Annotated in this window: 57 protein-coding genes and 2 tRNA genes (2 of these 59 running past the window's edge); 23 read left to right on the top strand and 36 right to left on the bottom strand. The window is 72.9% G+C overall.

Annotation, left to right across the window (positions count from 1 at the left end; genetic code table 11):
* On the top strand, positions 1 to 416 hold the 3' portion of the coding sequence (locus ACQ1X7_RS14520) for a trans-sulfuration enzyme family protein (RefSeq protein ID WP_432478927.1). Its footprint begins 658 nt before the window's first position; the window shows 416 of its 1,074 coding nt (coding positions 659–1,074); the start codon falls outside the window, past its left edge; its stop codon occupies positions 414 to 416.
* A 120-nt stretch (positions 417 to 536) separates the two neighbouring features.
* On the opposite strand, the gene ACQ1X7_RS14515 is transcribed toward ACQ1X7_RS14520, so the two are convergent.
* Both ACQ1X7_RS14515 and ACQ1X7_RS14510 read right to left on the bottom strand, forming a co-directional pair.
* Entirely contained in the window at positions 537 to 1,538 is a 1,002-nt protein-coding gene (locus ACQ1X7_RS14515; protein ID WP_432478926.1) for an NAD(P)H-dependent glycerol-3-phosphate dehydrogenase, read from the bottom strand.
* Positions 1,538 to 2,314 carry a lysophospholipid acyltransferase family protein gene (locus ACQ1X7_RS14510; protein ID WP_432478925.1) on the bottom strand — a complete coding sequence of 259 codons (777 nt, stop codon included), beginning with the start codon at positions 2,312 to 2,314 and terminating at the stop codon, positions 1,538 to 1,540. Before ACQ1X7_RS14510 ends, ACQ1X7_RS14515 begins: the two co-directional genes overlap by 1 nt.
* A gap of 90 nt (positions 2,315 to 2,404) precedes the next feature.
* Here ACQ1X7_RS14510 and cofC point away from each other — a divergent pair, with 90 nt between their 5' ends.
* Positions 2,405 to 3,052, top strand: coding sequence for a 2-phospho-L-lactate guanylyltransferase (cofC, locus tag ACQ1X7_RS14505; protein WP_432478924.1), 648 nt, complete (start codon positions 2,405 to 2,407; stop codon positions 3,050 to 3,052).
* Between the two features lie 62 nt (positions 3,053 to 3,114).
* On the opposite strand, the gene ACQ1X7_RS14500 is transcribed toward cofC, so the two are convergent.
* The 3 genes from ACQ1X7_RS14500 to leuC form a co-directional block, all read right to left on the bottom strand.
* Positions 3,115 to 3,846, bottom strand: coding sequence for an HU family DNA-binding protein (locus tag ACQ1X7_RS14500; protein WP_432478923.1), 732 nt, complete (start codon positions 3,844 to 3,846; stop codon positions 3,115 to 3,117).
* Positions 3,847 to 3,983: 137 nt separating this feature from the next.
* A complete protein-coding gene (leuD, locus tag ACQ1X7_RS14495) occupies positions 3,984 to 4,583 on the bottom strand; it encodes a 3-isopropylmalate dehydratase small subunit (RefSeq protein ID WP_432478922.1) in 600 nt (199 codons plus the stop codon).
* 11 nt (positions 4,584 to 4,594) lie between these two features.
* The gene (gene leuC / locus ACQ1X7_RS14490) at positions 4,595 to 5,995 is read right to left on the bottom strand and encodes a 3-isopropylmalate dehydratase large subunit (protein ID WP_432478921.1); all 1,401 of its coding nucleotides are present in this window, start codon (positions 5,993 to 5,995) and stop codon (positions 4,595 to 4,597) included.
* 87 nt (positions 5,996 to 6,082) lie between these two features.
* On the opposite strand from leuC, the gene ACQ1X7_RS14485 reads away from it, so the two are divergent.
* On the top strand, positions 6,083 to 6,814 hold the full coding sequence (locus ACQ1X7_RS14485; protein WP_432478920.1) for an IclR family transcriptional regulator: 732 nt from the start codon (positions 6,083 to 6,085) through the stop codon (positions 6,812 to 6,814).
* 27 nt (positions 6,815 to 6,841) lie between these two features.
* Here the strand turns inward: ACQ1X7_RS14485 and ACQ1X7_RS14480 are convergent, their stop codons facing one another.
* The 11 genes from ACQ1X7_RS14480 to ACQ1X7_RS14430 form a co-directional block, all read right to left on the bottom strand.
* Positions 6,842 to 7,501, bottom strand: a complete 660-nt coding sequence (locus ACQ1X7_RS14480) for a histone deacetylase (protein WP_432478919.1) — start codon at positions 7,499 to 7,501, stop codon at positions 6,842 to 6,844.
* A gap of 74 nt (positions 7,502 to 7,575) precedes the next feature.
* Positions 7,576 to 8,052, bottom strand: a complete 477-nt coding sequence (locus ACQ1X7_RS14475; RefSeq protein ID WP_432478918.1) for a methylated-DNA--[protein]-cysteine S-methyltransferase — start codon at positions 8,050 to 8,052, stop codon at positions 7,576 to 7,578.
* Position 8,053: 1 nt separating this feature from the next.
* Positions 8,054 to 9,541: an AlkA N-terminal domain-containing protein gene (locus ACQ1X7_RS14470; protein WP_432478917.1), complete on the bottom strand. Its 1,488-nt coding sequence runs from the start codon at positions 9,539 to 9,541 to the stop codon at positions 8,054 to 8,056.
* A gap of 15 nt (positions 9,542 to 9,556) precedes the next feature.
* Positions 9,557 to 10,129 carry a hypothetical protein gene (locus tag ACQ1X7_RS14465; RefSeq protein ID WP_432478916.1) on the bottom strand — a complete coding sequence of 191 codons (573 nt, stop codon included), beginning with the start codon at positions 10,127 to 10,129 and terminating at the stop codon, positions 9,557 to 9,559.
* A gap of 242 nt (positions 10,130 to 10,371) precedes the next feature.
* Positions 10,372 to 10,740 (bottom strand): hypothetical protein, encoded by a 369-nt coding sequence (locus ACQ1X7_RS14460; RefSeq protein ID WP_432478915.1) that lies wholly within the window; start codon positions 10,738 to 10,740, stop codon positions 10,372 to 10,374.
* A gap of 409 nt (positions 10,741 to 11,149) precedes the next feature.
* A tRNA-Glu gene (locus ACQ1X7_RS14455) sits at positions 11,150 to 11,225 on the bottom strand.
* Positions 11,226 to 11,328: 103 nt separating this feature from the next.
* Positions 11,329 to 11,400: transfer RNA gene (locus ACQ1X7_RS14450), tRNA-Gln, on the bottom strand.
* A 57-nt stretch (positions 11,401 to 11,457) separates the two neighbouring features.
* A complete protein-coding gene (locus ACQ1X7_RS14445) occupies positions 11,458 to 12,642 on the bottom strand; it encodes a CPBP family intramembrane glutamic endopeptidase (RefSeq protein WP_432478914.1) in 1,185 nt (394 codons plus the stop codon).
* Positions 12,639 to 14,102 carry a glutamate--tRNA ligase gene (gltX, locus tag ACQ1X7_RS14440; RefSeq protein WP_432478913.1) on the bottom strand — a complete coding sequence of 488 codons (1,464 nt, stop codon included), beginning with the start codon at positions 14,100 to 14,102 and terminating at the stop codon, positions 12,639 to 12,641. The genes ACQ1X7_RS14445 and gltX overlap by 4 nt, the downstream gene beginning before the upstream one ends.
* Entirely contained in the window at positions 14,099 to 14,908 is an 810-nt protein-coding gene (locus tag ACQ1X7_RS14435) for a fumarylacetoacetate hydrolase family protein (protein ID WP_432478912.1), read from the bottom strand. The genes gltX and ACQ1X7_RS14435 overlap by 4 nt, the downstream gene beginning before the upstream one ends.
* A 10-nt stretch (positions 14,909 to 14,918) precedes the next feature.
* Entirely contained in the window at positions 14,919 to 16,310 is a 1,392-nt protein-coding gene (locus ACQ1X7_RS14430; RefSeq protein ID WP_432478911.1) for a pyridoxal phosphate-dependent decarboxylase family protein, read from the bottom strand.
* A gap of 25 nt (positions 16,311 to 16,335) precedes the next feature.
* Between ACQ1X7_RS14430 and ACQ1X7_RS14425 the strand changes: the two genes are divergently transcribed.
* The 8 genes from ACQ1X7_RS14425 (at position 16,336) to ACQ1X7_RS14390 (ending at position 23,771) form a co-directional block, all read left to right on the top strand.
* The gene (locus ACQ1X7_RS14425) at positions 16,336 to 17,199 is read left to right on the top strand and encodes a 3-methyladenine DNA glycosylase (RefSeq protein WP_432478910.1); all 864 of its coding nucleotides are present in this window, start codon (positions 16,336 to 16,338) and stop codon (positions 17,197 to 17,199) included.
* Positions 17,200 to 17,293: 94 nt separating this feature from the next.
* Entirely contained in the window at positions 17,294 to 18,736 is a 1,443-nt protein-coding gene (locus tag ACQ1X7_RS14420; protein ID WP_432478909.1) for a pyridoxal phosphate-dependent decarboxylase family protein, read from the top strand.
* Entirely contained in the window at positions 18,733 to 20,034 is a 1,302-nt protein-coding gene (locus ACQ1X7_RS14415; RefSeq protein WP_432478908.1) for a lysine N(6)-hydroxylase/L-ornithine N(5)-oxygenase family protein, read from the top strand. Before ACQ1X7_RS14420 ends, ACQ1X7_RS14415 begins: the two co-directional genes overlap by 4 nt.
* Positions 20,031 to 20,570, top strand: a complete 540-nt coding sequence (locus ACQ1X7_RS14410) for a GNAT family N-acetyltransferase (protein WP_432478907.1) — start codon at positions 20,031 to 20,033, stop codon at positions 20,568 to 20,570. Before ACQ1X7_RS14415 ends, ACQ1X7_RS14410 begins: the two co-directional genes overlap by 4 nt.
* Complete coding sequence (locus ACQ1X7_RS14405; protein ID WP_432478906.1) at positions 20,567 to 22,342, top strand: IucA/IucC family protein; 1,776 nt, start codon at positions 20,567 to 20,569, stop codon at positions 22,340 to 22,342. Before ACQ1X7_RS14410 ends, ACQ1X7_RS14405 begins: the two co-directional genes overlap by 4 nt.
* Positions 22,339 to 22,887, top strand: a complete 549-nt coding sequence (locus ACQ1X7_RS14400) for a M23 family metallopeptidase (protein ID WP_432478905.1) — start codon at positions 22,339 to 22,341, stop codon at positions 22,885 to 22,887. The genes ACQ1X7_RS14405 and ACQ1X7_RS14400 overlap by 4 nt, the downstream gene beginning before the upstream one ends.
* Before the next feature lie 19 nt (positions 22,888 to 22,906).
* Positions 22,907 to 23,176 (top strand): DUF2087 domain-containing protein, encoded by a 270-nt coding sequence (locus ACQ1X7_RS14395; protein WP_432478904.1) that lies wholly within the window; start codon positions 22,907 to 22,909, stop codon positions 23,174 to 23,176.
* Complete coding sequence (locus ACQ1X7_RS14390) at positions 23,169 to 23,771, top strand: pentapeptide repeat-containing protein (RefSeq protein WP_432478903.1); 603 nt, start codon at positions 23,169 to 23,171, stop codon at positions 23,769 to 23,771. Before ACQ1X7_RS14395 ends, ACQ1X7_RS14390 begins: the two co-directional genes overlap by 8 nt.
* A 63-nt stretch (positions 23,772 to 23,834) precedes the next feature.
* Here the strand turns inward: ACQ1X7_RS14390 and ACQ1X7_RS14385 are convergent, their stop codons facing one another.
* Positions 23,835 to 24,395, bottom strand: a complete 561-nt coding sequence (locus tag ACQ1X7_RS14385) for a TetR/AcrR family transcriptional regulator C-terminal domain-containing protein (protein WP_432478902.1) — start codon at positions 24,393 to 24,395, stop codon at positions 23,835 to 23,837.
* A gap of 89 nt (positions 24,396 to 24,484) precedes the next feature.
* Here ACQ1X7_RS14385 and ACQ1X7_RS14380 point away from each other — a divergent pair, with 89 nt between their 5' ends.
* From ACQ1X7_RS14380 to ACQ1X7_RS14370, 3 genes are read left to right on the top strand one after another with little or no spacing between them, the layout of a single operon-like run.
* The gene (locus ACQ1X7_RS14380) at positions 24,485 to 25,090 is read left to right on the top strand and encodes a biotin transporter BioY (RefSeq protein WP_432478901.1); all 606 of its coding nucleotides are present in this window, start codon (positions 24,485 to 24,487) and stop codon (positions 25,088 to 25,090) included.
* Positions 25,087 to 25,776 (top strand): energy-coupling factor ABC transporter ATP-binding protein, encoded by a 690-nt coding sequence (locus tag ACQ1X7_RS14375; RefSeq protein ID WP_432478900.1) that lies wholly within the window; start codon positions 25,087 to 25,089, stop codon positions 25,774 to 25,776. The genes ACQ1X7_RS14380 and ACQ1X7_RS14375 overlap by 4 nt, the downstream gene beginning before the upstream one ends.
* A gap of 52 nt (positions 25,777 to 25,828) precedes the next feature.
* Positions 25,829 to 26,431, top strand: a complete 603-nt coding sequence (locus ACQ1X7_RS14370) for an energy-coupling factor transporter transmembrane component T (RefSeq protein ID WP_432478899.1) — start codon at positions 25,829 to 25,831, stop codon at positions 26,429 to 26,431.
* A 6-nt stretch (positions 26,432 to 26,437) separates the two neighbouring features.
* Here ACQ1X7_RS14370 and ACQ1X7_RS14365 read toward each other — a convergent pair whose 3' ends face one another.
* From ACQ1X7_RS14365 to ACQ1X7_RS14340, 6 genes are all read right to left on the bottom strand, one after another.
* Positions 26,438 to 27,982, bottom strand: coding sequence for a sulfatase family protein (locus ACQ1X7_RS14365; RefSeq protein WP_432478898.1), 1,545 nt, complete (start codon positions 27,980 to 27,982; stop codon positions 26,438 to 26,440).
* A gap of 77 nt (positions 27,983 to 28,059) precedes the next feature.
* Positions 28,060 to 29,640, bottom strand: a complete 1,581-nt coding sequence (gene cimA / locus ACQ1X7_RS14360) for a citramalate synthase (RefSeq protein WP_432478897.1) — start codon at positions 29,638 to 29,640, stop codon at positions 28,060 to 28,062.
* Positions 29,641 to 30,001: 361 nt separating this feature from the next.
* Positions 30,002 to 31,543 (bottom strand): serine/threonine-protein kinase, encoded by a 1,542-nt coding sequence (locus ACQ1X7_RS14355; RefSeq protein WP_432478896.1) that lies wholly within the window; start codon positions 31,541 to 31,543, stop codon positions 30,002 to 30,004.
* Positions 31,544 to 31,921: 378 nt separating this feature from the next.
* On the bottom strand, positions 31,922 to 32,995 hold the full coding sequence (locus ACQ1X7_RS14350) for a branched-chain amino acid aminotransferase (RefSeq protein WP_432478895.1): 1,074 nt from the start codon (positions 32,993 to 32,995) through the stop codon (positions 31,922 to 31,924).
* Between the two features lie 110 nt (positions 32,996 to 33,105).
* On the bottom strand, positions 33,106 to 34,179 hold the full coding sequence (locus ACQ1X7_RS14345) for a 3-isopropylmalate dehydrogenase (protein ID WP_432478894.1): 1,074 nt from the start codon (positions 34,177 to 34,179) through the stop codon (positions 33,106 to 33,108).
* An 11-nt stretch (positions 34,180 to 34,190) separates the two neighbouring features.
* Positions 34,191 to 34,316: a hypothetical protein gene (locus ACQ1X7_RS14340; protein WP_432478893.1), complete on the bottom strand. Its 126-nt coding sequence runs from the start codon at positions 34,314 to 34,316 to the stop codon at positions 34,191 to 34,193.
* A gap of 371 nt (positions 34,317 to 34,687) precedes the next feature.
* Between ACQ1X7_RS14340 and ACQ1X7_RS14335 the strand changes: the two genes are divergently transcribed.
* Positions 34,688 to 35,254, top strand: a complete 567-nt coding sequence (locus ACQ1X7_RS14335; protein WP_432478892.1) for an O-methyltransferase — start codon at positions 34,688 to 34,690, stop codon at positions 35,252 to 35,254.
* Here ACQ1X7_RS14335 and ACQ1X7_RS14330 read toward each other — a convergent pair.
* The 4 genes from ACQ1X7_RS14330 to ACQ1X7_RS14315 all read right to left on the bottom strand — a co-directional run bounded on the left by ACQ1X7_RS14330 (position 35,235) and on the right by ACQ1X7_RS14315 (position 39,225).
* A complete protein-coding gene (locus tag ACQ1X7_RS14330) occupies positions 35,235 to 36,110 on the bottom strand; it encodes a 3'-5' exonuclease (protein WP_432478891.1) in 876 nt (291 codons plus the stop codon). The genes ACQ1X7_RS14335 and ACQ1X7_RS14330 overlap by 20 nt on opposite strands.
* A 22-nt stretch (positions 36,111 to 36,132) precedes the next feature.
* Positions 36,133 to 36,789: a YczE/YyaS/YitT family protein gene (locus ACQ1X7_RS14325; RefSeq protein WP_432478890.1), complete on the bottom strand. Its 657-nt coding sequence runs from the start codon at positions 36,787 to 36,789 to the stop codon at positions 36,133 to 36,135.
* Positions 36,786 to 38,390 carry a phosphoglycerate dehydrogenase gene (gene serA / locus ACQ1X7_RS14320; protein ID WP_432478889.1) on the bottom strand — a complete coding sequence of 535 codons (1,605 nt, stop codon included), beginning with the start codon at positions 38,388 to 38,390 and terminating at the stop codon, positions 36,786 to 36,788. Before serA ends, ACQ1X7_RS14325 begins: the two co-directional genes overlap by 4 nt.
* A gap of 124 nt (positions 38,391 to 38,514) precedes the next feature.
* Positions 38,515 to 39,225 carry a DsbA family oxidoreductase gene (locus ACQ1X7_RS14315; protein ID WP_432478888.1) on the bottom strand — a complete coding sequence of 237 codons (711 nt, stop codon included), beginning with the start codon at positions 39,223 to 39,225 and terminating at the stop codon, positions 38,515 to 38,517.
* Positions 39,226 to 39,357: 132 nt separating this feature from the next.
* Here ACQ1X7_RS14315 and ACQ1X7_RS14310 point away from each other — a divergent pair, with 132 nt between their 5' ends.
* Genes ACQ1X7_RS14310 through ACQ1X7_RS14300 form a run of 3 tightly spaced genes read left to right on the top strand, consistent with a single transcriptional unit; the run spans position 39,358 to position 41,688 of the window.
* Entirely contained in the window at positions 39,358 to 40,278 is a 921-nt protein-coding gene (locus ACQ1X7_RS14310) for an ABC transporter ATP-binding protein (RefSeq protein ID WP_432478887.1), read from the top strand.
* Positions 40,275 to 41,087 carry an ABC transporter permease gene (locus ACQ1X7_RS14305; protein ID WP_432478886.1) on the top strand — a complete coding sequence of 271 codons (813 nt, stop codon included), beginning with the start codon at positions 40,275 to 40,277 and terminating at the stop codon, positions 41,085 to 41,087. Before ACQ1X7_RS14310 ends, ACQ1X7_RS14305 begins: the two co-directional genes overlap by 4 nt.
* A 28-nt stretch (positions 41,088 to 41,115) precedes the next feature.
* A complete protein-coding gene (locus tag ACQ1X7_RS14300) occupies positions 41,116 to 41,688 on the top strand; it encodes a YdeI/OmpD-associated family protein (protein ID WP_432478885.1) in 573 nt (190 codons plus the stop codon).
* 4 nt (positions 41,689 to 41,692) lie between these two features.
* Here ACQ1X7_RS14300 and efeB read toward each other — a convergent pair whose 3' ends face one another.
* The 8 genes from efeB to ACQ1X7_RS14260 all read right to left on the bottom strand — a co-directional run bounded on the left by efeB (position 41,693) and on the right by ACQ1X7_RS14260 (position 50,944).
* Entirely contained in the window at positions 41,693 to 42,991 is a 1,299-nt protein-coding gene (gene efeB, locus ACQ1X7_RS14295; protein ID WP_432479074.1) for an iron uptake transporter deferrochelatase/peroxidase subunit, read from the bottom strand.
* On the bottom strand, positions 42,988 to 44,166 hold the full coding sequence (gene efeO / locus ACQ1X7_RS14290; RefSeq protein ID WP_432478884.1) for an iron uptake system protein EfeO: 1,179 nt from the start codon (positions 44,164 to 44,166) through the stop codon (positions 42,988 to 42,990). Before efeO ends, efeB begins: the two co-directional genes overlap by 4 nt.
* 30 nt (positions 44,167 to 44,196) lie before the next feature.
* On the bottom strand, positions 44,197 to 45,063 hold the full coding sequence (efeU, locus tag ACQ1X7_RS14285; protein WP_432478883.1) for an iron uptake transporter permease EfeU: 867 nt from the start codon (positions 45,061 to 45,063) through the stop codon (positions 44,197 to 44,199).
* A 34-nt stretch (positions 45,064 to 45,097) separates the two neighbouring features.
* Complete coding sequence (locus ACQ1X7_RS14280; protein ID WP_432478882.1) at positions 45,098 to 46,567, bottom strand: purine-cytosine permease family protein; 1,470 nt, start codon at positions 46,565 to 46,567, stop codon at positions 45,098 to 45,100.
* Positions 46,568 to 46,619: 52 nt separating this feature from the next.
* Positions 46,620 to 47,651, bottom strand: a complete 1,032-nt coding sequence (gene ilvC / locus ACQ1X7_RS14275; protein WP_432478881.1) for a ketol-acid reductoisomerase — start codon at positions 47,649 to 47,651, stop codon at positions 46,620 to 46,622.
* Positions 47,652 to 47,974: 323 nt separating this feature from the next.
* Complete coding sequence (gene ilvN / locus ACQ1X7_RS14270) at positions 47,975 to 48,541, bottom strand: acetolactate synthase small subunit (protein ID WP_432478880.1); 567 nt, start codon at positions 48,539 to 48,541, stop codon at positions 47,975 to 47,977.
* Positions 48,538 to 50,289 carry an acetolactate synthase large subunit gene (locus tag ACQ1X7_RS14265; RefSeq protein ID WP_432478879.1) on the bottom strand — a complete coding sequence of 584 codons (1,752 nt, stop codon included), beginning with the start codon at positions 50,287 to 50,289 and terminating at the stop codon, positions 48,538 to 48,540. The genes ilvN and ACQ1X7_RS14265 overlap by 4 nt, the downstream gene beginning before the upstream one ends.
* A 235-nt stretch (positions 50,290 to 50,524) precedes the next feature.
* Positions 50,525 to 50,944: a VOC family protein gene (locus ACQ1X7_RS14260; RefSeq protein WP_432478878.1), complete on the bottom strand. Its 420-nt coding sequence runs from the start codon at positions 50,942 to 50,944 to the stop codon at positions 50,525 to 50,527.
* A 99-nt stretch (positions 50,945 to 51,043) separates the two neighbouring features.
* Between ACQ1X7_RS14260 and ACQ1X7_RS14255 the strand changes: the two genes are divergently transcribed.
* Both ACQ1X7_RS14255 and ACQ1X7_RS14250 read left to right on the top strand, forming a co-directional pair.
* Entirely contained in the window at positions 51,044 to 51,382 is a 339-nt protein-coding gene (locus ACQ1X7_RS14255; RefSeq protein ID WP_432478877.1) for a PadR family transcriptional regulator, read from the top strand.
* A complete protein-coding gene (locus ACQ1X7_RS14250; RefSeq protein WP_432478876.1) occupies positions 51,379 to 52,371 on the top strand; it encodes an HAAS signaling domain-containing protein in 993 nt (330 codons plus the stop codon). Before ACQ1X7_RS14255 ends, ACQ1X7_RS14250 begins: the two co-directional genes overlap by 4 nt.
* Here the strand turns inward: ACQ1X7_RS14250 and ACQ1X7_RS14245 are convergent.
* On the bottom strand, positions 52,368 to 53,591 hold the full coding sequence (locus tag ACQ1X7_RS14245) for a kynureninase (RefSeq protein ID WP_432478875.1): 1,224 nt from the start codon (positions 53,589 to 53,591) through the stop codon (positions 52,368 to 52,370). The two genes, ACQ1X7_RS14250 and ACQ1X7_RS14245, sit on opposite strands and share 4 nt — an antisense overlap.
* Before the next feature lie 90 nt (positions 53,592 to 53,681).
* On the opposite strand from ACQ1X7_RS14245, the gene ACQ1X7_RS14240 reads away from it, so the two are divergent.
* The 3 genes in view from ACQ1X7_RS14240 to ACQ1X7_RS14230 are tightly spaced (at most 22 nt apart) and all read left to right on the top strand, a layout consistent with a single transcriptional unit that may run on beyond the window.
* Positions 53,682 to 54,305: an RNA polymerase sigma factor gene (locus tag ACQ1X7_RS14240; protein ID WP_432478874.1), complete on the top strand. Its 624-nt coding sequence runs from the start codon at positions 53,682 to 53,684 to the stop codon at positions 54,303 to 54,305.
* On the top strand, positions 54,292 to 55,002 hold the full coding sequence (locus ACQ1X7_RS14235) for a hypothetical protein (RefSeq protein ID WP_432478873.1): 711 nt from the start codon (positions 54,292 to 54,294) through the stop codon (positions 55,000 to 55,002). The genes ACQ1X7_RS14240 and ACQ1X7_RS14235 overlap by 14 nt, the downstream gene beginning before the upstream one ends.
* Before the next feature lie 22 nt (positions 55,003 to 55,024).
* On the top strand, positions 55,025 to 55,202 hold the 5' end (the start) of the coding sequence (locus ACQ1X7_RS14230; protein ID WP_432478872.1) for a hypothetical protein. The gene runs 470 nt beyond the window's last position; 178 of the gene's 648 nt are visible here — the first part of the coding sequence; its start codon is at positions 55,025 to 55,027; its stop codon lies off the right edge, out of view.

Below are 55,202 nucleotides of genomic sequence, written 5' to 3'. Positions count from 1 at the left end.
ACCGCCGCGACCTGATCGGCGCGATCCCGGGCTCGCTCGAGGCCTGGCTCGCCCTGCGAGGCCTGCGCACCCTGCACCTCCGGGTCGAGCGGGCCCAGGCCAACGCCCAGGAGCTCGTCCGCCGCCTCGGGGAGCACCCGGCCGTGGGCGAGGTCCGCTATCCCGGCTTCGGCGCGATCGTGGCGATCGTGCTCGCGCAAGGGGCGATGGCGGCCGACCTGCTGACCCGCAAGACCAGCCTCTGGGTGCACGCCACCTCGCTCGGCGGTGTCGAGTCGACGTTCGAGCGACGACGCCGCTGGAAGACCGAGGCCGCGACCATCCCCGAGGGCCTGGTCCGGATGAGCGTCGGCATCGAGGACGTCGAGGACCTCTGGGACGACCTGCGGCGGGCGCTGGACGGGTGCGTGGGCTGACCGCCCCTACGCATTGCTGGCGTTCGTCTCACCCGGTTTCGACACGCTCCGTCGCGGCTTCGTCCCTCAGCCGCGGTCGCTGCTCAACCACCATCGATCGGGACCGCTACGCGGTCCCGATCAGTCCGTCTCGGCCTTGGTGTCGCGGGCGATGAACGCCTGCATCATGTCGCCGGCGGTGAGCTTGCCGGCGACGACCGCCTCGACGTGCTCGGCGATCGGCGCGTCGACCCCGGTCTCGCGGGCCAGCGCGAGGAGGGACGAGCAGGACTTGGCGCCCTCGGCCACCTGGCGGGTCGAGGCGACGATCTCCTCGGTCGTCGCGCCGCGACCGAGCTTCTCGCCGAAGGTCCGGTTGCGCGACAACGGCGAGGAGCAGGTGGCGACCAGGTCGCCGAGTCCGGCGAGGCCCATCAGGGTCAGCGGGTTGGCGCCGAGCGCCGTCGCCAGCCGCGCGGTCTCGGCGAGACCACGGGTGATGACCGAGGCGGTCGTGTTGTCGCCGAAGCCGAGCCCGACCGCCATGCCGACGGCGAGCGCGACGACGTTCTTGTAGGCACCGCCGAGCTCGCAGCCGAGCACGTCGACCGAGGTGTAGGGCCGGAACGCCGTGGAGTGGCACATGTCCTGCAGCCGCTTGGCGACGTCCTCGTCGGCACAGGCGACGACCGACGCGGCGGGTTCGCGGGAGGCGATCTCGTGGGAGAGGTTGGGGCCGCTCACGACAGCGATCCGCTCGGGGCCCGCGCCGGTCACCTCGTCGATCACCTCGCTCATCCGCTTGAGGCTGCCGAGCTCGACCCCCTTCATCAGCGACACGAACGGCACGTCGTCGGGCAGCTTCGGCGCCCACTCCTCGAGGTTGGCGCGGAACGACTGCGACGGCACCGCGAAGACCACCGCGTCGGCGCCGTCGAGCGCCTGCACCGGGTCGTGGGTCGCGGTGATGGTGGGCGGCAGCTGGACGTCGGGCAGGTAGTCGGTGTTGACGTGGCTCCGCGTGATGGCCTCGCACACCTCCTCGCGACGACCCCAGATGGTGACGTCGTTGCCGGCGTCGGCGAGCACGATCGAGAACGCCGTCCCCCACGAGCCGGCCCCGAACACCGCGACCCTCCCCATCAGGTCCCCTTCCCGTCGTCGGTGCGCTGCTTGCGCGGGTTGCCGATCTGCTCCACGCCGGCACGGCGCGGGTCGAACCGCTCCGCCGGCGCCTGCTCGCCCCGGAGGTCCTCGACGAGGGCGACCAGCGCCGCCATGATCCTCGCCGTCGCCTCGTTGATGACGGCCGTCGAGGGTCGCTCCCCCGCCTCGAGGTCGGAGAGGTCGACCGGGTCGCCCGCCTTCATCACCACCCGCTTGCGCGGCACCAGCAGCGGCCGGGTCGTGTACGGCGGCAGCACCTCGTGGGCACCCCACTGCCCGACCGGGATCACCGGCGCCCCTGTGGCCAGCGCGATCCGCGCAGCGCCCGACTTGCCGACCATCGGCCACAGGTCGGGGTCGCGGGTGAGCGTGCCCTCGGGGTAGACGACGACGCACTCGCCACGGCGTACTGCCTGGACGGCGGCGTCGAAGGCGCCCACCGCGTTGCGGCTGAGCCGCTCGACCGGGATCTGCCCGGCGTCGCGCAGGAACCGCCCGAGGAACCGGTTGCGGAACAGCCCCGACTTGGCGAGGTAGCGCGGCAGCCGTCCGTGGTCGTAGAGGAAGTGCGCCGCGAGCAGCGGGTCGATGTGGGAGATGTGGTTGAACACGACGACGCAGCCGCCGGTGGCCGGCACCTTCTCACCGTCGATCCAGGTGCGGCTGGTGGCAGCGAGCAGGGTCGGCTTCACGATCGGGACCGCGAGGTTGAACGCCCAGCCGCGCTCCTGCTGCAGCTTGCGTACGGTCACGGACGTCCTTCGGGGTGGGCCGGCGCGCGCCGACGGTGTGGGCGAGGTGTCCGCAGCAGGCTACTCCCTCCGATGGCAGGATCGGCGTCGATGAAACGCCCACAGTTCGTGGCCCTGGTGCCGGTGAAGCCGCTCGCCGTCGGCAAGTCACGGATGCGAGGTGTGGCGGACGCCGACCGGGTGCGGCTGGCGGCGGGGTTCGCCCTCGACGTGGTCGGCGCGTGCCTGGTGACGCCGTCGGTCGCGCGAGTGCTGGTGGTGACCGACGACGCCGAGTTCGCGGCCGAGATCGGCCGCGCCGGCGCGGCCGTGGTGCCCGACGGGGTCGCCGGTGACCTCAACGAGTCCCTGCGCCAGGCCGCGCTCGAGGCGGCTCGACGCTGGCCGGGTCTGGTGCCGGTGGCCGTGTGCGCCGACCTTCCGGCGCTGCGGCCCGCCGACCTCGACGCGGCCCTGACGGCCTGGCCGGGCCCCCCGGCTCCTCCGGGCTTCGTCGCCGACAGCGACGGCGTCGGCACCACCCTCTATCTTGCGGCGACCGAGGACTTCTCCCCCGCCTTCGGCGGCGAGTCCCGCCGCGCCCACCTGGCGGCGGGCGCCGCCGAGATCACCGGCGAGCTGCCGACGCTGCGGCGGGACGTGGACGACGTCACCGCACTCGCTGACGCCCGGCGGCTGGGCCTCGGTGCCCGGACCACGTCGGTCGTCGACGGACTGGCCTGGCCCGGGATCGGCTGACACACGCTGACACACGACGAGGCCGGACCCCACGTGGGGGTCCGGCCTCGTCGAGGTGCGGGTCAGGCCTTCTTGGCAGCCTTCTTCGCAGTGGACTTCTTGGCGGGGCTCTTCTTGGCTGCCGTCTTCTTGGCAGCGCTGCCCTTCTTCGCCGCGCGGCCGGTTGCCCGCGACGCCGTCGACTTGGCCGGCGACGACTTCTTGGCAGCGGTCTTCTTCGCGCCAGTGGCCGACTTCTTGGCGCCCGTCGACTTCTTGGCGGCGGTCTTCTTCGCGCCGCCAGACGACTTCTTGGCTGTGGACTTCGCCGCGCCGCTGGACTTCTTGGCCGCCGACTTCGCCGCGCCGCTGGACTTCTTGGCCGTGGACTTCGCCGCGCCGCTGGACTTCTTCGCCGCCGACTTCGCCGCGCCCGAAGCCTTCTTGGTCGGTCGGGACGTCGTCGCCGACACGGACGACTTCTTGGCGGCGCCCGCCGCAGCCGACGGTGCGGCGACCACGAGCTTGGGCAGCTTCTTCGCCCCGGAGACGACGTTCTTGAGGTCCTGACCGGCGGTGAACTTCGGGACGTTCTTCTTCTTGGTACGGATCGTCGCCCCGGTCTGCGGGTTGCGGGCGGTGCCCGCCTTGCGGATCTTCCGCTCGAACGAGCCGAACCCGGTGATCGCGACCTTCTCGCCCCGGGCGACCTCCCGGGTGATGGTGTCGAGCACGGAGTCGAGCGCGTGCGCGGCCTGTCTGCGGTTGCCCTCGAACCGCTGGGCCAGCTTGTCGATGAGCTGAGACTTGTTCACGAGCTTCCCTTTCGGTGCCTGCTGTGCCGAGCCGCTGCCCGACTCACGTGCTCTGCACGCTAAAGACTCGTGGCGCGCGTCACAATCGCCACGCCGAGAAAACGCCGAAATTACAGGCTTCTGGTCCCGAAAACGGGTCAGATCGTGGTCGGGAGCCACTCCTGGCGACGTGCCTCGTACGCCGCGATGTCGTCGTCGTGACCCAGGGTGATGTCGATGTCGTCGAGCCCTTGGAGCAGTCGCCAGCGCGTGTAGTCGTCGATGTCGAAGGAGTCCTCGACCGCGTCGACACCCTCGCCGGCACGCACGGCTCGCGCCTCGAGGTCGACGGTCACCTCGGTGCCCGGCTCGGTCTCCAGCAGGTCCCACAACGCCTGCACGACCTTCTCGTCGACCTGCGCGGCGACCAGTCCCGCCTTGCCGGCGTTGCCGCGGAAGATGTCACCGAACCGCGGCGACACAACCGCCCGGAACCCGTAGTTCTGCAGGGCCCACACGGCGTGCTCGCGCGAGGAGCCGGTGCCGAAGTCCGGCCCGGCGACGAGCACCGAGCCGGCGGCGTACGGCTCCTGGTTGAGGACGAAGCCGGGGTCGCCACGCCAGGCGGCGAACAGCCCGTCCTCGAAGCCGGTGCGGGTGACCCGCTTCAGGTAGGACGCCGGGATGATCTGGTCGGTGTCGACGTTGGTGCGCCGCAGCGGGACGCCGATGCCGGTGTGGCTGCTGAACTTCTCCATGGCTGCTCCGATCAGTCGAGGTCGGCCGGCGACGACAGGGTGCCGCGGATCGCGGTCGCGGCCGCGACGGGCACCGACACCAGGTGGGTGCGTCCGCCCACGCCCTGCCGGCCCTCGAAGTTCCGGTTGGAGGTCGACGCACTGCGCTCCTGCGGTGCGAGCTGGTCGGGGTTCATCCCCAGGCACATCGAGCACCCGGCACCGCGCCACTCGCCGCCGGCCTCCTTGAAGACCACGTCGAGCCCCTCCTCCTCGGCCTGCAGCCGGACCCGGACCGAGCCCGGGACCACGAGCAACCGGGTGCCCGGGGCGACGTGCCGACCCCGGACCACCTCGGCCGCGAGCCGCAGGTCCTCGATCCGGCCGTTGGTGCAGGAGCCCACGAAGACGGTGTCGACGGAGATCTCGCGCATCGGCGTGCCGGCCTCGAGTCCCATGTAGGCCAAGGCCTTCTCGGCGGCGACCGCGTCGCCGGCGTCCTCGAAGTCCTCCGGACCCGGGACGACGCCGCCGAGCGGGACGCCCTGTCCGGGGTTCGTGCCCCAGGTGACGAACGGCGTCATGGTCGACGCGTCGAGCACCACCTCGCGGTCGTAGGTCGCGTCGTCGTCGGTGCGCAGACCCAGCCAGTGCTCGACCGCGGCGTCCCAGTCGGCGCCGGACGGCGCTGCCGGGCGGCCCTCCAGGTAGTCGAGGGTGGTCTGGTCGGGGGCGATCATCCCCGCCTTGGCACCCCACTCGATCGACATGTTGCAGACCGTCATCCGCCCCTCCATCGAGAGCTCCTCGATGGCCTGCCCGCGGTACTCGACGACGTAGCCCTGGCCGCCACCGGTGCCGGTGTGGGCGATCAGGGTCAGCACCAGGTCCTTGGCGGTGACGCCCTCGGGCAGGCTGCCGTCGACGGTGACCGCCATCGTCCTCGGCCGGGCCTGCGGCAGCGTCTGGGTCGCCAGCACGTGCTCGACCTCGGAGGTGCCGATCCCGAAGGCCAGCGCCCCGAACGCGCCGTGGGTGCTGGTGTGGCTGTCGCCGCAGACGATGGTCATGCCGGGCTGGGTGAGACCGAGCTGCGGGCCGATAATGTGGACGATCCCCTGCTCGACGTCACCGAGGGGATGCAGCCGGACGCCGAACTCCTCGGCGTTCCGCCGCAGCGTCTCGACCTGGGTGCGGCTCACCGGGTCGGCGATCGGCTTGTCGAGGTCGACCGTCGGGACGTTGTGGTCCTCGGTCGCGAGGGTCAGGTCGGGTCGGCGGACCGCGCGGCCGGCGAGCCGGAGCCCGTCGAACGCCTGGGGCGAGGTGACCTCGTGCACGAGGTGGAGGTCGACGTAGAGGAGGTCGGGCTCCCCCTCGCGCGACCGGACGACGTGTTCGTCCCAGACCTTCTCCGCCAGGGTCCGGCCCATGGCAGCTACCTCCTCCGTCGAGGGTCGTGGTGGTGACCACCACCGTATCGTCTTGCCATCCACAATTCGAGACGGCAGTATTGCCATATGGACAACACCAGCAGCGGAGTCGGCGTCCTCGACAAGGCGGCGCTCGTCCTCACGGCCCTGGAGTCCGGGCCTGCGACCCTCGCCGGCCTGGTCGCCGGCACCGGGCTCGCCCGGCCGACCGCCCACCGGCTCGCCGTCGCCCTCGAGCACCACCGGCTGGTCGCCCGCGACATGCAGGGCCGGTTCGTGCTGGGCCCGCGGCTCGCCGAGCTGTCGGCCGCCGCGGGCGAGGACCGGCTGCTGGCCACGGCCGGACCGGTGCTGGCCCGGCTGCGGGACATCACCGGGGAGTCCGCCCAGCTGTGGCGCCGTCAGGGCGACCACCGGGTGTGCGTGGCCGCCGCCGAGCGTCCCTCGGGACTCCGCGACACCATCCCGGTCGGCACCCAGCTGACCATGAACGCCGGTTCCGCCGCCCAGGTGCTGCTGGCCTGGGAGGACCCCGACCGGATGCAGCGCGGCCTCCAGCACGCCGCCTTCTCCGCTGCGGCCCTCTCGGGCATCCGGCGCCGTGGGTGGGCCCAGTCGGTCGGCGAGCGCGAGCAGGGCGTCGCCTCGGTCTCGGCCCCCGTGCGCTCCCCGGGCGGCAAGATCCTCGCCGCGGTCTCCGTCTCCGGTCCTCTGGAGCGCCTGTCCCGCCAGCCCGGCCGGATGCACGCCCCCGCCGTCCTCGCCGCTGCCGAACGGCTCTCCGAGTCGCTGCGCCGCGCCGCCGCCGCCAGCGAGTAACCCCCTGGGGGCTGGGGCCCGCGATCGTCAGCGGATCGCGCGCAGGACGGCGTCGCGGTCGTAGGCGATTCCGGCGGCGAGGAGGAAGTAGTCGGCGATCGCGTCGTCCTCGAGGCGGTGGGCGTGGCGCAGCCCGCGGGCCATGGTGGCGAGGTACGCCGGCGCGGGCCGGCCGGGCTCGAGCAGGGCCGGGTCGTCGGCGCTGAACGTCACCACCGGGCGCCCGTCGAGCTCGCCGGTGAGGTGGAGCGTCTCGTAGCGGCCCGGGCCGAGGACCTGGCGGCCGGTCGCGAGCACCTCGGCGAGGTCGTGGTCGGCACCCGGCTCCCGCCACATCTCCTGCTCGACGACGTCGGAGAAGGTCCCGGTCGGGAGCAGGTAGGCGGTGCTGAGCACCTCCCCCTCCCCGGTCGGGTCGTGGAACGCGATCGACCCGTCCCACGTCGGCGAGTGCCAGGCGAACACCAGGCGCCCGGGCATCGCGAACGGTCGCGTGTCGAGCGCCGGCCCGCCGGCCCGGGTGCCGGGGTAGGTGCGGGTGGCGCCGGGCGGGCTGCCGCCGAGCAAGTAGCGGCCGAACCGGTCGGGGTCGAGGTTGGAGCCGTAGGCGGCGTACCAGACCGCGTCGTCGGGAACTGTCTCTGCACGGCTTGCCGACGTTTCGAGATGGCTCCATCGTTCCCGCACACGCGCGGGCTCGAGCCGAGCCTCCTCGACCTGACCGCCCGATCCTGGCCTTCGCGGGCTCGGGCCAGGGGCGGTCAGAACAGGGCCTCCTGCTCGAGGTCGAGCAGGAGCCGCTTGCGCTCCAGGCCCCCGGCGTAGCCGATGAGCGTCCCGTTCGAGCCGATCACCCGGTGACACGGCACGACGATCGGGATCGGGTTCTGCCCGTTCGCCAGCCCGACCGCCCGCGAGGCGGCGTTGCTGCGGCCGAGCCGCGCGGCGATCTGGCCGTACGACGCGGTCTCGCCGTACCCGATCAGCCGCAGCTGCTCCCACACCTGCTGCTGCCACGGGCTGCCCTGCGGCAAGAGCGGCAGGTCGAACTCCTTGAGGTCGCGCGCGAAGTACGCGGTCAGCTGCGCGACGGCGCCCGTGAGCACCGGGTGGTCGTCGCCGCGCTCACCGAGCGGGCGGCCGGTGGTGCGGAACGGCTCGAACTCGATCGCGGTGATCGCGCCGTCGTGCTCCACGATCCGGAGCGGACCGACGGGACTGTCGGTGATGGTCCACATGTCATGCCTCCTTGCGAGGTTCGAGGACGTCAAGGGTGTGCCAGAGGTGCATCTGGGCGTAGGAGCGCCACGGTCGCCACTCCTGGGCGAGGGTCGCGGCGACGGCGGGATCCTGGTCGAGGCCGCGCAGCGCGGTCCGGATCCCGAGGTCGGTGGGCAGGAACACGTCGGGGTGCCCGAGCCCGCGCATCGCCACGTAGTCGGCCGTCCACGGTCCGATGCCCGGGAGGTCGAGCAGCCGGCGGCGTACGTCGTCGCGGTCGGTGCCGCGGTCTAGGGCGATCTCGCCGGCGGCGAGCGCGGCAGCCAGGCCGACGATCGCCCAGCCCCGCGACCGGGGCATGGGGAGTCTCTCCGGTTCGGCGGCCGCGAGGGTCGCGGCGTCGGGGAAGACGTGGGTCAGGCCGCCGACCGGCTCGGCGAGCGGCCGGCCGTGCTCCTGCACGATGCGAGCGGTGACGGTGCGCGCACCGGCGACGCTCACCTGCTGGCCGACCACGGTGCGGACGGCGAGCTCGTGGCCGTCGGGGTGACCGGGAACGCGCAGCCCGGGACGGCGTCGGACGAGCGGGCCGATCACGGGGTCGCCGGCGAAGGCGTCGTCGACCGCGACCGGGTCGCAGTCGGCGTCGAGCATCCGGCGCACCCGCTCGACGGCGGCGCCGGTGTCGCGCAGGTCGGCCAGCCGGAACGTCGCCGGAACCAGCGCGGTCCCGTCGTGGCCGTGGAGGTCGTCGAGCTCGAGCCGGACGGTGCCGGGCCCGTGAGGGAGGTCGAGGGTCCGTGAGTACCACCCCGGGCCGGCGTCCTCGACGCCCGCGACGACGTGGGCGGCGAGGAACGCGTGGAGGGCGCGGCCGGCGAACGGTGTCCGGACCGCGAGCCGCATCCGCATCTCGCCGGTGGCGGTGCGGTGGCCGCGACGGCCACGCAGCTCGGTCGGCGTCGCGGCGTAGACCTCGCGGACGGTGTCGTTGAACTGCCGGACGCTGGCGAAGCCCGCGGCGAACGCGATGTCGGCATAGGTGAGCTCGGTGGTCTCGATGAGCACCCGGGCGGTCTGCGCCCGCCGGGCCCGGGCCAGCGCCAGCGGCCCGGCGCCGAGCTCGGCGGTCAGGATCCGGCCGAGGTGGCGCCGGGTGTAGCCCACCCGGGCGGCCAGCCCCTCGACGCCGTCGCGGTCGACCACGCCGTCGGCGATCAGCCGCATCGCCCGGCCGGCGACGTCGGCGGCGACGTCCCAGTCGGGGCTGCCGGGCGTCGCGTCGGGCAGGCAGCGCTTGCAGGCGCGGTAGCCCGCAGCCTGGGCCGCGGCGGCGCTCGGGTGGAAGGTGACGTTGGCGTACGCCGGGGTGCGGGCGGGGCACGAGGGCCGGCAGTAGATCCCGGTGGTCCGCACCGCCGTGTAGAAGACGCCGTCGAACCGGCGGTCCCGCGCCTTCACGGCGCGGTAGCAGGACTCCGGATCCAGCCGCGGGGTCGGTGTCATGACCCCCATCCTGCCTCACTCCACCGGCAGGCTCTCGCGGGAATCGGACACGACCCCCGGCGGTCCGTACGGCACCGTCGAGGCGACGCAGAGCGCGGCCGTCAACGAGCCGCCGAGCAGCGCCGTGCCGACCCCGCGGCGGCTGGAGAGCGGACCGGCCATCGAGCCCATCGCGGTGACGGTCGCGACCCCGGCGGTGGCCAGGGACGCGGTGGCGACCCGCGTCCGCCTCCACCCGCGGTGCGACAGCGCGTGCCCGCCGGCGACCGCCGTGACCGCGACGATCAGTGCACCGCTGCCCTGGCCGTCGGTGACGAGGGAGCGGGCGGTCCGAGGGTCGAGCAGGGCGACCGCGAACACGCCGGGCGCGAGCACCAGTGCCCGCGGGGTGCCACGCCCGGAGGCACGCAGCGCCGACGCCCAGCCGAGCAGGCCACCGAGCGCGGCACCGGGCGCGAGCACCAGCACCGGCGTACGCCAGCTGAACGTCGAGGCGGGGCCCACGAGCAGCGCCATCCACCCGCGCAGCGCACCTGCCCAGGCCAGGCCGGCCGCCGTACCGACCAGCACGTGCCGTCGCAGCCTCATCACACGTTCCTCTCCCCGTCACCAAGGAGAGTCCGCTACCGCGGCCTGGTCAAGACCTGTTCGGGCGTCACCACCTGGCATGCTGCGGACGGCTGGGGGCGCGGGCCCACCTGCAGGAGGACCCAGCATGGCACGCTGGACCGCGAGCTCCCCTCCGGCCCGACTGGTGCCCTCCGGGAGCGGAAGGCGTACGAGACCACCTACCCCCGGAGCGGACGACGCGGATGGTGGGCCGTGCCGCGTCAGGAGGCGCTGCCGGCGTCGGCCTCGCGGACGCGCCGAGGACGCGTCCGGGCGTCGCCCGGGCGCTGGTCGTGCCCACCCCACGTCTCGTGGCGCCGTCCGAGGACCATGCCGTCGGTCCGAGTGCCGAGGATCGAGGTGTTGCTCTCGTCGCTGAGGATCGAGCAGTTGCTGCGTCGGCTCAGGATCGAGCAGTTGCTCTGCGAGGAGAGCATCGACATCACCGACATCAGTCCGCCCAGGGAGCCGACCGAGAGCGCCGACCCGATCGACCCGATCGAGGCGAACGAGCCGATGCTGCCGATGGAGAGGACCGACCCGTCGGAACAGATCGACAGGAACGAGTTGCGGGAGCGCCACGACAGCACGCCTCCAGCGTATCCGTGCGTGTCCGGTCCGGCGAGGCGTCCGCCGAGTCGTGGTCCCGGGGTTTCGAGGCTCGGGCCTGGCGGCCCTCACACCTCAACCTCCGGCGGCACCCCCCGCCAAGGCGAAGCGCGTCGAACCCGGTCAGGCACCAGCAGACCCGCAGTGACGGCCCTGCTCACAGACCCGGGGTTTCGAGGCTCGGGCCTGGCGGCCCTCACACCTCAACCTCCGGCGGCACCCCCCCGCCAAGGCGAAGCGCGTCGAAACCCGGTCAGGCACCAGCAGACCCGCAGTGACGGCCCTGCCCACGGACCCGGGGTTTCGGGGCTCGGGCCTGGCTGCTCTCACACCTCAACCTCCGGGACGCGAAAGCGCCCCGGGCCGGGAGGACCGAGGCGCTGGGTGTGGTGGTACCCCCGACCGGATTCGAACCGGCGCTACCGCCTTGAGAGGGCGGCGTGCTAGGCCGCTACACAACGGGGGCCTTGCTGCCTGGGCAGCGATCCGAAACCCTAGCGAAGTCGCTGGATTCAGACCAAATCCCGGGCCTCCGCGCGATCGCTCTGGGCGGGAGATCCCGGACTTCGCTGGGATACTAGGACTCGAACCTAGACTAACTGGACCAGAACCAGTCGTGCTGCCAATTACACCATATCCCAAGGGTGACAAGGGTTCTGGAACCCTCGTCGGTGGCCCTGGCGGACCGAGGGTAGACCTTACACGCGGGTTTCAGGGGCGGCCAAAACGGCCGGGTCGGTGCGCCGCTTGATCCCCATGGCGCGCGCCACCCACCACGCCAGGCCGAGGTAGACCAGCGACTGGGTGAGCGTGACGGGGATGCTCCACCAGGTGCCGCCGGTGGGGTTCAGGGCCGAGCCCATGTCGCCGTACGCGAGGGCGGCGCCGAACGCGAGCCAGTTGTTGAGCACGTGCATCGCGATGCCCGCCTCGAGCCCGCCGGTGACGACCACGAGCGTCGCGGCGACGATGCCGAAGGCGAACCGGTCGAAGAAGATCGGGATGTCCTGGCCGGCGCCGTGGGCGAGGGCGAACAGGAACGACGAGAGCACGACGGCGAACACCGGGTGGCGCAGCCACGGCGCCTTGAGCCCCTCGCCCAGCTGGCCGAAGATTCCGCCGAAGGCCTGCAGGAGGTAGCCGCGGAAGGCGTACTCCTCGGCGGCCGCCTGCAGCGGCGTGAGCAGCAGCACCACGAGCACGAAGTCGCGGATCTCGGGGGTGAACTCGTTCAGCTTCCCGGTCACGTCCCCGGCGGCGCCGACGGTCGGCAGCAGGGACGCGACGAGGACGGTGGCGAGCAGGGCGACGAACGACAGCCCGAAGCAGGCGAGCAGGTAGCCCCAGCGCAGCCGCGGCCGGATCGACGACAGCCAGCGCGGGCGGAGCCCGTGCAGCCACCGCACCAGCACCCACGTGAGCGGGATCAGCCCGGCCAGGGACAGGTTGAGGTAGGCCAGCGACGCGGGGGTCGGGTCGGTGAGGTCGACGAGGGTGCTGATCGAGCTCGGGACGTCGGCGCCGGTGGCGACGTAGTAGATGACGAACGGCACCATCATGATCAGCGGCAGCACCAACACCATGCCGATGCCGAGGCAGACGATGCCGATCAGCCCCCGCCACCAGGTGCCGTGCCAGCCGGCCCGCAGCAGCAGGTGGTAGGGCACGCCGTCCCGGCCCGCGGCTTCCGCCGGGGGTGCCGCCGGCGGGGCGGCGCCGTACGGCGTGGTGGGGGTGTACGGCGGCACCACCGGCGGGCCCTGCGGGGCCGGCCACGAGGAGGCGGTCGGTGGCGGCCCGAAGGGGCGCTCGCGGGGCGGCGGCCAGGGGCCCGGTTGCTGGGGGTTGCGGGGCGGCCCCGGCGGGAACGGCGGCTGGGTCACTGGAGGGCTCCGGACAGCCGGGCCAGCGACCGGTCGCGACCCAGCAGCTCGAGGGACTCGAACAGCGGTGGGGAGACCTTGCGGCCGGTGACCGCGACCCGCACCGGGCCGAAGGCGTGCCGGGGCTTGAGCCCGAGCCCGTCGACCAGTGCGCCGCGCAGCGCCTCCTCGATCTCGCAGGTCGACCAGTGACCGAGCCCGGCGAGGGCGTCGTGCGCGGCCTTGACGACCTCGCGGCCGGCGTCGTCGACCTGCTCGTGCCGGACCAGGTGGTCCTCGTCGACGAACAGGAAGCCGAGCATGTCGACGGCCTCGGTCAGCTTGTTCATCCGCTCGGCGACCAGCGGCATCGCCAGCTCGAGGAGCTGGGCGTCGGAGTCGTGGACGGGGTCGCCGACGACCCCGGCGGCCTTCAGGTGGGGCAGCACCCGGTGGGTGAGGTCGTCGAGGGTCAGCATCCGCATGTGGTCGGCGTTGAGCGCCTCGGCCTTCTTGAGGTCGAAGCGCGCCGGGTTGGGGTTGACGTCCGCGATCTCGAACGCCTCGACCATCTCGACGAGGGTGAAGACGTCGCGGTCGGGGGCGATCGCCCAGCCGAGCAGGGCGAGGTAGTTGAGCAGCCCCTCGGGCAGGAACCCGGCGTCGCGGTAGTGGAACAGGTGGGCCTGCGGGTCCCGCTTCGACAGCTTCTTGTTGCCCTCCCCCATCACGAACGGCAGGTGGCCGAACTCCGGCACCACCGAGGAGATGCCGAGCTCGACGAGCGCGCGGTGGAGCGGGATCTGCCGCGGCGTGCTGGAGAGCAGGTCCTCGCCGCGCAGCACGTGGGTGATCTCCATCAGCGCGTCGTCGACCGGGTTGACCAGCGTGTAGAGCGGGTCGCCGTTGGCCCGGCAGAGTGCGAAGTCGGGGACGTGCTCGGTCTCGAAGCTGATCTCGCCCCGGACCAGGTCGTGCCAGGTGACCTGGCCGTCGGGCATCCGGAACCGGACGACGGGCGCGCGCCCCTGCTCGCGGAACGCGGCCACCTGCTCGTCGGTGAGCTCGCGGCAGTGGCCGTCGTACCCCTGCACCTTGGAGCCGGACGCCTTGCGGCGCTCGGTGACCTCCTCGGTCGTGCAGTAGCAGTCGTAGGTGAACTTCGACTCGGCCAGCCGGGCGAGCACGTCGCGGTAGAGGTCGCCACGCTCGGACTGCCGGTAGGGGCCGTGCGGGCCGCCGACGCCGGGGCCCTCGTCCCAGTCGAGGCCGAGCCACCGCATCGCCTCGACCATCGCGTCGAGCGACTCCTGGGTCGAGCGCTTCTTGTCGGTGTCCTCGATGCGGAAGACGAAGGTGCCGCGGTGGTGGCGGGCGAAGGCCCAGTTGAACAGCGCGGTCCGCGCAAAGCCGACGTGGGGCGAACCGGTCGGGGACGGGCAGAACCGGACGCGCACGGACGTGTCGGCGGGGGTGCTCACTTCTTGGCCACCTTGTTGGTCAGGACGCCCAGCCCGTCGATCGACACCTCGACCTCGTCGCCGACCTGCATCGGGCCGACGCCCTCGGGCGTGCCGGTGAGGATGACGTCGCCGGGGAGCAGGGTCATCACGCTGGAGATCTTCTCGATGAGGGTCGGGACGTCGAACACCATGTCGCGGGTGTTGCCGTCCTGCTTGAGGTCACCCTCGAGATGGGTCTGCACGCCGACCCCGTCGATGAAGTGCTGGGGGTCGAGGTCGGTCTCGATCCAGGGTCCGAGCGGGCAGAAGGAGTCGAAGCCCTTGGCGCGGGTGAACTGCACGTCGGAGCGCTGCAGGTCACGTGCGGTCACGTCGTTGGCGATGGTGTAGCCGAAGATCACGTCGGTCGCCTGCGACGCCGGGACGTCGCGGCAGATCCGGCCGATGACGACGGCGAGCTCGCCCTCGTAGTGGAGCTCCTCGGTCTGCTTCGGGTACTGGATCGGGTCGCCGGGGCCGATCACGCTGGTGTTGGGCTTGAGGAACAGCAGCGGCTCGTCCGGGACGTCGTGGTCGAGCTCAGCGGCGTGCGCGGCGTAGTTGCGGCCGACGCCGATCACCTTGCTGCGGGGCAGCACCGGGGCGAGCAGCCGGACGTCGGAGAGCTTGTGCTCCTCGCTGGTCGCCTTGACGCCGGCGTACAGCGGGTCGCCCGCGAGCGTGACGACGACCGCGTCGTCGGACGCCTGGCCGAACTCGTCGAGCTCGCCGGTGACCACGCCGTAGAGCGGGTCGTCCCCTGTGGTGAACCTTGCGATGCGCACGGGGGCGAGCCTATCGAGCGGGATCCACCTCCCTCGCCGCGGCCACGGCTGCGCGGAGAGCGGTCATGGTCCGGGCGACGTCGTCGTCGGTCGTCGACCAGTTGCTGACCGACACCCGCAGCACCGCGCGGTCCCGCCAGCGGGAGCCGGTGGTCCAGGCCGTGCCGTCGGCGAGCATCCGGGCGACGACGTCCACGGTGGTCGCGTCGTCGCCGAAGGAGGCGCACACCTGCGTGTAGACCACGTCGTTGAGCACGTGGGCGCCGTCGATCGCCGCGATCCCGTCCGCGAAGGTCCGGGCGTGCCCGGCCAGCCGCTCGATCAGCTCGGCGACCCCGCGCCGCCCGAGCGAGCGGAGCACCGCCCAGACGGTGGCACCGCGGTTGCGCCGGCTCAGCTCGGGGACCTTCTCGAAGGGGTCGCCGGCGGCGTCGCGGATCAGGTACTCGCCGTGCATCGACATCGACGTCCGCAGCGCGACCGGGTCCTTCACGATCACCAGGCCGCAGTCGTAGGGGACGTTCAGCGTCTTGTGCGCGTCGGTCGCCCACGAGTCGGCGGCCTCGAACCCCGCGATCAGGTGGCGGTACGCCGGCGACGCGGCGGCGAACAGCCCGAAGGCGCCGTCCACGTGGACCCACGCACCATGGGCGTGGGCGACCTCGATGGCCTCGGCCATCGGGTCGAACGCCCCCGAGTGGACGTTGCCGGCCTGGAGGGACACCACGGTCGGCCGGTCGCCGCCCTCCTCCAGCGCACGGCGCAGCGCCGCGACGTCGATCCGGCCCTGGTCGTCCGCGGCCACGGTCTCGGGGGCGCCGAGGCCGAGGTAGCGCAGCACCAGGTCGACCGAGTCGTGCCGCTCCTCCCCCACCAGGACCCGCACCCCCGGCGACCCGACCAGACCCCGCTCGGCGACGTCCCACCCGGCCCGGGCCAGGACGGTGTCGCGCCCGGCGGCGAGGCCGGTGAAGTTCGCCATGGTGCCGCCCGTGACGAAGCCGACGGCGCAGCCCGGCGGCAGGCCGAGCAGGTCCACCACCCACGCCTCGGCGATGTCCTCCATGGCGGTGGCCGCGGGAGTCAGGAACCGCAGCCCGGCGTTCTGGTCCCAGGCGCTGGTGAGCCAGTCCGCGGCGAGCGCGGCGGGATGGGTCCCCCCGATCACGAAGCCGAAGAACCGGCCCGACGGGATCGCGACCAGTCCCGGCTCGCTCGCCGTGGCCAGCAGCTCCACCACGTCGCGCGGGTCGGTGGGCCCGTCCGGCAGCTCGCGGCCGAGCCGGTCCGCCACCTGCGCGGCGACCTCGCGGGCCGGGACGGCGCGCGTGTCGAGCGAGGCCAGCCAGCCCAGCGCGTGTGCGTGCGCTCCCTCCAGGGCTCCCACGACGTCGTCGTGCACGGGGACATCCTCGTACCCTCGTGGCGTGCCCGTCGAGTCCCTGCCGTCCGCGGTGTGGCGTGCGCGTGCGGGGGCGCACGCCGCGCGGCTGGCGCCGTACGTCGAGCCGCACCTCGCCCGACGGCGACGCGGCGAGACCCACCCGGTGCACGACTTCCTCTTCTCCTACTACTCCCAGCGGCCGGCGCAGCTGGTGCGCTGGCACCCCGGCTTCGGCGTACGGCTGCTCGACGCCCCGGCGTACGACGGCCTGAAGGGGTACGCCGGCGGCACGGTCACCCGCGACCACCTCGAGTCGCAGCGACCGCTGCTGCGGGCGACCCACCGGCTGCTGACCGCCACCGCGGCACGACCCGCCCACACCGGCTGCTTCGGGCTGCACGAGTGGGCGATGGTCTACCGCGCTGGCGACACCCGACACCCCCAGCCGCTCCGGCTCGGCGGCAGGGGCACCGACACCGTCGTCGAGTCGCACCGGATCACCTGCTCCCACTTCGACGCGTTCCGGTTCTTCACCGACGACGCCCGGCCGCGCAACACGCTTTCCCCAGGTCGCGACGACCGCCCCGACTTCGAGCAGCCGGGCTGCCTGCACGCCGGGATGGACCTCTACAAGCACGCGTTCCGGCTCACCCCGCTCGTCGCCTCCGACCTGGTCGCCGACTGCTTCGAGCTCGCCTGGGACATCCGGGTGCTCGACATGCGGGCGGCGCCGTACGACATGACCGGCGTGACCCTCGACCCGACCGGCGAGCCCTGGACGCCCGTCCGGATCGAGACCGCCGTCGGCAAACGGGAGTACGCCGCCGCCCAGGCGGGGTTCGCCGAGCGCGGGGCGCCGCTGCGGGCGCGGCTGGTCGAGGAGTGCCAGCGGCTGCTGGCGGTGTGAGGAACCTCGCTCCGCGGGCAGCAGGCTTGCGCACCGGTCGACGACCGTGAATAAGGTAAGGCTTACCTAATCGCCTCTCTCGGAAGGTCGACCGGTGAGCACGCCCCCTCCCCTGCACCACCTGTTCCACCCCGCCCACGCCGCGGCGTACGCCGACGCGATGCACGCCGGCGTCGACCGGCTCACCGAGGCGCTCGTCGGCGCGACCCGACCGGCGACCGGCCGCAGCCCGGAGGCCGCGGAGCGGCTGGTCCGGCGGATCGACCTCGACCGCCCGCTCGGCGACGCCAACGAGGCGCTCGCCGAGATGGGCCGGATCTGGCTCGACGACGCGGTCTGGTTCCACGACCCGGGCTACGCCGCCCACCTCAACTGCCCGGTGGTGCTGCCCGCGGTGCTGGCCGAGCTCTTCGTCTCCGGGGTGAACCCCTCGCTCGACACCTTCGACCAGAGCGTCGGCGGCACCTTCGTGGAGCGGCACCTCGTCGACTGGACGGCCGGTCGGGTCGGGCTCGGGCCGGACGCGGACGGCGTGTTCACCAGCGGCGGCACCCAGTCGAACCTGCAGGCGCTGCTGCTGGCGCGGGAGGTCGCCCGCGAGCACCACCCCGGCCTGGACGCCGGCCGGATGCGGATCGTCGCCTCGCAGGAGGCCCACTTCAGCGTGCAGACCTCGGCCCGGCTGCTCGGGCTGGACGACGACGCGGTCGTCGGCGTGGCGACCGACCACCACCGGCGGATGGACCCGGACGCGCTCGCCACCGCGCTCGCCCGGATCGTCGCGGCCGGCGACGTCCCCGTCGCGGTCGTCGCCACCGCCGGGACGACCGACTTCGGCGCCATCGATCCGTTGCCGGCCGTCGCCGGGCTGTGCCGGTCGTTCGGCACCTGGCTGCACGTCGACGCGGCGTACGGCGGTGGGCTGCTCGCCTCGCAGCGGCTGAGGCCGCGGCTGGCGGGGATCGAGCGCGCCGACTCGGTGACCGTGGACTTCCACAAGACGTGGTTCCAGCCGGTGTCCTGCAGCGCCCTCGTGGTCCGCGACCGACGCCGGCTGCGGCACGTCACCTGGCGCGCCGACTACCTCAACCCGCGGGTGAGCCACGGGACGCAGCCGCCGCACCAGGTCGACAAGAGCCTGCAGACGACCCGCCGGTTCGACGCACTCAAGCTCTGGATGACGCTCCGCGTGATGGGCGCGGACGTGGTCGGCTCCTACGTCGAGCACGTCGTCGACCTGGCCCGGGAGGTCGGTGACCTGCTCGCCGACCACCCCGACCTCGAGCTGGCGGCTCGCCCCCAGCTGAGCACGGTGGTGTTCCGGCACCGCCGGGGCGCGCCTGCGGACGAGGTGCGCGCGCGTCTCTACGACGGAGGGACGGCACTCGTCGCCGCGACCACGGTCGACGGGGAGCGCTGGCTGAAGCTGACCCTGCTCAACCCGGCGGCCGAGCTGGGCGACGTCCGGCGCCTCCTCGACCGGGTGGCGGCCGAGGGCGACGACCTGCTCGACGAGGACGAGGCGGTGGCCTCGTGACCGGGGAGGTCCGTGACTTCCTCGGCGTCGGTCTCGGCCCGTTCAACCTGGGTCTGGCCTGCCTGACCGATCCCCTCGACGAGCTCGACGGCCTGTTCCTCGAGGCCCGCCAGGAGCTCGCCTGGCACCCCGGGATGCTGCTCGACGACGCGACGCTGCAGGTGCCGTTCCTCGCCGACCTGGTGTCGATGGCCGACCCGACGTCCCGCTTCTCCTTCCTCAACCACCTCAAGGAGACCGGCAACCTCTACCCGTTCTACATCCGCGAGTCGTTCTACCCGCTCCGGCGCGAGTACGACCAGTACTGCCGGTGGGCGGCCGACCGGCTCCGCTCGGTGCGGTTCGGCCGGGCAGTCGACCGCGTCGAGCACGACGGGACGGCGTACGTCGTCACCGACGCGACCGGGGAGCGGCACTGGACCCGCCGGCTGGTGCTCGGCACCGGCACCACGCCGAAGGTCCCGGACTGCGTCGACCACCTGCTCACCGACGGCGGGCCGGCGCTGCACTCCTCGGACTACCTGCACCGCAAGGACGAGCTGCTCGGCCTCGACTCGATCGCCGTCGTCGGCAGCGGCCAGAGCGCCGCGGAGATCTACCGCGACCTGCTGCTGGAGAGCCGGGACCGGGGCTACGCGCTCACCTGGCTGACCCGGAGCCCGCGCTTCTTCCCGATGGAGTACACCAAGCTGACCCTCGAGATGACCTCGCCGGAGTACTCGGCGTACTTCCACGACCTGCCGGAGCGGACCCGCGACCGACTGCTGCGCGAGCAGCGGTCGCTCTACAAGGGCATCAGCGGCGACCTGGTCGACGAGATCTTCGACCTCCACTACCAGCTGCGGGTGAGCGGAGAGCTCCCGCCGGTCACGCTGCTCACCAACACGGCGGTCACCGAGGGCCGGTGGGACGGCGCCGCGCACGACCTGTCGCTCCACCACACCGAGACCGGCGAGGCCTTCGGCCTGCGGGCCCAGGGGGTCGTGATGGCGACCGGGTACGGCGCCCGGGTGCCGTCGTTCCTCGACGGGGTGCGCGACCGGATCGCGTGGGACGCGCGGGGCCGGTACGCCGTCGCCCCCGGCTACACCATCGACCACGCGGGCTCCGAGATCTACGTGCAGAACGCGGAGGAGCACACCCACGGGCTGGTCGCCCCCGACCTCGGCATGGGCGCGCACCGCAACTCGGTGATCATCGCCTCGATGCTCGGCCGCGACGTCTACCCGGTCGAGAAGCAGATCGCGGTCCAGTCGTTCGGGGTCCCCGACCACCTCCGGGAGGTGCCGGGGACGTGAACGGCACCACCCTGGAGCCGGTCGACGTCGAGCGGGACGCGCGGCTGCTGCACGCCTGGGTCACCCACCCGCGCTCGGTCTTCTGGCAGATGTCGGAGGCGAGCGTCGCGGACGTCGCGCGGGAGTACCGGCTGATCGCCGGGGCCGCCCACCACGACGCGTGGCTGGGCCGGGTGGGCGGGGAACCGGCGTTCCTCGCCGAGACCTACGACCCCGCCCACTCCGAGCTGGCCGGACTGCCCGAGCTGCGGCCCGGCGACCTCGGGATGCACGTCCTGGTGGCGCCCGGCGACCGCCCGTTGCCCGGGTTCACCCGACGGGTGTTCCACGCCGTGATGGAGCACTGCTTCGCCGACCCCGCGGTGACCCGGGTCGTGGTCGAGCCCGACGTCCGCAACGAGCGGATCGCCGTCCTCAACGCCGAGGCCGGCTTCGTGGTCGCCCGCGTCGTCCCGCTCGCCGGCAAGGACGCCGCCCTGTCCTTCTGCACCCGGACCGCCTTCGAGCGGTCCCCACTGGCCGAGGAGGTCGCATGACTCCGGACACCGCCCACCTGACCCCCGACCTGCTGGAGCGCTCGCAGCGTCACCTGCTCGCCAAGGCGCTCGGCGAGCTCGCCCACGAGCGGCTGGTCTCCCCCGAGCCCGCCGGGCGTGGCCGGTGGCGGGTGACCAGCCCCGACGGCGGGACCGTCCACGAGTTCACGGCCCGCCGGTTCCCGCTCGACCACTGGCTGGTCGACCCGGCCACCGTCGAACGGCGGGTCAAGGACGAGCCGGCGCCGCCGGAGGTCCAGGCGTTCGTCGCGGCGCACTCCGCGGCGCTCGGCATCCCGGACGCGTTGCTGCCCGCCTACCTCGAGGAGCTGGCGAGCACGCTCGCGTCGGGCATGTGGAAGCGCCGCCACTCCGTCGCGTCGGCGGCGACCCTGGCCGGGGCCGACCACCAGACGGTCGAGTCCGGGATGACCGAGGGACACCCGGCGTTCCTCGCCAACAACGGCCGGATCGGGCTCGACCTCGGCGACTACACGGCGTACGCGCCGGAGGCCGGTCCGTCGGTGCGGCTGCTGTGGCTGGCGGCGCGACGGTCGAGGACCCACCTCGCGCTGGGCGCCGGGCTCACCGAGGAGTCGCTGTACGCCGGGGAGCTCGACGCGGGACAGCGGGCGGCGTTCGACGACACCCTGCGCGAGCGCGGGCTCGACCCGGCCGACTACCTGCTGCTCCCCGTCCACCCGTGGCAGTTCCGCCACCACGTGGCCGTGACCTTCGCCCCGGACGTCGCGCGCGGCGACCTGGTGCCGCTCGGCGAGACCACCGACGACTACCGGCCGCAGCAGTCGATCCGGACCTTCGCCAACACCAGCCGCCCGGACCGCCACTACGTGAAGACCGCGCTCGCGATCCAGAACATGGGCTTCGTGCGCGGCCTCTCGCCGGCGTACATGGAGGCGACCCCGGCGATCAACGACTGGGTGGCGGCGCTGGTCGAGCGCGACGAGACGCTGCGCGCCTGCGGCTTCTCGGTGCTGCGGGAGCGGGCGGCGATCGGCTACACGGGCGACGCCTACCACGCGCTGGACGTGCCCTCGCCGTACCGCAAGATGCTGGCCGCGCTGTGGCGCGAGCCCCCCGCTCCCCGGGTGGGCGACGGCGAGCGGCTGATGACGATGGCCGCGCTGCTCCACCGGGACGCCGACGGCGTGTCGCTGGTCTCGCAGCTGGTCGAGCGGTCCGGGCTCGCTCCGGTGACCTGGGTCCGCGGCTACCTGCGGGCCTACGTCCGCCCGATCGTGCACTGCCTGCTGGCCCACGACCTCGCGTTCATGCCGCACGGCGAGAACCTGGTGCTGGTGCTCCGGGACGACGCCGTCGCCCGCGTGGTGATGAAGGACATCGGCGAGGAGGTGTGCGTGATGTCGGCGGCGCGTCCGGTCCCCGCGGACGTCGAGCGGGTCCGGCAGGAGATCGAGCCCGACGTCCGGGCGCTGGCGCTGCACACCGACGTGTTCGACGGGGTGCTGCGGTTCCTCGCGGCGATCCTCGACCAGGACGGGCTGCTCGACGCGCAGTCGTTCTGGGAGGAGGTGGCGGCCGTGGTCGAGCAGCACCGGTCCGACCACCCGGAGCTCGCCGAGGCGGCGTCGGCGTACGACCTGCAGCGGGCGGAGTTCCGCCACAGCTGCCTCAACCGCCTGCAGCTGCGCAACACCCGGCAGATGGTCGACCTGTCCGACCAGGCGGAGTCGCTGATGTACGCCGGCACGCTGACGAACCCGATCGCGCGTGCCACAGTGGACCCATGAGGCTGCTCGGAGCCCTGCTGCTGGTCATCGCGCTGACGACGGGGGCGCCCCCCGCGGCGGCCGACCCGCGCTGGGAGTTCTACACCGACGACACCACCCGCTACGGCTCGCCCTGGTTCCACGGCCGGCACCGGATCATGATCCCGTTCGGCTGCACCCGGGCGCCGTACTACTCTCCCGACCCGCGGTGCCGGAGGAACCGGGGCTTCCACCACGGCATCGACCTCGCGATGAAGTGCGGTACCCCGCTGACGGCGGGCCGCCGGGGCTGGGTGGTCGGCACCCAGGGCCTGGGTCCGGCGTACGGCAGCAAGGTGCTGCGGATCCGCAACTTCACCCACGACTGGGACGTCGTCATCGGCCACGCCCGCCGGGTGCTCGTCGAGCCCGGCGACCGGGTGCTCGCCGGGCAGCGGATCGCCCGGGCCGGGGCCAACGCCGCCCCCGACGGCTGCCACCTGCACTTCGAGAAGCGGGCGATCCGGGGCGGCCTCTCCACCGCCGGCCGCCCGCGTCCGCTGCTCGACCTCCGGGCCCGTCGGTGACCGCACCTAGGGTGGAGGCGTGTCCGACGAGCGCGTCCTCCGCAACTTCCTGACCGACGACGGGCGACTGCCCACCCTGCCGTCCAAGCGCGCCAAGATGCTGGTCGTCCTCGACCACCTCGCGCAGTCTTTCGAGCCCGGGCGCGTCTACGCCGAGGGCGAGGTGAACGAGATCCTGCAGCGCTTCCACCCCGACCACGCCGCCCTGCGCCGCTACCTCGTCGACGACCTGTTCCTCACCCGCGAGGCAGGCCGCTACTGGCGCAGCGGCGGGACTGTTGATGTCTGAGGGCGCTGACGGGCGTGAGTTCCGCGACGAGGACTGGTACGGCGAGGAGCTGGGCGCCGCCCGGTTCACCGACTGCACCTTCACCGATGTCGACCTCACCGAGGCCTCGACGTCGGGCGCGATGTTCGAGGGCTGCCGGTTCGCGGGGTGCCGCCTCAACTCCTCGGTCCACCGGGCGACGGCGTTCGTGGCCTGCGAGTTCGTCCGCACCAGCTTCTTCGACGCGACCCTGGAGGGCTGCAAGATGTCCGGATCGGTGTTCGTGGATTGCACGATGCGGCCGATGACCGTGACCGGCGGCCAGTGGGGCGGTGTGGTCGTGCGGGGCGCGAAGCTGGCCCGGCTCGACCTGACCGGGGTCGACCTGCGCGAGGCCGACCTGTCGCTCTCCGACCTGTCGGAGTCGGTGCTCCGCGACTGCCGGCTCGACGGGGCCCACCTGCGCGACACCGACCTCGGCGGAGCCGACCTGCGCGGCGCCTCCCTCGACCGGGTCGACCTGTCGGCGGCGCGCCTGCGCCGTACCCGGCTCGACCTGCCCGGCGCGGTGCTGCTGGCGGAGCTGCACGGCGCCGACGTCGACGTCAGCCCCTGACCGTGGACAGCTGGACGCCGAAATCACCATGGATCGGCCTGCGCCGATGACTTCTGCGTCCAGCTATCGCGTCACGCGGGCGCGCAGGCCGGCGAGCACCAGGTCGAGGCCGGTCGCGAAGTCGGCGGAGAGGTCGGTCTCCGGGTCGGTGTCGATGGCGCCGGCGCTGCCGGCCTGCCGGTGGGTCTGCTCGTCCGTCGCGTGCCCCAGCACGAAGTGGAGCAGGGTCCGGGCCGCCGCCGCCGCGAGCTCGTCGGGCACGCCGCCGCCGACCAGCACCGCCACCAGCTCGTCGTACGGCGCCCGGGCGCCGAGCCCGAAGGCACGTGCGGTCGCGACCACCTCGGCACCGTCGGTCCAGGCCAGGCAGGAGTCACGCAACGTGCGGCAGGCGGCGCGGGCCCGGTCGTCCCACTCCCCCGCAGGCACCGCCCGGGCGCCCCGCGCCAGGATCTTGTCGGCCACCGCGGCCAGCAGCACCTGCTTGCTCGGGAAGTGGTGGTAGAGCGCACTGGGCTGCAGCCCCAGCTCGGAGCCGAGGCGGCGCATGGTGAGGTCGGCGAGGCCGTGGTCGTCGAGGACCCGGAGGGCCCGGTCGACGACGTCGTCGCGGCGGTGGCGCACGTGATGCTCCCCTCGGTCCCCGGCGTTGACCCCGATCGGCGCCCACCCTAACCTGAACGCCGTTCAGTTCACTTCGAGAAGGACCCACCATGAGCGCCCGCCGCACCAGCACCGACCTCGCCCTGATCGCGGGCTTCGCGGCCCTCGTCGCCGCGTGCGCGCTGCTGCCGGCCATCCAGGTGGGGGCGGGCCTGGTGCCGATCACCCTGCAGACCTTCGCGGTGCTGCTGGCCGGCGCCGTGCTCGGCGCGCGGCGTGGCTTCTTCGCCGTGCTGCTCTACGTTGCGGCCGGGGCCGCTGGTCTGCCCGTCTTCTCCGGCGGCGCCGCCGGTCTCGCCGTCCTCGCGGGCCCGACCGGCGGCTACCTCCTCGGCTTCCCGCTCGCTGCGGGCTTCTGCGGCTTCCTGGTCGAGCGGCTCCCCCGCGACAAGGTCGCCACCAGCGTGCCCCTGATCTTCCTCGCCGGGCTCGTCAGCAGCGCGCTGTTCATCCACACCCTCGGCATGGCCGGGCTGGTGCTGCGGGCCGACCTCACCTGGGGCGAGGCCTTCGACATCGACAAGGTGTTCTGGATCGGCGACGCGCTCAAGAACCTGGCGATGGCCGTCGTCGCGACCGCCGTCCACCGAGCCTTCCCCGACCTGCTCCCCCCGCGCTCCCGCTCCCCGCGGCAGGGCGAACCCGCGCCCGCGTGAGCCGGATCGAGCTCCACGACGTCACGGTCCGCTTCCCCACCTCCCACGGGGACGTCGCGGTCCTCGAGCCGACGACGCTGACCCTCACCGAGCAGCGGGTCACCTTGGTCGGCGCCAACGGTTCCGGCAAGTCCACCCTGGCGCGGCTGGTCAACGGCCTGGTGACCCCCACGACCGGCCGGGTGCTGGTCGACGGCCTGGACGTCGCCCGCGACGGCGCCGCCGTACGGCGACGGGTGGCGTTCTGCTTCACCGACCCGGCCGCGCAGCTGGTGATGCCGACCGTCGCCGAGGACGTCGCCCTCTCGCTGCGCCGGTCCCACCCGGACCGTGCCGAGCGGCGGGAGGCGGCGGTGGCGGTGCTGGAGCGCTACGGCCTCGCCGACCTCGCCGACCGGAGCGTGCACACGCTGTCGGGCGGCCAGCGGCAGCTGCTCGCGCTCGCCGGGGTGCTCGCGACCGGTCCCGACGTGTTGGTGGCCGACGAGCCGACCACGCTCCTCGACCTGCGCAACACCCGGGAGGTCGCCGACCTGCTCTTCGCGCTCCCCCAGCAGCTGCTCCTGGTCACCCACGACCTGGACCTCGCCCAGCGCTGCGAGCGGGCGCTGCTGGTGGAGGCGGGCAAGGTGGTCGCCGACGGGCCACCGGCCGAGGTGGTCGACACCTACCGGAGCCGGACATGAATCACCCCATTCGAATGCTCGCTTCGCTCCGCTTCGAACAGGGACCCCGAAGATGAGCCTCCTCGGCCTGCACCAGCCCGGGACCACGTGGCTGCACCGGCTCCCCGCCTCGGCCAAGCTGCTCGGCCTGCTCGTGGCCAGCGTGGTGGTCGTGGTGCTGCGCGGCCCGGTGAGCGCCGTGGTCGGGCTCGCGGCCGCGGTGGTCCTCGCGGCGTGGTCGGGCGCCGGCGTACGACGGCTGCTGCGGTCGCTGCGGGTGCTGCTGCTGACGGCGGCGCTGCTGCTCGCCTACACCGCCGGGCAGCGCGGCTGGGAGCGGGCCGTCGAGGTGACCGCCGACCTGCTGGCGCTGGTGCTGCTGGCGACGGTCGTGACGGTGACGACGCCGGTCGACGAGGTGCTCGACGCGGTCACCCGCGGGCTCGGACCGCTTCGGCGCGTGGGCGTGGACCCCGAACGGGTCGCGCTGGCGTTCTCGTTGATGATCCGGGCGGTGCCCACGACCGTCGACCTCGCCGTCGAGACCCGCGACGCCGCCCGCGCCCGCGGGCTCGAGCGCGACCCGCGCGCCCGCCTGGTCCCGCTGGTCATCCGGTCGGTCGCCCACGCCCGCGCCACCGGCGAGGCCCTCGACGCCCGCGGGATCGGCGACTGAGCGGCCTCAGGGCTGGATCGGCTCCCAGGCGGGGTGGCACCCGTCGCCGGCACACAGCGCGAGCTGGAGGGCTCGCTGCCTCGCCTGCTGCAGCACGCCGGCGTAGCCGGGCTCGTCGACGAGGTTGTGCAGCTCGTCGGGGTCGGCGTCCCGGTCGTAGAGCTCCTCGAACGCGGCGGTGTCCGGGCCGGCGGGGTCGGGATAGCGCGCATAGGTCCAGCGCCTGTCGCGGTAACCGCGGTAGAGCCAGCCGCGGTCATCGGGCTGCACGGCCAGCCGACGGTCACCCTCGGGGTCGAGGTCGGCGCCGGTCTGCAGAATCGACGCCATCCGCCCGGTCGGCTCGCCGCGGAACGCCGGCACCAGCGACACCCCGTCGAGCGGGTGCGGCGCCGCCGCTCCCGCGACGTCCACGATGGTGCGACTGAGGTCTGCCGAGGTCGCCGGCTGGCCGGTGTGCGCACCGGCGCGGACCCCGGGTCCACGCACGAGCAGCGGGACCCGCACCGACCCCTCGTACGGCAGTCGCTTGCCGACGTAACGGTGCTGCCCGAGCAGGTACCCGTTGTCGGAGGTGAAGACCAGCATCGTGCGGCCGAGCTCGTCGCGCCGCCGCAGCGTCCTCACGGTGTCCGCCACGGACCGGTCGACGGACCGCAGTGCCTCGATCCGGCGCTGGAACTGCCGGTCGACCTCACGGGGAGCGACCGAGGACAGCTTCCGGAGGAAGGGCGGCTTGGTCGCGTCGTTGGCGTGGTTGAACGACGGCAGCGACCGTGTGGGCGCGGGGGTTCCGGCGAGGTCGCCGCGGTCGCGGGCGGCCGGGATGGGCGGACCCCAGCAGCGGGACCTGCACTGGTTGTCCCGCGAGGTGTGCGGCCCGACGTGGGACACCCACAGGAAGAAGGGGTCGCGGTCGTGGCGGTCGAAGCGACGGATCACTCGCTCGGCACCACGCTGCAGGTGCGTCGTGACGTACCCGTCGCGGACCCGCGACAGTCGCCCGTTGTCCCAGGTCGTGAAGGAGCGGTAGGAGTAGACCCCGGCCACCAGCGCGTCGAGCACGTCCCACCCGCGTTCGGAGTCGGCCTCCCCGGCCCGGAACCCGTTGAGGTGCTTGCCGAGGAAGGCCGTGCGATAGCCGGCGTCCTGCAGCCACTCGGGCAGGCGGGAGCCCCGGGGCAGCGCGGCGTACCCGCCGCGGGACCCGCCGTTGGACCACACACCGTTGTTGTGCGACTCCTGGCCGGTGAGCAGCGTGGCCCGCGCCGGGCAGCACATCGGGTTCGGCGAGAGCCCGTCGTCGAACGTGGTGCCGGCGCGGCCGATCAGCCGACGCGTGCGGGGCATGTAGCGCAGGTCGCTCGCCGCCATGTCGTCGGTCATGATCATCACGACGTTCGGCCGGCCCGCGCGACGGGCCGCCGACGGGGCGGCCGCCGCCGCGGACGCGACGACGGTCGACGTGGGCGCCGCGGCCTGGCTCACCGTCGCCGGGGACAACGCCCCGGCGAGGAGCAGGAACAGGGCGACGAGGAGTCGTGAGGTCACAGGGGCATCCGAGAGGGACGGGGGACAGGGCGCCTGCAGCGTACGTGATCAGTGGGGCGTGTGTGACTTCCCCGCCATCAGGCGCCGTGTCGCCGCAGCCCGTAGGTCATCCCGTCGACCAGGGCGCCCCACGAGGCCTCGATGACGTTGGCCCCCACGCCGACGGTGACCCAGGACGACACCCCGTCGGTGGTCTCGATCAGCACGCGGGTGACCGCGTCGGTGCCGTGGCCCTGGTCGAGGATCCGCACCTTGTAGTCGATGAGCTCGAACTTCGCGACCTCCGGGAACGCCTGCCCGATCGCCTCGCGCAGCGCCTGGTCGAGCGCGTTGACGGGCCCGTTGCCCTCCCCGGTGACGACGTAGCGCACGCCCTCGGCCCGCAGCTTCACCGTGGCCTCGGACAACGCCTCCTCGCCCGGCCGGGTCTCGGTGATGACCCGCCACGACTCGACGTCGAAGTACGCCGGACGCACCCCGTCGACCTCCTCGAGCAGCAACAGCTCGAACGACGCGTCGGCGGCCTCGAAGGTGTGGCCGCGCGACTCCAGCTCCTTGACCCGGGCGGTGACCCGCGTGACGAGCTCCGGGTCGCCGGCCAGGTCGAAGCCGAGCTCGCGACCCTTCAGCTCGACCGACGCACGACCCGCCATGTCGGAGACCAGCAGCCGCATGTCGTTGCCGACACCTGCGGGGTCCATGTGCTGGTAGAGGTCCGGGTCGACCTTGATCGCGCTCGCGTGCAGCCCGGCCTTGTGGGTGAACGCCGAGGTGCCGACGTACGGCTGCCGGCCCGCGGGCGGCACGTTGGTGACGTCGGCGACCGCGTGGGCGACCCGGGTGGCGTCACGCAGCAGACCCGCCGGCAGCACGGTCCGGTCCAGCTTGAGCTCGAGGTTGGCCACGACCGAGACCAGGTCGGCGTTGCCGGTGCGTTCGCCGTACCCGTTGATCGTCCCCTGCACGTGGCTCGCGCCGGCGTCAACGGCGGCCAGGGTGTTGGCGACCGCACAGCCGGTGTCGTTGTGGCAGTGGATGCCGACCCGTACCCCCGTCGTGCCGACGACGTCGTGCACCACGTCGGCGACCCAGCCCGGGAGCATCCCCCCGTTGGTGTCGCAGAGGGCGACGACCGAGGCGCCCGCGTCGTACGCCGTCCGCAGCACCTCGAGGGCGTAGTCGCGGTTGGCGCGGTAGCCGTCGAAGAAGTGCTCGGCGTCGAGGAACACCTCCTGGCCCTCCTCGCGCAGGTGGGTGACGGTGTCGCGGACCATCGCCAGGTTCTCCTCGAGGGTGGTCCGCAGCGCCAGGTCGACGTGACGGTCGTGGGACTTGGCCACGAGCGTCACGACGCCGGCGCCGGAGTCGCGGAGGGCGGCGACGAGCGGGTCGTCGGCCGCCGCGACACCCGCGCGACGGGTCGCCCCGAAGGCCGCGAGCCGCGCGTGGCGCAGGTCGAGCTCGTCGCGGGCACGCCGGAAGAACTCGGTGTCCTTGGGGTTGGCGCCCGGCCAGCCGCCCTCGATGTAGCCCACCCCGAGGTCGTCGAGGTGGCGCGCAATGGTGAGCTTGTCGGCGACGGAGAGGTTCAGGCCCTCCTGCTGCGCACCGTCACGCAGCGTCGTGTCGTAGACGTGGAAACCGTCGTTCAGGTCCATCGGGTGGAACTCTCCTTGCTACGTCACTGAGGTTTCGAGACGGGTCACACCAGTCCTCGCTCCGCTCGTACGTGCGCCGACCCTCCTCAACCTCCCGTCCCCAACGGCCCCTTCGCGGGCTCAGGGGCCGGGACGTGAAAAGACCTCCCGCGGGTACGAGAGGTCGGCGCGTCGAGGGGGTCGACGCGCTAGGCAATGATGATCCGGTGCAGCACCCGACGAGTGTCGCACGTGATCGCCCGCCGTGAGACGGCGTTCTCGCCATGCGGGCGGCCGAGGGCGTGCGTCGTACCCGAAATCCCCGTCGTCGGGAGCCGCTGTCCACCGCACCGATGTCGGGTACGACGAGGGGAGCCGGCGGTCAGCGCAGCTGCGAGAGCGGCGGGCCGATCGGCTCCCAGCTCGTGCCCTGCACCGTCGCGTACGCGCCGGCTCCGATGCCGGCAGCGAGCACGAGCAGCCAGGCGACGGCCCAGGACCCGGACGAGCGGGACACCGGCCGGACCAGGCGGTTGACCGGCCCGCTGAGGCGCGAGCCGCCCGGCCCCCACCACAGTGCGAGCGCCAGCACGGCGCCGCACGCCAGCAGCGTCGCCTGCGTCCCGAGGGCGAACGCGTAGCACAGCAGCCCGCAGGCCAGGGTGAGGCCGAGGCTCCACAGCAGGAGCAGCAGCGCTCCCGGGATCGCCTGCACGGCGTGCCACGGGGAGGCCAGCAACAGCTGGGGGCCGTCGTACCAACGGGACCCGCGCAGGGTACGACGGGCGCCCGCCGCGCTGCCGGCGAGCGAGCCGCTGCGCAGCAGCCACACCAGCAGGCTGACCACCGCCAGCGTCACCCACGGCGCCGCGGTGACCGCGGTGGCCGTGGCGAGGCCGAGGCTCGCGAGCAGCACCCCGCGCCGCAGCCGCTCGGCGAACGGTGTCCGGGGGGCGGGTGGCTCGTCGAGGTAGCGGGTGGCGCCGGGTGCCTCCTCCTCGTCGTCCTCGAACAGGCTGATCGTCGGCTGGCGGCCGGCGGCAGCGATCGCGAGCGGCGCCGTGTACGGGTCGTCGTCGAGGTCGCGGTCGGGACCCGGCGTGACCACCGTCGGCATCGGCCCGCCGCCGAGCGCGTCGCGGACCTGGTCGAGCGTGGGACGGCGCCGCGGGTCGGGATCGAGCGCCTGCTCGACGACCGCGGCCAGGTCGTGGGGCAGCCCGGAGAGGTCGTGCTGCCCGCGTCGGACGCGGTCCATCACCGCCATCGCGGGGCCGCGGCCGAACGGCGGCCGGCCGGTGCCGGCGTAGGCGACGGTCGCGGCCCACGAGTGGACGTCGGAGGCGGTCGTGGCGTCGTCGCCGTACAGGATCTCCGGGGCGAGGTAGCCGGGGGTGCCGAGCAACCAGCCGGTATGGGTCAGCCGCGGGTCGTCGGCGACACGCGCCAGGCCGAAGTCGATGAGGATCGGCGTCCGACCCTCCATGAGCACGTTGGACGGCTTGACGTCGCGGTGGAGCACTCCCACCGCGTGGACCGACGCGACCCCCTCGGCCAGGCAGTCGGCGAGCCACCGCAGGTCGTCGCCGGTGACCGCCCCCTCCTCCTGGACGAGCTCGTGCAGCGAGAGACCCGGCACGTAGCGGGTCGCGACGTAGGGCACCTCGCCCCACGGGTCGGCGTCGACGATCTCGGCGACCCAGCGGCTGCGGATGAGCGACAGCGAGTGCACCTCGCGGTCGAGACGCTGCCGGGCCTCCTCGTCGCCGACGGTGTGGGGCCGCAGCACCTTGAGCGCCACCCGAGGTCCCTCGCCGCGGCGGGCGAGGTGGACCACGCCCATGCCGCCCTCACCGAGCCGGGCGAGCAGGCGGTAGCCGCCGACGTGGAGCGTCGGGGCGTGCTCGGGGCGCGGGGACGTCACGCCTGAAGGCTACTTGTCGGAGCCGCCCGCGGACCGCAACTGGCACCGGATGCGGCACGCGGTGTTCAGGAACCGGAGGGGGTGCTGCCACACGTGGTGGAACAACCTGTCGTACCACGCCGGGACCCGGCCCTCCTGGTTCCGGTACACGCCGTGCCACCACCCGGCGCGGTCACCCGCCCCCTGACCGGATGCGGCACGCGGTGTTCACGAACCGGAGGGGGTGCTGCCACACGTGGTGGAACAACCTGTCGCACCACGTCCAGACCAGCCCCTCCTGGTTCCGGCCCACGCCGTGCCACCACCCGGCGTCCCGATCGCGAACGCGCTCAGCAGCCACCGGAGGGCCGCGTCCGCTTCAGCCCGCTGACGCGGGCTTCAGAAGACGCGGTGCATCCAGCCGAAGGTGTCCTCGGCCCGGCCGTACTGGATGTCGACCAGCGACTGCCGGATCCGGAGCGTCAGGTCGGTGCTGGCGGGAGCCGGCGCCTCCCCGCCGTTCCAGCACAGGTTGCCGACCGGCGTCACGACCGCCGCGGTGCCGCAGGCGAAGATCTCCACGATCTCGCCGCTGGCGACCCCGTCGCGCCACTCGTCGATGGAGAACTTCCGCTCCTCGACCTGGTGGCCGAGCTTGCCGGCGAGCTCGATGATGCTGGCCCGGGTGATCCCCTCGAGGATGGTGCCGGTCTCGGGCGTGACGATGCGACCGTCGGCGTGGACGAAGTAGAGGTTCATGCCGCCGAGCTCCTCGACGTACTTCCCCTCCAGGCAGTCGAGGAACACCACCTGGTCGCACCCCTGGGCAATCGCCTCCTGCTGGGCCACCAGCGAGCTGGCGTAGTTGCCGCCGGTCTTGGCCGCGCCCATCCCGCCGCGGCCGGCGCGGGTGTACTCCTCGGTCAGCCACAGCGTCACGGGCTTGACGCCGCCCTTGAAGTAGGCGCCGGCGGGGCTCGCGATCACCATGAAGGTGACGTGCTGGGCCGGACGGACGCCGAGGAACTTCTCGGAGGCGATCATGAACGGGCGGATGTAGAGCGACTTCTCGCCGGTGCTGTCAGGGACCCACCGCTCGTCCTGGGCGATCAGCGCGTCGACCGCCTCGACGAAGTCGGCCTCCGGCAGCTCGGGGAACGCCAGCCGCTGCGAGGAGCGCACCATCCGCTGGGCGTTGGCCTCCGGCCGGAAGGTCCACACCGAGCCGTCGTCGTGCCGGTAGGCCTTCATCCCCTCGAAGGTCTCCTGCGCGTAGTGCAGCACGGCCGTCGCGGGGTCCAGGGTGAGCGGGCCGTACGGCGTGATCCGCGCGTCGTGCCAGCCCGCGTCCGGCGTCCACTCGACCGTGAACATGTGGTCGGTGAAGTGGGTGCCGAAGCCGGGGTCGGCGAGGATCTCGGCGAGCCGGTCGTCGGCGACCGGCCGCTCGTTGCGGGTGGTGCTGATCTGCATGGGGCCAACCTATCCGAGGTCGGTTTCCCCGCTCAGGCGGGGAAACTGGAGGTTCGCGGGCGAAACTTCCCGCGCCAGGCTCCGGTTTCCCCGCTCAGCCGGGGAAACCGTCAGCCCGCGACGCGCGCCGCGATGGCGTCGCCGACGTCGGAGGTACGCCGGGACGCCCCCGGTACTCGCTCGGCGAGGTCGGCGACGACGGCCTCCTCGACCCGGGTGGCCGCCTTGGTGTGGCCGAGGTGGTCGAGCAGCAGTGCCGCGGACAGGATGGCGGCCGTCGGGTCGGCCTTCTGCCGGCCGGCGATGTCGGGCGCCGAGCCGTGTACCGGTTCGAACATCGACGGGGCCGTGCGGTCGGGGTTGACGTTGCCGGACGCTGCGAGGCCGATGCCGCCGGTGACGGCGGCCGCCAGGTCGGTGATGATGTCGCCGAACAGGTTGTCGGTGACGATCACGTCGAAACGCGCCGGGTCGGTGGACAGGAAGATCGTGGCCGCGTCGACGTGGAGGTAGTCGACCTCGATCTCCGGGAACTCCCGGGACACCTCGGCCACGACCCGGGACCAGACGGCACCGGCGTGGACGAGCACGTTGGTCTTGTGGACCAGCGTCAGCTTCCGGCGCGGCCGGGACTGGGCCCGCGCGAACGCGTCCCGGACCACCCGCTCGACGCCGAACGCCGTGTTCAGCGAGACCTCGGTGGCCACCTCCTGACGGGTGCCGGCCCGGATCGTGCCGCCGTTGCCGGTGTAGGGCCCCTCGGTGCCCTCGCGGACGACCACGAAGTCGATGTCGCCCTGGGCCAGCACGCTGTCGGCCAAGGGGGTCGGCACGCCCGGGAAGACCCGGGACGGCCGCAGGTTGACGTAGTGGTCGAGGGTGAAGCGCAGCTTGAGCAGCAGCCCCCGCTCGAGGATGCCGGGCGGGAGGTTCGGGTCTCCGGGCCTGCCGCCGACGGCCCCCAGCAGGATCGCGTCGTGCTCGCGGATCTCCGCGAGCACGGAGTCGGGCAGCACCTCACCGGTGGCGAGGTAGCGCTCGGCGCCGAGGTCGTAGCGCGTCGGCTCGAAGGTCGTGTCCGGGACGGACCCGAGGACCTTCAGGGCTTCGTCGGTGACCTCGGGGCCGATGCCGTCGCCGCCGATGACCGCGATCCGGTGGCCGGCACTCTGTGGGGGCGTCATGGGGCCCGAGGCTAGTTGTCGTCCGGTCGCGGCCCACCGTTGTCCCGCAGGTCGAGCGAGGCCTGGATCGCCTCGTGGCTGCGCGGGTTCTCGGGGTCGTGGGCTGCCGGTCCCCAGTCGGGGTACATCTCGTACATGGGTCTTTCTCCTGGTGTGGTCGTCAGTGGGCTGACGTCCCCGCGGCGGACGCCACGCCAGCCGGTCACGGATCGCGTGCCCGTCGGCGTCGGCGGTGCCAGGAGAGGTGTGCGGGTTGCGCGGTACGTCCGGAGGTCCCGCCGCGGGGCTGAGTCGTCTGCAGGTGGTGAGGGGCCACGCAACGCCGAACTCCGCGGCGAGGTGGCCCGCTCGTCAGGCCTCGCCGCGGCGCTCGATGAGTACGAACACGCTCCGCATGATGGGACCACCGTACGTGGCCTCCCGCGGGTGTGGGACCGGTTTCCACGGACCGTCCGGGATGCGAGACATCCGGACCGCGATGAGAGACTCCCCCCATGAAGGTGGACCTGTGAGCGCACCCCCCGAGCTGCCCGACATCGTCCGGCGCGCCTTCGACGTGACCCGCCGTGCGGGATACGTGTCGTTCTGCCGCAACGAGACCGGCCGGCTCCTGGCCACCCTCGCGGCCACCCGCGGGGGCACCCTCGCGGAGTTCGGGACCGGCACCGGCGTCGGGACGGCGTGGCTGCGCTCGGGAGTCCGGGACGACGCCCGCATCCTCACCGCCGAGCTCGACCCGAAGCTCGCCGGCGCCGCCGCCGAGATCTTCACCGACGACCCGCAGGTGGAGGTCAGGGCCGCCGACTGGGAGACCCTGAAGGAGGAGGGGCCGTTCTCGCTGCTCTTCCTCGACGCCGGCGACGAGGACGCCGTACGGGTCGACGCGGTCGCCGACCTGGTCGAGCCGGGCGGGATCGTCGTGCTCGACGACCTGACGCCGTGCGAGCAGTGGCCGCCGGTCTTCCACGGACGCGTGGACACCCTCCGGGAGCACTGGCTCACCGACGAGCGGTTCACGACCGTCGAGGTGATGGTGGCCGCCGACGCCGCCACCCTCATCGCGACGCGGAGCTGACCCCGAGCGCCCGGCGTCGGGCGCGCCACCACCGGCGACGCATCCAGCGACGGGCGCGGTGTGGCCAACCGGTCGGCATCCGGACGTCGCGGAGCGTCAGCCGGCGCCCGCGACCGAGCTCGGCAGCCTGGCCGAGGTAGAGCTCGGCACAGGCCAACGCGTCACCCAGCGCGTCGTGCTCGCGCCCGGAGGGGAGGCCGTAGCGCTCGCGTGCGACCCAGAGCTTGAGCGCACCCTCCGGCCACTCGGCGAGGTGGTCGCCGCGGAGCAGCCGCTTCTGCAGCGTCAGGGTGCACACGACCGGGCGCCGGGGCATCCGCTCCCCCACCTCGCGGTAGGCCGCGCGCAGGAACCCCCGGTCGAACGTCGCGTGGTGGGCCAGCAGCGCGCGTCCGTCGAGGGCTGCCCGCAGCTCGCGCAGCACGTCACGCAGCGGTGTTCCGGTCGCCAGGTCATCGTGGGTGAGCCCGTGGATGCCGGCCGCGGCACCCGGGTCGTCGCCGCGCACGACGAACCGGCGCGCCCCGGCGAGGTCGAGCCGGTCGCCGTCCACGGGCACCCAGCCGACCGCCACGACGCGGTCGTGCCCGGCGACCAGACCGGTCGTCTCCACGTCGACGGCGAGCAGCCGCAGCACCTCCGGCGAGACGGGCGCGGGGCGCACCACCAGCAGCGCGTCGTCGGTGACCACGAGGCCACCACCGACGGCGCCGGACCTCACGGCCACCACCTCGTCGGTCGGCGCGAGACGGCTGCCACGCGGGCGGAACGTCAGGGCGAGGCGATCAGCGGGGACGTCGACGCCCCGGGACGCGAGGAAGTCGCGGATCTCGGCGAGCTCGGCATCCAGGGGCACGGCGCCCATCATGCCGGTGGCGTCAGACAGTCCGGCCGGGATCGTCCAGGTCGACCACCCACGCCGGCAGCATCGCCTGGGCCAGCGGACCGATCAGCACGGCGTACAGCACCGTCCCGACTCCCAGTGCGCCGCCCAGCAGCAGTCCGACCAGGACCACGGTGGCCTCCAGGCCCGTGCGCACCAGCCGGAGCGACCGGCCCGTCACGCGCGAGAGTCCGGTCATCAGCCCGTCGCGGGGCCCGCGGCCGAGCTGGGCACCGATGTACATCGCGGTGGCCAGTCCGTTGAGCGCGATCCCGCCCAGCATCAGCGCGACCCGTGCCCCCATCGCGTCGGGGGGCTCGAGCAGGACGAGCGTCGCGTCGGCGGCGAGCCCGACCACGATCGCGTTGGAGACCGTGCCGAGGCCGGGCTGCTCGCGCAGGGGGATCCACAGGAGCAGGACCACGACGCTGAACAGGATCACCGCCTGGCCGAGGGTGATCGGCACGTGCTGGATGAAGCCCGAGTGCAGCACGTCCCACGGCGCCAGGCCGAGGTCGCCGCGCACCATCAGCGCGAGGGAGGCGCCGAACAGGACCAGCCCGACGTACAGCTGGACCAGTCGCCGCGGCAGCCGACCCGCCCGGAGCTGGGCGACCGGGCCGAGGTCGGCGAGCGGCGGCCGGGTGGTCACACCAGGCTGACGGCCCGGACGGCGTGCGCGTCGATGGCCGACTCGATCTCGACCAGGGTGTCGGCGGGGATGGCCGAGTCGACCGACAGCGCCACCAGGGCAGAGCCGCCCTTGGTGTCGCGCGAGACCTGCATCCCGGCGATGTTGACCTGCGCGTCACCGAGGATCCGGCCCACCGTCCCGACCATGCCCGGACGGTCCTCGTAGGTGAGGAACGCCAGGTGGTCGGTCGGCTCCACGTCGATGTCGAAGCCGTTGACCTCGACCAGCCGCTCCTTCTGGCTGATCCCGATCAGGGTGCCGCTCACCGAGACCTGCGACCCGTCGGCGAGGGTGCCGCGGATCGTGATCAGGTTGCGGTGGTCAGGACTCTCCGGGTCGGTGACCAGGCGTACGGCGGTGCCGCGCTCGGCCGCGAGCAGCGGCGCGTTCACGTAGGACACCTGGTCCTCGACGATGTCGGAGAACACGCCCTTGAGGGCCGCCAGCTCGAGCACCTTCACGTCGAACTCGGTGATCTCGCCGCGGACCTCGACGTCGAGCTGCTGGGCGACCTCGCCGGCCAGTCCGGTGAAGACCCGCCCGAGCTTCTCGGTCAGCGGGAGCCCGGGACGCACGTCCTCGGCGATCGCGCCCCCCTGGACGTTGACCGCGTCGGGCACCAGCTCACCGGACAGCGCGAGCCGCACCGACCGGGCGACCGCGACCCCGGCCTTCTCCTGGGCCTCGTCGGTGGAGGCACCGAGGTGAGGGGTGGCCACCACGTTCTCGAGCTCGAACAGCGGGCTGTCGGTGCACGGCTCCGAGGCGAACACGTCGAGGCCCGCCGCCGCGATCCGGCCGGTCTTCAGGGCGTCGTACAGGGCCGCCTCGTCCACGATCCCGCCGCGGGCGGCGTTGACCAGCACCAGCTGCGGCTTGGCCCGCGCCAGCTCGTCGGCGCCGATCAGGCCGAGGGTCTCCGGCGTCTTGGGCAGGTGGACGCTCATGAAGTCGGCCTCGGCGAGCAGCGTGTCGAGGTCGACCAGCCGGACCCCCATCTGCGCGGCGCGGCCCGCCTGCACGTAGGGGTCGTAGGCGATGACGTTCATGCCGAAGGCGCTCAGCCGCTGAGCGACGAGCACCCCGATGCGCCCGAGACCGACGATGCCGACGGTCTTCTCGTAGAGCTCGATGCCGGTGTACTTCGACCGCTTCCACTCCCCCTCCTTCAGCGCGGCGTGGGCCGGGCTGAGGTTGCGGGCGGCGGCGAGCATCAGCGCGACGGCGAGCTCGGCGGCCGAGACGATGTTGGAGGTCGGCGCGTTGACGACCATGACGCCGGCCTGGGTGGCGGCCTTGACGTCGACGTTGTCGAGGCCGACGCCCGCACGGGCGACGACCGTGAGCCGCTGTGCGGCGGCCAGCGCCTCGACGTCGACCTTGGTCGCGGAGCGGACCAGGACGGCGTCCACGTCGGCGATCGCGGGCAGCAGCTCGGCACGATCGGCGCCGTTGCAGTGCCGGATCTCGAAGTCCGGCCCCAACGCCTCGACGGTGGCGGGGCTGAGCTCTTCGGCGATGAGTACGACGGGCCGTGCTGGGTGGGGCGCGGTGGTCACAGCGGGTCCTCGCAGTGGGGATCTGGGAACGATCGGACGGGGAGGTGCACGACGCTGTGCGGCTCCACCCTACCCCGCGGTCCGGGCGCCGCCGATTCGGTGTCGCGGGTCGGCCGGCGGGGCCTCAGGTCGCGCATCCGTCCGGCCCGCACGCCTCGGCGTCGTCACCGCCGACGACCTGGACCAGCGGGTGCGAGTCGGCCCACGCCCGCTCCAGCAGCTCGCCGAACAGCTCGCTGGGCTGCGCGCCGGAGACGCCGTACCTCCGGTCGACGACGAAGAAGGGCACACCCGTCGCGCCGTACGCCGCCGCCTGGGCCGCGTCGGCAGCGACCTCGTCGGCGTACTCGTCGGAGTCGAGCACGGCCGCCACCCGTTCCTCGCGGAGGCCGACCGCCACCGCGGCCTCGCTGAGGACGGCCCGGTCCGCCGGGTTGCGTGCGTCCACGAAGTAGGCGTCGAGCAGGCGCTCCTTGAGCTCGCCCTGGAGGGCGGGACCGCCCTCGGCGAGCGCGAGGTGGAGCAACCGGTGGGCGTCGACCGTCGAGGCGCGCTGGGCGTCGTGGTAGTCGAAGGCCAGACCCTCGCCGGCTGCGATGCCGGTGACCCGGTCGATCATCTGCCGGCCGGCCTCCGGGCCGCCGCCGTACTTGCGGCCGAGGTGGGTGGCGATGGTCTCGGTCGCCTCGCGGGGTGCGTCGGGGTCGAGCTGGAAGGAGCGCCACACGATCTCCACCTCGTCGGCGTGCTCGAAGCCCGCGAGCGCGGACTCCAGCCGTCGCTTGCCGATGTAGCACCAGGGGCACACCACGTCGGACCAGATCTCGATCTGCATGCCCGCCCAACCGCGGCGCCTCGGCCGGTGTTCCCCGGGCCGACCCCGAGACCGGTCCCGGGGTCGGCCCGGGGTCGTGCGGGGGTCCGTCCCGGATGTGCCGGACCGGCGGAGGCGACGAGGCTGCGGACCATGATCACTGTTGACCGACTCACCAAGTCCTATCGCGGCGTCACCGCCGTCGACGACATCACCTTCGCCGCCCGACCGGGGCGGGTCACCGGCTTCCTCGGACCCAACGGCGCCGGCAAGTCCACGACGATGCGGATCATGGTGGGCCTCACCCCCGCCGGTTCCGGCACCGTGGAGGTGCTGGGCGGCCGCTACGCCGACCTGCCCAACCCCGGCCTCGAGGTGGGCGTCCTGCTCGACGCCTCGGCCCAGCACGCGGGTCGCACGGGCCGGGAGATCCTGACCGTGGCGGCGCTGACGATGGGGCTGCCCACGTCCCGGGTGCCGGAGATGCTCCGGACGGTGTCGCTCACCGACACCGAGGCGGACCGACGGGTCCGGAACTACTCGCTGGGGATGCGGCAGCGGCTGGGGATCGCCACCGCCCTGATCGGTGACCCGGCCGTGCTGATCCTCGACGAGCCGGCCAACGGCCTCGACCCGGCGGGCATCCGCTGGATGCGCGACCTGCTCCGGTCCTACGCCGACCAGGGCGGCACCGTGCTGCTCTCGTCCCACCTGCTGCACGAGATCGAGGTCATCGCCGACGACATCGTGGTCATCGGCAACGGCCGGATCGTCGCGCAGGGCACCAAGGAGGAGCTGCTCGCCGGTGCCGGCACCCTGGTCTCCTCCGACGACGACGTCCGCCTCGGCGCCGCCCTGGCCGAGGCCGGGGTCACCGTCGGCACGGCCGGCAGCTCGCTGCTGACCGAGGCGAGCGCCGGCGTCGTCGGGCGGATCGCCCTCGAGGCGGGGATCGCGCTGACCGAGCTCCGCGCCGCGGACGGAGCCGGCCTGGAGGAGATGTTCCTCGAGCTCACCGCGGAGTCCCAGCGCGAGAGCGCGCACACCGATCGCACCGAAGGAGCAGCAGCATGAGCACCCTGACCGTGAACGACGCCGGTACGGCCGTCGCGCCGCGTCCGCGTCGCAAGCCGGACCCGATCCCGACCAGCCGGATCGTCAAGGTCGAGTTCCGCAAGATGTTCGACACCCGAGCGGGCTTCTGGCTGATGGCGAGCATCGGCATCCTGGCCGTGCTCGCCACGGTCGCCGTCATCGCGTTCGCGCCCGACGAGGCGCAGACCCTCGACACCTACGCCACGGCGTTCGGGTTCCCCATGGCGGTGATCCTCCCGATGGTGGCGATCCTGTCGGTGACCAGCGAGTGGAGCCAGCGCAGCGGGCTCACCACCTTCACCCAGGTCCCCCACCGTGGCCGGGTGATCGCGGCGAAGGCGTTCTGTGCCGTCGTCGTGGGCGTGGTGTCGATGCTGGTGGCCCTCGGCATCGGCTCCCTCGGCAACCTGGTCGGCACCGCGATCTCCGGGGCGCCGACGACGTGGGACCTGGGCGCGTCGGCCTTCGCCAACATCGTGCTGGCGCAGGTGCTCGGCATGATGGTCGGGTTCATGCTCGGCGTGCTGATCCGCAACTCGGCCGGCGCGATCGTCGCCTACTTCGTGTACTCGCTGCTGCTGCCGACGGTGTTCGGGATGCTGGCCGCCTTCCAGGACTGGTTCCGCGACCTCCAGCCGTGGGTGGACTTCAACTACTCGTCGACCCGGCTGTACGACAACACCATGACCGGCGAGAACTGGGCCCAGCTCGGCGTCGCGGGCCTGATCTGGCTGGTGGTCCCGCTGGTGGTGGGGCTGGTGATGCTCCTCCGCTCGGAGGTCAAGTAGTCACGGGGCGTGCCCTACGCTCGCGGGCGTGGGCGTCCAGGACGAGGCGGAGCGGGTCGAGCCGGCCACTCTCGAGGAGTGGTCGGCCTGGCTCGCCGCCCACCACGCCGACACCGCGGGCGTCTGGCTGGTCTCGCCACGGCGGGAGGCCGACCGGGCGGTCGGCTACGAGCCCGCAGTCTGTGAGGCGCTGCGCTACGGCTGGGTGGACTCCACCCAGCGCCCGCTCGACGAGGGGCGGTCGATGCAGTGGTTCTCCCCGCGGCGACGCGGGAGCATCTGGACCCGCCGCAACAAGGAACGGGTCGCGCGGCTCGAGGCCGAGGGACGGATGGAGGCCCCCGGCGCGGCGGCGGTGGAGGCCGCCCGGGCGAGTGGCATGTGGACGCTGATGGACGACGTCGAGGACCTCGTCGTCCCGGCCGACCTGGCGGCGGCGTTCGACGCCCACCCCGGCTCGCGCGAGGCGTGGGAGGGGTTCCCGCCGTCGGCCCGCAAGCAGATGCTGGCCTGGATCGTGCTGGCGAAGAGGCCGGGGACCCGCGCCACCCGGGTCACGGAGACCGCCGCGCGCGCCGCGCGGGGCGAACGGTCGCAGTGAACCGTCAGGCGAACAGCGACTGACCGACGAACTCGCCGTCGGCACTCCCCGGCGGTACGGCGAACACCGCCGACCCGGTCACCTCGAGGTACTCCATGAGCGCGTCGACACGTGACATCGCGGTCTGGACGGGGACGAAGTGGGTGCCGGGGTCGCGGACGTAGGCGAGGAAGAACAGGCCGGCGTCCAGCCCGCCGAGCGTGTCGCTGCCGTCCACGAAGTTGTAGCCCCGCCGGAGCATCCGCACGCCGTCGTGCTGGTCGGGGTGGACGACCCGGACGTGGGCGTCGACCGGGATCACCGGCTCGTCGTTGCTCCCCGGCATCGCGAAGTCGGGCGGCGTGAACTCCTCACCCCCGGACAGCGGGGCGCCCTCGCCCTTGGTGCGGCCGACGAACCCCTCCTGCTCGCCCAGCGGCTGCCGGTCCCACACCTCGATCGTCATGTTGATCCGGCGCGCGACGAGGTAGGAGCCGCCGGCCAGCCAGGCCGCCTGCGGGTCGTCGTCGGCACCGACCCAGACGTGCTCGTCGAGCGCCTCGGTCTCCTCCGCCTTGACGTTGGCGGTGCCGTCCTTGAAGCCGAAGAGGTTGCGGGGCGTCGACTGGGAGGTCGAAGTGGTCGAGGTGCGGCCGAACCCCAGCTGGGACCACCGCACCGCCGTCGTCCCGAAGCCGATGCGGGCCAGGTTCCGGACCGCGTGCACGGCGACCTGGGGGTCGTCGGCACAGGCCTGCACGCACAGGTCGCCTCCCGAGCGTTCCGGGACCAGCACGTCGCCGGGGAAGTGCGGCAGGTCGCGCAGCGCCCGGGGACGTCGGTCGGCGATCCCGAACCGGTCACGCCCCTCTGCGTCGCGGAAGAGCGAGGGCCCGAAGCCGATGGTGATGGTGAGTCCGCTCGCCGGGAGGCCCAGCGCCTCACCGGTGTCCTCGGGCGGCGACGCCAGGGCCCCGTCGACCGCGCCGGTGTCGCCCACCGGCTCCCCGCGGGTCATCTGCTCGGCGGCGGCCGTCCAGGTCTCCAGCAGCGCCACCAGCTCCTCGCGGGAGTCGGTCACCACGTCGAAGGCCGCGAAGTGCAGCCGGTCCTGGGCGGGGGTGACGATGCCCCCCTGGTGCTCGCCCCGGAACGGGTACGTCGCGGCCCGAGCCGTGGAGGCGCTCGCCTGCTCGCCCGCGGGCTGCGTGAGGGCGTACGCGCCGGCGGCGGCGCCGGCCGCACCGGCCAGGACGGCGCCACCACCGATCAGTCCGCGGCGACTGAGTCGCGGACCGGACGACGAGGAGGGCGGGGTGGTCAGGACAGCACCGCCGCGGTCAGCTGCGAGAGCGGCTCGGACAGGGCGTTGACGGCATCGGCCAGCTGCTTCACCTCGGCCGGGGTCAGCTCGTCGTAGGTGACGAAGCCGTCACCCTCGCGGTGCTGGTCCAGGAGCGCCTGGAGCTCGTCGAACCGGGTCGAGAGCTGCTCGGCGAGCTCCGGGTCCTTCTGCTCCAGGATCGGCTCGACCCCCTCGAACGCCACCCGGGCACCGTCGACGTTGGCCTGGAAGTCCCACAGGTCGGTCCGCGACCAGTACTCCTCCTCGCCGGTGACCTTGCCGGTGGCGACCTCCTCCATCAGCCCGCGGGACCCGTTGGCGATGCTGTCGATGGTGTAGCGGAGCTCCTGGACGCGGACGTCGAGCTCGCTGGTGTTGTCGAGCAGGTCCTCGGCGTAGAAGGTGCGCTCGCGCTCGGTCAGCGGCGTGTAGTCCTCGGCGCGCTGCGGCCACAGGTCCTTCTCGATCACGTGCCACCCGGTCCACTCCTGGCCGGGCTCGAGGTCGGCCTCGCGGGCGTCCATGAGCGGGTCGAGGTCGCCGAAGGACTCGGCCACGGTCTCGATCCGCTCCCAGTGCTGACGGGCGTCCGGGTAGAGCGTCCGGGCGGCGTCGTCGTCGCCGCTGGTGTAGAGGTCGACGAAGCGCTCGGTCTTGACGAGCAGCTGGGCCGACTGGTCCTCGACGTACGCCGCGTAGTTGGCCTGGGCCTGCTTGACCAGCTCCTGCTCGTCGGCGCTCACCTCCACGTCCTGGTCGGACTCGGTGACGGTGAACTCGCCCCGGATGCCCTCGCCGGTCATCCCGGGCTTGCACGCGGTCACGTAGTCGCCGGCCGGAGCGCTGACCGTGAGCGGGCGGGTGATCCCGGGACCGATGTTCTCGACCTCCGCGACGATGCGCAGCCCGTCCTCACCGAGCAGGTAGAACTCCGTCACCTGGTCGCCGGTGTTGGTGACGTCGAAGGTGAGCGTGCCGGCCGGCGCCTCGGTGCCCGACAGCGAGCAGGCGTCGGCGGAGGACTCCACCGTGAGGGAGCGCGGGTCGCCCGATCCGCCGTCGCTGCTCGGGCGGGTGCTCTCGGTGCCGCACGCCGACAGGGTGGTGCCGACGAGGACGGCCGTGGTGGCGGCGAGCACGGACGTGCGGTTCATCGATGGAAAGCCTTTCGGTGGTTCGTGCGATCAGGACCCGGTCGGCGTGGCCGCCGGGCGGGGCGTCGCCTCGCGGCGGCGGATGGTCAGGAGGAAGAGCGGGAGCACGGTGCCGACGTAGGCCAGCCAGACCAGGCCCTCCAGCCAGGTCGTGGCCGGGGAGAAGTTGAAGATGCCCTTGAGGAGGGTGCCGAGCAGCGAGCCTGGCTCGAGCACGTGGCTCACGTCGAACATCGTGCTGTTCAGGCCGGGGAGCACGCCGGCCTCCTGCAGGTCGTGGACGCCGTAGGAGAGGACGCCGGCGGCCACCAGCACCAGCAGCACCCCGGTCCAGGTGAAGAAGCGGGTCAGGTTGATCCGGATCGCGCCCCGGTAGATGAGGTAGCCGAGCGCGACCGCGGTGGCGATGCCGAGCACGGCGGCGAGGAGCGGCCCGGCGGTGGTGGCCGCCGTGTCCGGCAGGTCCCGGCCGGTGGCGGTCCGGGTGGCGGTCCACAGGATCAGCGCCGTCTCGAGGCCCTCGCGGCCGACCGCGAGGAACGCGACGAGGACCAGCGCCCACCGGCTCTCGGCCGCGGCGTCCACGCGGCCCCGCAGGTCGCCGGCGATGCTCTTCGCCGCGCCGGCCATCCAGAAGACCATCCAGGTCACGAACGCCGCGGCCACGATCGACAGCACGCCCCCGACCAGCTCCTGGGTGCGGAAGGTCAGCTGCCGGCTCTGCAACCCCAGTCCGAGCGTGACGCCGATGCTCATCAGGATCGCGATCCCCACCCCGGCCCACACCCGCGGCAGCAGGTGGCGACGGCCCGACTTGACCAGGTAGGCCACGAGGATGCTGACCACCAGGGCGGCCTCGAGACCCTCCCGGAGGCCGATCAGGTAGTTCGCCAGCACAAGCCGAGAGCGTACGCCGGAGACTTAGGTTTGGCTAACCTGAACGTGTGGCGTGCGTCTCCTGCCGGGCGATGACCGGGCGGCGTACGAGCAGGGCGGCGAGGAACCCGATCGCGAGCGCCGCGAGCACGCCCAGGTTGGCGAACGCCCACGGGCCGTCGCGACCACCCAGCCCGAGCGGGCCGAGCAGGTATCCCTGCCAGTTGTTCCACGACGCCTCGGCGGAGAACAGGTTGACCACCAGCCCCCAGCCGACGACGGTCGCCACCGCCATGATCACCAGCGACGAGACGTCGAAGGCGCCGTAGCGACCGGTGCGGTCGAACAGTGCCGCCTCGTCGTAGTCGCGCTGCCGGGAGGCGATGTCGGCGATCATGATCCCCGCCCACGCCGCGAGCGGGACGCCGAGCGTGATCAGGAAGCTCTGGAAGGGACCGAGGAAGCTCTGCGCGACGAAGACGACGTAGATGGTCCCGACCGTGAGGATGACCCCGTCGACGAACGCCGCCGTGGGCCGCGGGATCCGCACCCCGAGCGAGATGAGGGTCAGGCCCGAGGAGTAGATGCCGAGCACCGCGCCGCTGACCAGCGAGAGCACGGCCGCCCCCAGGAACGGCACCAGGAACCAGGTCGGGAGGAGGGTCGCGAGGGTGCCGATCGGGTCGTTGGCGATGCCGTCGAGCAGCGGCTGGGAGGAGCTGGCGAGCGCGAGGCCGAAGACGACGAGCAGACAGGGGGCGAGCGCGCCGCCGAAGGTGTTCCAGCCGACGATCGCGGCCCCGGACGCGTCACGTCGCTGGTAGCGGGACCAGTCGGCCGCGATGTTGATCCACCCGAGGCCGAAGCCGGTCATCACCAGGACGAGCGCGCCGAGCACCGCCTGCGGCGAGCCGCTCGGCACGGCCGAGACCGCCGACCAGTCGACGTCGCCGACGGTGAGGACGACGTACGCCAGGGTCACGAAGCCGGTGAGCCAGGTGAGGACCGACTGCAACCTCATGATCAGGTGGTAGCCGGCGGCGCTGGCCCCGACGATCAGGGCGGCGACCACCACGGTCGCCACCACCTTGGTGCCGGTGCCGGACGACCAGCCGAGCCGGTCGAAGATCGTCGCCGTCGCCAGCACGGCGGCGATCGCCAGGAAGGTCTCCCAGCCGATGGAGACCAGCCAGGAGACCACGCCCGGGACCTTCTGCCCGTCGACGCCGAACGCCGCCCGGCTGAGCACCATCGTCGGCACCGAGCCGCGCTTGCCCGCGAGCGCGATCACGCCGCACAGCGCGAACGACGCGACGATCCCCAGCAGCGCCACGAGGACGCCCTGCCAGAAGGAGATGCCGAAGTACAGGATGAACCCGGCGTAGCTCAGGCCGAAGACGCTGACGTTGGCCGCGAACCACGGCCAGAAGAGGTCGGCCGGACGCGCGGTCCGCTGCGCCTCCTCGACGATCTCGATCCCCGTGCGCTCCACGCCGAGCCGCCGGGTCGCCTGCAGGTCGCTCATGCCCTCATGGTCCCGCGTCCGGCGTCCGTGGTGCGACCCGGGCCCCGGCGCGTCAGCCGCGCGTGGCGGTGCCCTCGACGTAGTCGGAGTCGTGGGACTTCACCCAGGCCATCAGCTTGCGCAGCTCGCGACCGGTCTCCTCGATCGGGTGCTGCTCGCCCTTCCTGCGGAGCTCGGCGAACTCGGGCGCGCCGGCGTCCTGGTCGGCGATGAAGCGCTGCGCGAAGGTGCCGTCCTGGATCTCCCCGAGGATGGTCTGCATGTGCTGCTTCACGTCCGGAGTGATGATGCGCGGGCCGGAGACGTAGTCGCCGTACTCGGCGGTGTCGGAGACCGACCAGCGCTGCTTGGCGATGCCGCCCTCGTACATCAGGTCCACGATCAGCTTCAGCTCGTGGAGGCACTCGAAGTAGGCGACCTCGGGCTGGTAGCCGGCCTCGATGAGCGTCTCGAAGCCGTACATGACCAGCTGGCTGGCGCCGCCGCAGAGCACGGCCTGCTCGCCGAACAGGTCGGTCTCGGTCTCCTCGGCGAACGTGGTCCTGATGCCGCCGGCCCGCAGGCCGCCGATCGCCTTGGCGTAGGACAGCGCGACGTCCCAGGCCTGGCCGGAGGCGTCCTCCTCGACGGCGACGAGGACCGGCACGCCCCGGCCGTCGACGTACTCGCGCCGCACCAGGTGGCCGGGACCCTTGGGCGCGACCATGAACACGTCGACCCCCTCGGGCGGGGTGATGTAGCCGAAGCGGATGTTGAAGCCGTGGCCGAAGACCAGGGTGTCGCCGGCCGCCAGGTGGGGCTCGATCTCGTCGCGGTAGAGGTTCCGCTGCACCTGGTCGGGCGCGAGGATCACCACGACGTCGGCCTCCTCCACGGCCTCGGCAGGCGTGAGGACGCGCAGTCCCTCGGCCTCGGCCTTGGCACGCGAGGTGCTGCCCTCCTTGAGCCCGACCCGGACGTCGACCCCGGAGTCGCGCAGCGACAGCGCGTGCGCGTGACCCTGGCTGCCGTAGCCGATCACCGCGACGTTCTTGCCCTGGATCAGGGCGAGGTCGGCGTCGTCGTCGTAGAACATCTCAGCCACGGGTGGCTCTCCTTCTGGTTGTTGGCCTGGTCTGGTTCTGGTCTGGTTCTGGTCTGCTGCTGTCTCCCGGGGTTTCGAGGCTCGGGCCTGGCGGCCCTCGCACCTCAACCTCCGTCGGGGGTACGGCCCTCGCACCTCAACCTCCGTCGGGGGTACGGCCCTCGCACCTCAACCTCCGTCGGGGGTACGGCCCTCGCACCTCAACCTCCGTCGGGGGTACGGCCCTCGCACCTCAACCTCCGTCGGGGGTACGGCCCTCGCACCTCAACCTCCGTCGGGGGTACGGCCCTCGCACCTCAACCTCCGGTGCGGGCCGGCCGACGTCAGCCGGCGGGAGCGGCCTTGCGGCCGGGCGGTGGGGCCGGGACGGGCACCGGTCGCAGGGTGCGCTCGGAGATCGAGCGGGAGCCCCGACCGATCGCGACCATCCCGGACTGGACGAGCTCGCGGATGCCGAACGGCTCGACCACCTTGAGGAAACCGGCGAGCTTGTCGGCGTTGCCGGTCACCTCGACGGTCACTGCGTCCGGGGCCACGTCGACCACCCGCGCCTTGAACAGCTGTACGGCGTCCAGCACCTGGCCGCGGGTCGCGGTGTCGGCGCGGAGCTTGACCAGCAGCAGCTCGCGGTTGACCGAGGCGGGGTCGTCGAGCTCGACGACCTTGATCACCTCGACCAGCTTGTTGAGCTGCTTGGTGACCTGCTCGAGGGGCGACTCGTCGACGTTGACCACGATCGTCATCCGGGAGATCGCGGCGTGCTCGGTCGGCCCCACCGCGAGCGAGTGGATGTTGAACCCGCGGCGGCTGAACAGCCCGGCGATCCGGGCGAGCACACCCGGCTTGTTCTCGACGAGGACCGACAGCGTGTGGGTCGTGGGCCCGTTCACAGTTCGTCCTCCTCGAAGTCGGGGGCGAGGTCGCGGGCGTACTGGATGTCGTCGTTGGAGGCGCCAGCGGCGACCATCGGCCACACCATCGCGTCGCGGTGGACCCGGAAGTCGACCACCACCGGGACGTCGTCGATCTCCATCGCCTTCTCGATGGTGGCGTCGACGTCGTCGGGGTCGTCGCAGGACAGCCCGACGCAGCCGTACGCCTCGGCCAGCTTGGGGAAGTCGGGGATCCGGACGGGCTCCCCGACGCGCTGCAGGTCGGTGTTGGAGTAGCGCTCGCTGTAGAACAGCGTCTGCCACTGCCGGACCATGCCCAGCGACTCGTTGTTGATGACAGCGACCTTGATCGGGATGTCGTTGATCGCGCAGGTGGCGAGCTCCTGGTTGGTCATCTGGAAGCACCCGTCACCGTCGATCGCCCACACGGTCGCGTCGGGGCGACCGACCTTGGCCCCCATCGCGGCCGGGACCGCGAAGCCCATGGTCCCGAGGCCGCCGGAGTTGATCCACGTGTTGGGCTTCTCGTACCCCACGAAGTGGGCCGCCCACATCTGGTGCTGGCCGACCCCGGCGCAGTAGACCGCGTCCGGCCCGGCGATCGCGCCGAGCCGCTCGGTCACCAGCTGGGGGGCCAGGGAACCGTCGGCCGGGGCGTCGTAGCCGAGCGGGTACTGCTGCTTCACCCCGGCCAGGAACGCCACCCAGGACTCGTAGTCGCCAGTCCGCCCCTGCTCGGCCTCGGCCTGCAGCGCGACGACCAGGTCGGAGATCACCTCGCGGCAGTCACCCACGATCGGGACGTCGGCGTGCCGGTTCTTGCCGATCTCGGCCGGGTCGATGTCGGCGTGGATGACCTGCGCACCCGGGGCGAACGACGCCAGGTTGCCGGTGACCCGGTCGTCGAACCGGGCGCCGAGGCTGATGATCAGGTCGCTCTTCTGGAGCCCGGCGACCGCCGCGACGGTGCCGTGCATCCCCGGCATGCCGAGGTGCTGCGGGTGGCTGTCGGGGAACGCGCCGCGAGCCATCAGCGTCGTGAGCACCGGCATCCCGGTGAGCTCGGCCAGGCGCGCGAGCTCGGCGGTGGCCCGCGCGCGGATGACGCCGCCGCCGACGTAGAGCACCGGCCGCCGGGCCTCGAGGATCAACCGGGCCGCCTCGCGGATCTGCTTGGAGTGGGGTCGGGTCACGGGTCGGTAGCCGGGCAGGTGCAGCTCCCCCGGCCACGCGTGCGACGTGGTCGCCGTGAGCGCCGACTTCGCCACGTCGACCAGCACCGGGCCGGGACGCCCCGTGGCGGCGATGTAGAACGCCTCGGCGACCGTCCGTGGGATGTCGGCCGGGTCGGTCACCAGGAAGTTGTGCTTGGTGATCGGCATCGTGATGCCGCGGATGTCGGCCTCCTGGAAGGCGTCGGTCCCGATGGCGGCCGCACCGACCTGGCCGGTGACGGCGACGATCGGCACCGAGTCCATGTGGGCGTCCGCGATCGGTGTCACGAGGTTGGTCGCGCCGGGGCCCGAGGTCGCCATGCAGACTCCGACCCGGCCGGTGGCGACGGCGTACCCCTGGGCGGCGTGGCCCGCGCCCTGCTCGTGGCGAACCAGCACGTGGCGGATCGTGGAGTCCATCAGGGGGTCGTACGCCGGCAGGATGGCGCCGCCGGGGATGCCGAAGACGTGCTCGGCCCCGGCCGCCTCCAGCGACGCGATCAGGCTCTGCGCGCCGGTCATCTCGGTCATGTGTGGTGCCCTGTCCCTCGTCCCTCGTGGCCAACAAACGGTGCAGAAATGAAAAGGCCCCTCAGTTGCCAGGCAACGAGGGGTGACGCGTCGGCGGATCGTGCGATCAGTCGGCGCGTCCGTGGCGTACAAGAAGCTGGTGCAGCATGCCGGAAGCGTACGCCGCGGCTCGTCGGCCCGTCACCCGAGTGTGACAGGCGTCTCGGATCGCAGGACGCCGGTCCCACATGTTGGCTCAGTCGGGCAGCACCCGCTGGCCGATCGGCCCGGGGTTGTGGGCCACCTCCCACCGGAAGCCGTCCGGGTCGGCGAAGTAACCGGTGTAGCCGCCCCACTCGCGTTCGACGGCGTCGGAGACCTCGGGCGACCCGGCCGCGCGGGCGACGGCCAGCACCCCGTCGACCTCCGGCCTGGTCGCCAGGTTGTGGGCCAGGGTGATCGGCACGATGCCGCTCCCCCGGCGCACCGGACCGACCTCGGCCTCGAAGCCCCACTCGGCCCACAGCGAGAGCACCACCTTGTCGGCCACCTCGAACATCAGGACCTCGTCCTCGTGCTCGAAGTCCGGCTCCCAGCCCAGCCCGTCGACGTAGAACCGACGGGTCGCGGCCAGGTCGGCGACGGCGAGGGTGACGAACGAGACGCGCGGATCCATGCCCACGAGCCTGTCATGTCGAACCGGCGCGCTTGATGGCACGACGTACGGTGACGTGCGACCTTGCAATAGTGTGTGTCACACACTATTGTGCCTGGCATGGACAGCGAGCTGATCGCCACCCACGTCGCGGAGCTGCGACGCGGCACCGTGGTGCTGGCGTGCCTCTGCCTGATGGGCGAGCCCCGCTACGGCTACGCACTGCTCAGCACGCTCGAGGACGCCGGGTTCGAGGTGGACGCGAACACGCTCTACCCGCTGCTGCGGCGCCTCGAGAGGAAGGGCCTGCTGACCAGCGAGTGGAACACCGACGAGGCGCGACCCCGCAAGTTCTACGTCCTCACCGACGACGGCCACGCCGCGCGCGACGCGCTCGCGCGGGAGTGGACCGACCTCGACGTCCGCGTCCGCGCGGCCCTGGAAGGGAGCACCCGATGACCACCACCCTGACCGACCCGCTCGTCGAGCGCTACGTCGCCGCCGTCGGGTCGCGGCTGCCGGCCGACCAGCGGGACGACGTCGCCGACGAGCTGCGGGCGAGCATCCTCGACCAGGTCGAGGACCGGCAGGCCGCGTCCCCCGGGGCCGACCGCGAGACGGTCGTCCGTGAGGTCCTGACCGGCCTGGGGGATCCCGCAGCGCTGTCACGGGAGTACCACGCCGGACCCCGGTACCTGGTCGGGCCGGCCTTCTTCGACGCGTGGTGGCAGGTGCTCCGCACCCTGCTCCTCATCGTCCCGCCGATCGTCGGCGTCGCCTCGATCGCCGCCGGCCTCTGGGCAGGCGACCAGAAGACGGCCGCGGTCGTCGTCGACGGGGTCGGGACCGCGTTCGCGGTCGGCGTGCAGATCACGTTCTGGCTGACGCTCGTCTTCTGGCTGCTCGAGCGCAGCGGCGCCGGCGCCCCCGGCGAAGGGGGCGGGGAACCCTGGACGGTCGACCGGCTCCCGGCGCTGCCGAAGCAGCGGACGCTCGGTGTCACCGAGCTCGTGAGTGGGCTCGGGTTGGTCCTGATCGTGCTGCTCTGGTTCCCGTGGCAGCAGTTCCGGTCCCCCGTGGACGGGGTCGACGGCGAGCCGGTGCCGATGCTCAACCCCGCCCTGTGGGCCGACTGGCTCTGGGTGCTCGTCGGCCTGATGGTCGCCTGCCTCGTGCTGGAGGTCGTGAAGTACGCCGTCGGCAACTGGACCACGGCCGTGACGACGTTCTCGGTCACCCTCGACCTGGTGATCGGGGCGTTCATGGCGGTGCTGGTCGACACCCAGCAGCTCGCCAACCCCGAGCTCTTCGTCCGGGCCGACGACCCCGCCGCGGCGGCCACGACGACCGAGTCGATCGTGCTGCTGGTGACGCTGGCCGTGGTGGCGATCAGCATCTGGGACGCCGTGGCCGGCCACCTCGCCTACCGGCGCCGCGCCGCCGGCTAGCTGCCTCTGGCTGCCGAGGCCTGCCGCTCCAGCTCCTCGCGCACGGCGGCGATCCCGCGGTGGACCTCGGCGAACGAGGTGGACAGCGGCGAGAGGCCGACCCGGAGGCCGCCGGGCTCGCGGTAGTCCGGGATCACGTCGCGTCGCCACAGCGCGGCAACGACCTGCGCCATCGCGGGGTGCGCGAGGGTGACGTGGCCGCCGCGGCGCGCGGGGTCGCGCGGTGAGGCGACCTCGACGCCGAGCGGGGCCAGCTGCTCGTCGGCCAGCGCCACGGCGTACGAGGTCAGCGCCACCGACTTCTGGCGGACCGCGTCGATCCCGACCTCGGCCAGCATCGCCACCATGTCCCGCAGCGGTACCATCGCCAGGACCGGCGGCGTCCCGGACAGGAAACGGCGGACACCGGCGACCGGTGCGTACGCCGGCCCCATGACGAACGGGTCGGTCGAGCCCATCCAGCCCTGGACCGGTTGGGTCAGCGCCTCGTGATGGCGGGTGGCGAGGTAGACGTAGGCGGGCGACCCCGGGCCACCGTTGAGGTACTTGTAGGTGCACCCGACCGCCAGGTCGACACCCCACGCGTCGAGCTCGACCGGCACCGACCCGCCCGCGTGCGAGAGGTCCCACAGCATCAGCGCCCCGGCGTCGTGGACGACCCGGGTCACCGCCTCCGCGTCCGCCAGCCACGCCGAGCGGTAGGCCACGTGGCTCAGCGACACCAACGCGGTCTGCTCACCGACGGCCTCGGCGACCTGGTCGGGGGTCACCCCTGCGGCCGGGTCGGTGTCGATCCAGCGCACGGTCAGGCCGCACTCGCGCGCCACCCCGTCGGCGACGTAGCGGTCGGTGGGGAACTCGTCGCGGTGGAGCACGATCTCGGTCCGGCCGGGTCGGGCGGCCACCGCCGCGCGCATCGCCTTGTACAGCAGCACCGTGGTCGAGTCGCCGACCGCCACCTGCCCGGGGGCGGCTCCGAGCGCCACCCGGCCGATCTCGTCGCCCAGGGTCAGCGGCAGGTCGAACCACTCCTCGTCCCAGCCGCGGATCAGGCGACTCCCCCACGCCCCGGCGACGAACCCCGCGAGGCTCTCCCCGGATCTGCGCAGCGGACGCCCGAGCGAGTTGCCGTCGAAGTAGACCAGGTCGGTCTCCGCCCCGACGAAGCGGTCGCGCAGGTGCGCCAGCGGGTCGGCGGCGTCGAGGGAAGCGGCGTCCACGGGGACTGTCTACCCCATGGCCGCACCGTGGACCCACCACGGCCGGCCGACGCCTCCCTGCGCCCGCCGGGGTGTGCTGTGATCGTGCCGGTGCCACCGCCTCGGGAACCACGAGGCGCCCGGCGGTGTAGGAGCAGTACGACGACCGAGGAGACCACCACGGCGGACGACCGCGACTCGGCGGACGTACGCCTGGCCCAGGCAGGTGACCGGGACGCGTTCGGGCGACTGGTCGCCCGGCACGGTGCTGCCGCGACCCGGGCCGCGGCGTGGTTCGGCGCCGGGCCGGACACCGACGACGTCGTGCAGGAGGCGTTCGTGAGCGCATGGCGGGCGATCGGTCGGTTCCGGCCCGACGCGCCGTTCCGTCCCTGGCTGCTGCGGATCGTGGTCAACCGGACCCGCAACGAGGTCCGCTCGCGTTCCCGCCGCGACGCCCGGGCGCTCCGCGCCCTGGAGCCGAGCGCGTCCACCGACCCCACCACCGACGCGGAGGCGCACGAGCGGGAGCGCGCCGTGCTCGCCGCCGTCCGGACCCTCCGGCCGGCCGAACGCGACGTCGTCGTCTGTCGCTGGTTCCTCGGGCTCGACGAGCGCGAGACCGCGGCGGCGCTGCGCATCCCGCGCGGCACCGCCAAGTCCCGGGCCTCGCGCGCCCTCGCCCGGCTGCGCACCGCCCTCACCGAGCTGGAGGTGGACGATGCTCGAGGATGAGCTGACGAGGGTCGCCGAGCGGGTCGCACCGCCGGTCCGCACCGACCTGGCCGACGTCGTGCTCGCCCGGCTCGACGCCCCGACACCTCCACGTCGCCGCCTGGTCGTCCTCGTAGCGGCCGCCGCGGTGCTGGTGGCCGGGCTGGCCCTCTCTCCCCAGGTCCGCGCGGTGGCCGTGGACCTGCTGGAGCTCGCCGGGATCGAGCTCTCCGACGACCGGCCCGACTCCGCCCCCGAGCCCGAGCAGCCGCTGCCCGGTACCCACGCGACCGACCTCAGCCGCGCGGCCGCCGAGGCCGCCTTCCCGCTGTCGGCCCCCGACGCGCTCGCGGAGCCCGAGCAGCTCCGGGTCGCCGACGAGGGGCGGGTCGTGTCGATGGAGTGGCGCGACGGCCGCCTGGTGCTCGACCAGTTCGACGGCACCGTCGGCCCGGTGTTCGAGAAGCAGGTCGGCGAGGTCGACGTGGTCACCGTGGACCTCGACGGCGTGCCCGGCTGGTGGATCCCGGAACCCCACGACCTGATGTACGTCGACCGGGACGGCGAGGTCGTCCATGCCACCGCGCGGCTGGCGGGGAGGACACTCTTCTGGGAGAGCGTCGACGGCGTCACCCTCCGGCTCGAGGGCGAGCAGCTCACCCGGCGCCAGGCCGTCGCCGTCGCGAGGTCCGTCAACCCGGTCGAGGGAACCGGCTGACGACCGGCGGTGTAGCAGGGTCATGAGACGACTCCTGACCTTGCTCTCGCTGCTGCTGGCGATCCTTGCCGTGCCGGCCACCACCGCCCCGGCCTTCGCCAAGGGCGCCACCGAGGTCACCGTGACGGGACCGGGGATCGACGACCGCCGGCTCGGCTTCACGCAACGTACCGACGACGTCGACGTCGGCTCGCTGTCGG

The organism is Nocardioides sp. GXQ0305 (assembly GCF_050880345.1).
In the GTDB taxonomy this organism is placed as follows: domain Bacteria; phylum Actinomycetota; class Actinomycetes; order Propionibacteriales; family Nocardioidaceae; genus Nocardioides.
Note: the sequence above shows the minus strand (reverse complement) of the source record. Positions and strands in the feature narration are given on the sequence as shown.

Bases quoted from the DNA above. Each gene is read 5' to 3' on its own strand.
- ACQ1X7_RS14515 (WP_432478926.1), bottom strand. From the start codon at position 1,538: ATGGGGAGGGTCGCGGTGTTCGGGGCCGGCTCGTGGGGGACGGCGTTC.
- cofC (WP_432478924.1), top strand. From the start codon at position 2,405: ATGAAACGCCCACAGTTCGTGGCCCTGGTGCCGGTGAAGCCGCTCGCC.
- leuD (WP_432478922.1), bottom strand. From the start codon at position 4,583: ATGGAGAAGTTCAGCAGCCACACCGGCATCGGCGTCCCGCTGCGGCGC.
- leuC (WP_432478921.1), bottom strand. From the start codon at position 5,995: ATGGGCCGGACCCTGGCGGAGAAGGTCTGGGACGAACACGTCGTCCGG.
- ACQ1X7_RS14485 (WP_432478920.1), top strand. From the start codon at position 6,083: ATGGACAACACCAGCAGCGGAGTCGGCGTCCTCGACAAGGCGGCGCTC.
- ACQ1X7_RS14475 (WP_432478918.1), bottom strand. From the start codon at position 8,052: ATGTGGACCATCACCGACAGTCCCGTCGGTCCGCTCCGGATCGTGGAG.
- ACQ1X7_RS14470 (WP_432478917.1), bottom strand. From the start codon at position 9,541: ATGACACCGACCCCGCGGCTGGATCCGGAGTCCTGCTACCGCGCCGTG.
- ACQ1X7_RS14465 (WP_432478916.1), bottom strand. From the start codon at position 10,129: ATGAGGCTGCGACGGCACGTGCTGGTCGGTACGGCGGCCGGCCTGGCC.
- ACQ1X7_RS14405 (WP_432478906.1), top strand. From the start codon at position 20,567: ATGACTCCGGACACCGCCCACCTGACCCCCGACCTGCTGGAGCGCTCG.
- ACQ1X7_RS14400 (WP_432478905.1), top strand. From the start codon at position 22,339: ATGAGGCTGCTCGGAGCCCTGCTGCTGGTCATCGCGCTGACGACGGGG.
- ACQ1X7_RS14390 (WP_432478903.1), top strand. From the start codon at position 23,169: ATGTCTGAGGGCGCTGACGGGCGTGAGTTCCGCGACGAGGACTGGTAC.
- ACQ1X7_RS14380 (WP_432478901.1), top strand. From the start codon at position 24,485: ATGAGCGCCCGCCGCACCAGCACCGACCTCGCCCTGATCGCGGGCTTC.
- ACQ1X7_RS14370 (WP_432478899.1), top strand. From the start codon at position 25,829: ATGAGCCTCCTCGGCCTGCACCAGCCCGGGACCACGTGGCTGCACCGG.
- cimA (WP_432478897.1), bottom strand. From the start codon at position 29,640: ATGGACCTGAACGACGGTTTCCACGTCTACGACACGACGCTGCGTGAC.
- ACQ1X7_RS14350 (WP_432478895.1), bottom strand. From the start codon at position 32,995: ATGCAGATCAGCACCACCCGCAACGAGCGGCCGGTCGCCGACGACCGG.
- ACQ1X7_RS14345 (WP_432478894.1), bottom strand. From the start codon at position 34,179: ATGACGCCCCCACAGAGTGCCGGCCACCGGATCGCGGTCATCGGCGGC.
- ACQ1X7_RS14340 (WP_432478893.1), bottom strand. From the start codon at position 34,316: ATGTACGAGATGTACCCCGACTGGGGACCGGCAGCCCACGACCCCGAG.
- ACQ1X7_RS14315 (WP_432478888.1), bottom strand. From the start codon at position 39,225: ATGCAGATCGAGATCTGGTCCGACGTGGTGTGCCCCTGGTGCTACATC.
- ACQ1X7_RS14310 (WP_432478887.1), top strand. From the start codon at position 39,358: ATGATCACTGTTGACCGACTCACCAAGTCCTATCGCGGCGTCACCGCC.
- ACQ1X7_RS14305 (WP_432478886.1), top strand. From the start codon at position 40,275: ATGAGCACCCTGACCGTGAACGACGCCGGTACGGCCGTCGCGCCGCGT.
- efeO (WP_432478884.1), bottom strand. From the start codon at position 44,166: ATGAACCGCACGTCCGTGCTCGCCGCCACCACGGCCGTCCTCGTCGGC.
- ACQ1X7_RS14280 (WP_432478882.1), bottom strand. From the start codon at position 46,567: ATGAGCGACCTGCAGGCGACCCGGCGGCTCGGCGTGGAGCGCACGGGG.
- ACQ1X7_RS14265 (WP_432478879.1), bottom strand. From the start codon at position 50,289: ATGACCGAGATGACCGGCGCGCAGAGCCTGATCGCGTCGCTGGAGGCG.
- ACQ1X7_RS14260 (WP_432478878.1), bottom strand. From the start codon at position 50,944: ATGGATCCGCGCGTCTCGTTCGTCACCCTCGCCGTCGCCGACCTGGCC.
- ACQ1X7_RS14255 (WP_432478877.1), top strand. From the start codon at position 51,044: ATGGACAGCGAGCTGATCGCCACCCACGTCGCGGAGCTGCGACGCGGC.
- ACQ1X7_RS14250 (WP_432478876.1), top strand. From the start codon at position 51,379: ATGACCACCACCCTGACCGACCCGCTCGTCGAGCGCTACGTCGCCGCC.
- ACQ1X7_RS14235 (WP_432478873.1), top strand. From the start codon at position 54,292: ATGCTCGAGGATGAGCTGACGAGGGTCGCCGAGCGGGTCGCACCGCCG.